Raw genomic sequence first — 57,671 nt, 5'->3', positions numbered from 1 at the left:
TTTCACTAATTTGGTGCATTAGATATTATTTATCCCAAATTTTGTGCGTTTAACGGTGATTGAAAGCTGTAATGCCCATTTTCAAGACATTAATGCTCTAAAAGGGTAATTGGAACATCGATTGCATTACTCTTGATAACAACATTGAATATAACCAGCTTAAGGAAGAAATGACGACGAGATGTCGACTTGAGCGTGTAATTAGGATTTTAAGAAGGATATTAACTAATGAGTCAGGTTAAAAAAGCGGTGATCCCTGTAGCAGGTCTAGGGACCAGAATGCTTCCAGCAACAAAAGCCATCCCTAAAGAGATGTTACCAGTGGTTGATAAGCCGCTCATTCAATATGTAGTAAGTGAGTGTGTTGCTGCAGGGCTAAAAGAAATTATCCTAGTAACACACGCGAGTAAAAACAGCATTGAAAACCACTTTGACACCTCTTTTGAGCTAGAAGCCACGCTAGAAAAACGTGTTAAACGCCAACTGCTAGAAGAAGTTCAGTCAATCTGCCCTAAAGATGTAACTATCATGCATATTCGTCAGGGTGTTGCTAATGGGTTGGGACACGCTGTGTTGTGCGCGCGCCCATTAATTGGCGATGCGCCATTTGCGGTAGTGCTACCTGACGTAATCATTGATGATGCAGCAAGTAATCCTAAGAAGGATAACCTTGCAGACATGGTGGCCAAATTTAACACCAGCCGAGTAAGCCAGGTTATGGTAGAGCAGGTGCCAGACGAAGATATTTCTAAATTCGGTATCGCAGATCTAGACGGCGCGGCTATTGCCCCAGGAGAGTCAGCGAAGATACACAAGATGGTAGAGAAGCCGCCTCGCGACGAAGCACCTTCTGACCTTGCTGTGGTAGGCCGATACGTTCTGTCAGAAAAAGTCTGGGATCTTTTAGAGTTCACGCCTCCAGGAGCGGGCGGTGAAGTTCAGCTGACTGATGCTATTGATGCATTGATGAAACTTGAACAGGTTGATGCTTACTACATGAAAGGTAAGAGTCACGACTGTGGCAGTAAGTTAGGTTACATGAAAGCTAACGTTGAATACGCGTTACGTCACCCGTCGTTAGGCGACGAATTTAAAGAGTACTTAGCTTCTGTTTTAAAATAGTTTTATTAGAGTTTGTTGTCCGGCACTATATATCAAGATAAAACAGTCTAGTGCAATCAAATAGCTTAAAACGATAAAAAATGCGCCTTTACGGCGCATTTTTTATGCTGGGAGCCAGCGTACCGCTCATTCGTTTTATCTCGTCTATCTTACCTGTACATAGCCTTCAATTTTGTTAAGCATTTTTTCGCCAATACCTTTGACTTGGGTTAGCTGAGCAACTTCAAGAAACGGTCCCACTTCTTCTCGATATTTAACAATTGCTTTCGCTTTAGATTTTCCAACGCCGGGTAGGGTGATCAATTGCTCTACGGTCGCTGAGTTTAAATCGATACGTTGTTGCTGGTCTGTACCTTGATTAAACGGAGCATTGTCGCTATTCGCCTCTTGAGCACAAACCGCTGGCGCTTGAATGGCTAGTGCAGATAGTACGAGTAAACCTGAGATTAATTTTTTCATCATCTTTCCTTGTATGTGGCTAAACGCGCCATAAACGTTATCGGCGCTGCAATTTAGCTAATTGAGATTAAAAGGTGTACCTGAAGCACACAGATTTTCTAATTCTTGACAATAAATAGGCTAAGTCGAGACGGCATACGTCTCACTTAATCACCTAGTTACAAAATTCGTCGTACTTCAGCGTGTACACATAAGATGATAAAGGCGGGTTGAAAAAGTGGTAGTCCAGTTTTAGTACAGTTTTTATTAAAAAAAAGCGGGGAAATAAATAAAAAAACGGGCTAAAAAGCCCGTTTTGAATTAATGGTTGGGTTAACGCATATGAAGCCTATAGGCGGTCAAGAAGCGCTTGTGTGAATTCTGTTGTACCAGCCTCACCACCAAGGTCACGAGTTGTGCGGTCGCCAGATTCGATCACATCTTTCAGTGCTGCGCGAATTTTCTCTGCTTTATCGCCCATATTTAGGTACTCAAGCATTTGTGCCGCGGCCAAGATTACTGACGTCGGGTTAGCTAGGTTCTTACCTGCGATGTCTGGTGCAGAGCCGTGAACCGCTTCAAAGATTGCACAATCTTCACCGATGTTCGCGCCAGGTGCCATACCAAGACCACCGACAAGACCGGCACACAGGTCAGATAGGATGTCACCGAAAAGATTCGTTGTAACAATAACGTCAAACTGGTGCGGATTCATAACAAGCTGCATACAACAGTTATCAACAATCATTTCCGCTGATTCGATGTCTGGGTAACGCTCACCAACTTCACGGGCAACTTTTAGGAATAAGCCTGAAGTTGATTTAAGAATGTTAGCTTTATGAACTGCAGTGACTTTCTTGCGGCCTTCGCGACGGGCAAGTTCGTAAGCAAAAGTTACGATTTTTTCAGCGCCGTCACGAGTAATCTTACTCATTGCTTCAGCTTCATTACCGTCTTCTGAAACAACTTGGCCAAGACCAGAATACATACCCTGCGTGTTTTCACGAACGGTAATGATGTCGATATCTTCGTAACGTGCCTTAGTGCCTTTGAAAGACATTACTGGACGAAGGTTTGCGTACAGCTTGAACTGCTTACGAAGACTTACGTTGATAGATGTGAAGCCTTCACCAACGGGGGTGGTTAAAGGGCCTTTTAGGGCAACTTTGTTTTTAGCGATCAGGTCTAATGTTTCTTGAGGTAGTAGCTCGCCATGTTCTTCCAGTGCAACTAAGCCCGCATCGGCATAGTCATAGGCAAAGTCACAGCCAACCTTATCTAGAATTTTTGTGGTTGCATCGATAATGTCCGGGCCAATGCCGTCACCGCGAATGACTGTAATACGTTGCTGAGTCATGTGGAGGGATCCTCTGGTAATTCTGTTGTCAAAATCGTTAGGTTTATTCAATTTTTAGCGTGACGCTTAAAGCGCCAAATTCTGCCTGCTTACTTATTATAATGGAAAATGTAGGGAAAAAGGGTAAAGCACTGCAAAAGTTGCCGTATTTTATATGATAGCCGGCGCAAGTTATAGCCATTCGTAAAGATTAATTGAAGCGGGTAGGGATAAATATTGATATCTGGGAGTAATGCGGCTGATAAAGGTCCAAAAGCGCTAAACGGCCAGGGGGCAAAAAAGCAAGTGTCCATTGCATTCGAGTGCTGCAGATATATCTTCGCGCTTGATACCAAGAATATTTAAAAGCGTTCTTACCTTTATATCTTGAAGGAGAGAGTAAATATTTTGATCAAACAAACAGGCTTTTGCCAGTGCAAAGCTTAACACCATAATCGCTTGTTCTTTTTGGATTGATTTTGGAACGTCAGAGCTCAACTTCCCGCATTGGTGTATAACAGCACGCCATGTCGAGCTCTGATGCCAACTTCCGGCAAGTTCAGAAGCTATTGCGAGCCATGTCGTGTCGGTTTTTACCTTAAATGTGTTATTGATTGAAACGGTTTTGGTTAGGTCGACAGGCAAGGACTGAGACACCTTAAAGCCGGGTAGTGTGAACAGCGGTGTGCAAATAAACGTCATTGTTAATGCCGCTGACTGTGGCGTAAATTTTGAATCTGCAACTTGAGCAAAATGACTTGCAAATGAACACGCAAGAAGCGTGATTTGTTTGCACATTCCCATCAAAGGGAATTGATTTTGCGTAAGCCGTTCTAACAGAGCAGACTGGATGAGCATATCGCCCACGCGCTCTATACCATACGTTAGCACCGCCTGTTTTATGCTCTTAACTGGCAACTGTAATCTGTTGTCCTGGCTCGCAGTGTGGATTAAAAAGTGATTAAAAGTGGGCACTTTTTGAATCTTTTCACACAACTCATCAATAACAACATCTCGCTTCTGCAACTCATCAATAATAGTAATGAGGGCTTTTGGTGGGTGTTGTATTGCAAATGTGGACGGTAGAAATGGTGATCCGCCTTGGTTTGCCCTGGCGTGGGCCGTGTCTGTGTACAGCGCAACAAAGTGTTCAAAAGGTAGCGAGAGAGAAACGGGAGCGCGAATAGACGATAAAGGTAGCCACTTACCATCTTCATCATCCTTACTCAGCATGAAAACAAATCCATGATTTTGCTGAATATCTACCAAAGCGCCCGGTACGCCTTCAGCATAAACTTTTGCGCCGGGAAGTAAGCCGTTGAAAAGAGGGATGAGATGGGATAAATGATGTCTATGGTGCGCGGGTAGGCGAACTGCTACGCGTGAGAACACTATTTTGTAGTCAGCTTTCTTCTTTCCATTGGCGAAAACACCTGCCAGAAGACAAAGTCTTTGCGCTAAATTGAGCCGGTTGTCGGCGATATATTGACTTTGCTTTTCACTCCGGAACGCTTTTTGTAACTTTATCGTATCTAACCAAACAGCCAGATTGTGCTTACGCAAAAAGCGAAGTACATCTGGTATCGTATCGCGGGGCGTGTTGCCATCTGCCAGCCAAAGGGTGGCGAGCATAGATGCGAGAACGTGCTGTAAATAATGCTCGTTAAATCGACACAACTTACCGAATAGTGCGAGTAATAAAAGTTGCTGTGTGCCTTTAGGCAAGTCATTATCGATGTGAAGGGTGGCTGCAGCTAGCGCTGGATTGGCGTTAACCAACGTTAATATTCGCTTTGCGTTTTTTAGCCAATGATTAATACGCTGCTCGACCGATAAATCAGCCTCGCCTACATGTATAAGGCGCTTAAGTGTGGAAATGATGCCGGTCAATCTCCATCCTTCTTAACTTTTTTGGTAGCTAGAGTAAGCCCCTTCACCCCAAGCGATAAGTTTATCGTTTTCGAAAAGTAATGGCGTGCACTCATCTTGTGTTGTTAATCCGTCCGCCCGCACATGTTGGGTTCTAAAAAACATAACCTGAATTGCAGTAGCACCTTGTCGCTTGGCTTCTGTAATATCAGGCGAGCCTAGCAAAGCAAGTACCTCTTCTCGGGTACTACCTAACTTCAATTTTGTGATTTGAACGCGGTTGTATTCTTCACGGTCCTTCCAATCCATATTTTCAGGTTTATCGGGATAAAAAGCGATAACCATAAAAACAAACACCGCATATAAAGCGACGCCAGCTAAAATTAGACGAATAACCTTGGTATTCATGACCGTTACTTCTCGTTTTCTATACTCAAATGTTAGTGAGGGATATCAATGTCAAAAGCATGAGCATTAGAAAAAGGAAGCTCGTTGCATGTAACATTTTTTCGTTTAAATACACTCTTGGTAAGTGTACCTTAAAATGCCTATTAAACATAAGTAGTAAACGTAAGCAAATGCGTCGCCAATAATTCGGCTTTTTTTAGCTGTTTTTCACAACATAGCAAGGTTCGTAAGCACTACCTGGAAGCTTCATTCGATGTTGCTTTACAAACGACTCGAGTAGCGTATCAACCTTCTCCATCAGTGTACTATCACCGGTGAGCTCAAACGGACCATGTTTTTTGATTTGAGCAATGCCTTCTGCTTTTACGTTACCCGCAACAATGCCTGAAAACGCTTTGCGCAAATTGGCCGCTAGATCACTTTTACTTTGATCTAAGTGCAGTTGAAGGTCGGCCATACTCTCATGCGTTGGAATAAAGGGCTGTTGAAAGTCTTGTTCAATTTTTAATGACCAATTAAAGCTGAATGCGTCACCCATCGCACCTCTGAATTTCTTCACTTTTTCAAGGTGTTTATTCATGGTGCGTGCTACTTCTTCTGGGTCATCTACAATGATTTGATATTTTGATTGTGCTTCTGGACCCAGTGTTGCACCAACAAAAGTGTCTATGGCTTCAAAGTATTCTTCGCTACCAGCAGGCCCTGTTAGAATGAAAGGAAAAGGTTGCTGCGCATTGCGTTCATTCATCAAAATGCCAAGTAGATAAAGTAATTCTTCGGCAGTGCCTACACCGCCAGGAAACACGATAATGCCATGTCCTAGTCTTACAAACGCCTCTAAACGCTTTTCAATATCAGGCATGATAATGAGCTCGTTGACAATGGCATTGGGCGGCTCGGCGGCAATAATACTCGGCTCAGAAATGCCAATGTAACGGCCTGTCTTGTGGCGTTGCTTTGCATGGCCAATGGTAGCGCCTTTCATCGGGCCCTTCATCGCGCCAGGTCCACATCCTGTGCAAATATTCATGTCGCGCAAGCCGAGCTGATAGCCCACTTCTTTCGTGTATTTGTACTCAACTTGATTAATGGAATGGCCGCCCCAGCAGACAATGGTGTTTACGCCATTGTTCCCTTCAAGCGCTTTAGCGTGGCGTAGCATGTCAAACACCATGTCTGTGATGTCGTTACCTTCAGCCGGTGCGGTTTGATGAAGAAATGCGTACTTGTTACCCATATAAAGTAGGTCGCGAAGGACCGCAAATAGATGTTCGTGCACACCACGAACGAGTTTTTCGTCAACGAAAGCCACTTCAGGAGGGTTCACGAGTTCTATTTTTACGCCTCGTTCACGACGAATGAGTTTTATTTCAAAATTTTCATAAGGAGCAAAAAGTGCTTCGAAATTGTCTTCGTCAACGCCGCTGTTCAATACTGCAAGGCAACAGTTTCTGAACATAGCAAAGAGCTCGCTGTTAGTGGCGTCTTGAAGGCGAGAAACTTCTACTTGTGATAGCTGGCTCATCCAGCCAACAGGGTTAAGCTGCACTTTCTTCATATTTTTACTTCCTATAAGTCAGTGCTTAAATCAGTGACTACGAGGTTGCGGCCGTTCCGTTTTGCTTTATAGAGATACTCATCGGCGCGTTCAAACACAGTTTCGGTAGTGTCATTGTCATTGAAACAGGTTGCGCCAAAAGATGCGGTGATTTTTACTTTTTCTTGCTTGAATTTAAACGGCATTGCAGCAAGTTTAGTTCTAACTTCATTAAGCTTTTCATCTATATCTGCCATCTGCGCCTGAGGCAGTAGCATTACAAACTCTTCTCCTCCCCACCTGGCAATAAAATCATTTTCGGACAAACTTTGTTTTAAGAATTTACTTACTACCTGAAGGGTTTTATCGCCTGCTGCGTGCCCGAATCTATCGTTGATTGACTTAAAATGATCAATATCCACAACGGCAACCGCAAGCAAGTCACCATTTTCTTTAAACTTGGTGAAAGCGGCTTCTAGTCTCTCATTATACGCCTGCCTGTTTGGAAGCCGAGTGAGCGGGTCGGTGCGGCTTTGCATTGCTTGTTCGGCTAGCTTCTTTTTATAGACGCTGGTTTGCTGCTGAAGTGTATATATTCGCGATTGCATAGAGGAGAGCAGTGCCATTAGCGCTTCTTGACCTTGCTGGTCGTTGCTTTGCTGCTCGCTTAACGTAGTCACAAGCTTTTCTACGCGAAACTGTGTCTGCTCTTTAAGTGCTTCTAGAGAACTGCTTTCCGATACGGCTTCTTCGATGTGAATAATGTCACGTTTAAGTTGCTCATTACCAGCTTGGCGCTGCTCGAACTGGGCTTGGCTACCTTGGATAGTATTGCTGACGTCGCTACTCACTTCACCTAATGAACGGTGCAGACTCTGAATCACTTTTCCTGTTAAGCTCGCCTCTGACATAGCGTCTTGAACGATCATGCGCAAAATTACAACGCAGCTTTTAAGCAGCTGGTCTTCATCCATGCCTTCATCAAGACGTTGCTTTATATCATTGAGTTGCTGATCGTTAGGTTTTTTTTGCGCATAAGAAGCAATAAGGTGATTGAGCTCAACCAAAATAGAACGGTAGTGAGGGTTATCATCTTTAATCGAACGAGCCGATGTGCTTTCATTGTTAGTGGACTTAGTTTCTGTAATTTCAGATGGCTCAAGTCCAACCATTTCCTTGTTGAGCGCAATGCGGTGAAGCGCAATGGCTTTTGAATAGAGTTTGTAAATACTGAAGATATCACCTACAGGTTGATTTAGCTTAATCAATTCCTGTGTGGTTAACCCTTTTAATTCAGTATCTTCAAATACTATTTTCTGTAGTTGTTTCATTGCATCTTCTAGCGATGAAACAGTATCAACACTGTATTTTCTGAGCGTTATTTCTTGATGCTGAAGTGATTTGTTGAGTTTCTCTATGCTCACAGCGGCAAGACTAAAATTAGGTGTGCCAGAAAGGTGGCCTCGTAACACCTTAAGTTCAGTATCGATCTTATCCGAGAAGCCCTCATAAAATGCTGAGAGTTTCACAATAAACTGACAAAGAAGCGCGTTATTTTGTTTTAGGGTTTGTAGTTGTTTTGCTTCCATAATCTCGTCTTTGTTTTAATTCGCTATTACTGCCGCGGCTTAGGTAGCGTTGGTCGGTACTTCACCGTTATATTACTGACGTGCTTGACGATGATTAGCATAAGGCGCTTCGTAATTTGAACGGAAAGGATTGATATCTAAACCTCCTCGTCGTGTGTAACGCGCACAAACGGTTAACTTATCTGGCTGACAATGCTGCATGATGTCGTTGTAAATGCGCTCAACGCATTGCTCATGAAACTCGTTATGTTGCCTAAAGCTAATTAGATATTTCAAAAGCCCTTCGTGTTCAATGGCTTTTCCTTCATACCTAATTTGAATACTAGCCCAATCTGGCTGACTTGTGATTAAACAATTAGATTTAAGTAAATGAGAAACGAGCGTCTCTTGAACTCCTGCTTCACTTTTCGCAACAGTCAAATATTGAGTATTAGGTGAATATTGATCGATTTCTACATCCAGACTATCTAACAAGGTTCCGTTAAATTCTTGGAATTGTAGCGAAGAAAACTGCTCTGGAAGGATTAGCTTTACCTTAACAGGCTCTCCAGCGCACGCTGATAAGTCGGCTTGTAGTACTTGTTGTACGTCTTCTGCCGAAGCAAACTTTGTTTGATTGAAGCTATTCAAATACAGTTTGAACGATTTTGATTCAATTAGATTCTTCGAGGTAATAGGGACATGGCACTCTAAAATTGCCACATTAGGTTTACCCTTGAGATTAAGCCAAGACAGCTCGTATCCCGTCCAGGTATCTATGCCATCAAAAGGTAAACCTGAGCCGGCCAAGTTTAACGTATCACGACTTAAACTGCGCGGCACGCCTTGCAACAAGCCAGGGTTATATTCAAATTCATAGTCAACCTGTTTACCCAAGGAGAGGTCATCAGGTGCAGAGATAGTAATTTTTTGAGGTGAGTTGTCCGTCGACATAAGAACCTTTTATGCATCTACGCGGGATTTAAATTGTTGAACTGCACAGCGACCCACAGTCTTACAGCACAGTAGAATTAACCCCAGTATTGACTTAACTGTTTAGTTGTATAGTGTACCCCAAAAATACGCAGGTAACGTCATAATGGCTCTAACAATTTCAGCACAATTAGATAAATTTGTATCATCTTATGTCGAACAGGCCGAGGGCGAGGGACTCAAGATAGCATTTGATAGCGAGTGGTCCTCGCCGTGCTATGAGAGGACGGCGCAAGACGGTGAACTTGTAAGATGGTCTCCTACGCTTCAATCGCCTGTGCAGTCTTTCAGTAATGTTGAAGAGGCATTATCGCTAAAGCTAAATCCTGACTACTGCGAGTATTTTACTCGTTACTACAGCGATAATTTAAAGGCTAACGCCCCGCAAGGTCGCTGTGAATTGCTTCAAGTTTTCAATTCCGAAGATTTCGAGCGACTTCAGCAAAACTTGATTGGGCATTTGTTGATGAAGCAAAGACTTAGGCAAGCGCCAACATTGTTTTTTGGTTTAACTGACGAAGAAGATTTTATTTTAACCGTTGTCAACGAAAGTGGCGAAGTGGCACTCGAGCAGGTTGGCAGAGAGCCTGCCAAAATTCTTGCGCCATCTCTTGCGGTGTTTATTGAGCAACTTACACCTGCTATATGACGTTAACGCTTTGACTGACGTCAATCAGACCTAAAATTACCGGCCTGCAAGACTAAAAGCTATTGGGCGTTAATAATTTGATGTAGCGCCCGCTTCAACTCCGCCACTTCTTTTTCTAAGGTCTCTATCCGTGTATGCAAATTGCTCGACTCATCAGTTGTGGCGACAGGGTTTTGTTGCGATACGTTTTCTTCGTTAGATACCTCTAGCTTAGGTTTGTGTGCGTTAAATCGCTTAATCGCTTCAATAGCTTCGGTTACCGATACCTTAAAGGGTGCTTTTGCACGTAAAATGCCTACGGACGGTGTTTTTCCTTCTTTATGCATTTGAAGGCACAAAACGTGAAGTTGCTGCAGGTTAGCGTTACTCATAATACGAAAATGGTTCAAAGTCGTGAATAGTAGCAGTGTAGCCTGTCTACGTAGTCAATTTCACTAATAAGTTACTGATTTCACTATTTTTTAAAGTCTTCTTAGAATGGTTTCATTAAAATTATCATAAAAATCAATGGTTTAATTTTTGGCCTTAATCTTGTTTATCAATCATAAATTACATTATCACGCATAAACGCAGTGGTTCTAACGTTAGCGTATTTATGTCTATTCAGTGTCGGTTCACAAAGTAGGCGTAGTATCGAATAAAAACAACACACATAATTAAGGAATTCACATGAAAACGGTTCTTCTTTCAGTCGCTTTGGCATCTTCAGTTTTGCTTTCAGGTTGTGTCGTATCAGTAGGTGGCGGTTCAGATAGTCACTATGGTGCTGATTGGGAAGACAGAGAGTTTAACAATCGTAAACACATTGCGAATCTTGAAACAGGGACAACTTACGAAAGTGTATTGAGAAAAATGGGCGTTGCGGATTTCAACGAACTATTCGAAAAGCAAGACGGCACATATCGCGTACTTTACTACCGAACTCAAAAAACGATGGGCGATGGTATCACCACAAAAGATGAGTGTACGCCGTTGGTTTTCAGAAATGGAAACTTAGTAGGCTGGGGTGACAGTGCTTACAGCTTAATGCACTAATAAATCGTCAGTTGGTAATTGATACGAAAGTAGGTATTACTTACTATTTTTAAATGTTAATAAAAAGTTAACATGTAGGGGGTTTTCGCGTAGGCTAAAGTTTGAACAGTTTAAGTGGGTGGTTGGCGCAATGATAAAAGTTGTGCGGTAGTGTCCACTTCTCCCATTTTGTTTAAGTGGGTAAAAGCAGTTGTATAACTTTGCGTACAAGGATCCCCTGATGAATACTGATGCTATTAATAATGCAATAGCCCCCTTGCAAGACACGGTTAAAGCCATCTATCTATCTGTAGATGATCTCAAAGTTGCCGCCTCTATTCTTTACAATGCGTACGTAGATGACCCATTGTTCATTGACATTTTCCAAGCAGAAAAAGAAGGTTATGAAAGCCGTCTACGGTCAGCTATCCGTGAAGAGCTCAATGCATTTTGGGTTGCAGAGCAGCCTATGATTGGCTTGTTCGATGATGAGCGGCTTATTGCCGTTGCATGCTTGACCGCGCCCGATGCAGCATTTGGTTCAGGGCGTTACTGGCACTGGAGACTGCGGATGCTTTTGACGGCAGGTTTGTTCGGTACAAAGCAAATGCTAGAGAAAGAAGAAAAAGTGCGAGCATTAGTTCCCGCCGATAATTTCCACATGTTGAGTTTCATCGCAGTACATCCAGATTATCAACATCATGGGCTTGGGCATATATTACTTGGCGCAATTGATAGCGTGATAGAGGAAGATGACAAAAGTGAGGGTGTTTCGGTATTCGTGACCATAGAAAAACATCGGGCTTTCTTTAACGATGACAATTATCAGGTTGTAGGACAACTAAGCCTTTCTCATGTGAACGGTGAGGTAATGTTCAGACTAAAGTGATGCTTTTTTATTCGATGTGATACTCCTACCAAAACCTCAACAGTTGCAGTTCCGATCTTTACACCAAATTTACTACAGCGTTTGTAAGACATTTCTTACAAACGCTGTGAGTGATCTTACCTAAATGATGAACGATTAATTTATACTAAAGTATAAAGTCATTGATTATATTGAAGTTTTTAAAAATTAGTCAAAAGTCGTACAAGAATCTTTCTTAAATCTCTGTAATTCAATATGGCGGTAATAATTGGAAGGGATACTATGAACATGTCACAAGGAAACACGACGAGTCACGGATTGAGTCAAGGATCATCAACGGAATAAGTTAGGACAACTTAAGGATGAGACTCTCACAAGGCAGTGGGGAAAGGGAAAGGAAAGCAGATAGGACACTGCATTAACAGGATGTTAGAAACGGATTTTAAAGGATATAAAGGGATTCAGGGACGTAAAATGTGAAAGGACTTCGCATACAGGATGTAGCAGGGAAAAATGGACGAGAGCTAGCAAGGAGCTAGAGGCAAGGAGCCAACGGCAGGATAGCCATCAAGGAATTTCTAGTTTGCATGGACGAGCAAACCAAGGACGAAAGAAGGACATGCTAAGGGATTGGCAAAGCTGTAGCAGGATGTGCAGCAAATAATGGAACGAGGGAAGGGAACGTCAGCGGAGTCTGATAAGGACAGCCTCAGGAAGAGGAACACTGTATGAAGGATGTACAGTAAGTTAGGATAAAAGGAAAGGGACCTACGCATGGATGTGTAGCTCGCACAGGAAGGCGCGAGAGTAGATGGAAAGGGGCGTATACGGATTTTAATCGGGAAGATTTTAGTCGCAAAGGATCGCGGAGAAGGATACTCAAAATTCCAGGAAAAAGGGGAGCCGCTAGGTTCCCCTTTTTTTTTGCGTTATCTATTACCAATCCGTATGCACTTGTTATGTAAAACCTGACCTGAATGGTGAATTAAGAACCGACCATACTCTTTGGCATAGAAGCTTAAACCCTATGCGGCGGCACCTCTGTTCGCATAACCCTTACACCTATCAATTCAACTTCCCCAGTATATCGATCCTCGCCATTACTCGAGAACTCAAAGTTGAATACACTGTGCCAGTCAGGCTTTCCGTATTTGAATGAAAATCGTGTTTTAGCTCTCGCCACACTCAGCAATTGTAAACCGTGTTTATCGCAGTATTGCTTAAGGTAAGTGTTTGTTTGCTCAGAAATAGCCCGTATGCGCCAAAACTGATAGCCAGTAAACCCAATAACTAGCCATACCACTAACTCGAGTAACGTCATTTACTTTCTCGCTTGTACAAACAATTGTTGAAATGCATTACTGAGGATCTGTGAGTTAGCATTGGAGTGCAGAAGTGTTAGCACTTGTCTACGCAATTTAGGGACCTGTACTAAGTCTGAAAAGAACCCTGCGAATAAGGCCCCTTTATGACCCTCTTTTTCATCAACGGTTGCCGCCTGCTCTAAAAAGGCAGTAAGCAATAGCGGTTCCATTTGCTCGAAATGGCGTGCTGCAATAACGCTTAAAATATCAAGTCTCTGTGACTTTTCGCTTTTTAATAATTCGAGGAGTTTATTATTGATGTCCGGGTTAAAAGTTCCTTCTGACGAGCCGCGCAGTGCCGCTAAATTGACCTCATCATCTTTGTCTATTTCAATTAAATACGCCGCCAATAAATTTTCAGGCAGAGAAACACTTTCGCTCATTTCCATCAAGGTGTTGAGAAAAACCGCAGAGTAGAGTGATGCATTGGTTTCAATTGCACGTGCTAACACGTCTCGTTTGTGATGAGCACCAAAACCATGTACAAAGTCAGCCACGCTTTGCATTGATATTTGCTGCCAGTCAACCAGTTGTGGGGCTTGAATGTAGGCCTCAACTTTCTGCGCCTCTTCGCTTAAAGGCTGGTTTAGGGTGCATTTAACCAATGCGTTAAACTGCGCAAGCTGCGATTGATTGGGAACAAACGAATAAGGATTGTCAGGCAAAGTTTGCGCGTTTTCAGTATCTTCAGCAACAGACTGACCTAGTGCATCAATAATAATCTCTAGAAAATGATTCCTTGCAGCGGCAACCACTAAGCCTTGCTCATCAAGCGGCAGTTTCACAAACCAAATATAGTGTTGCGTAGAGGCATTTTTATTCCAAAAGACGATACCGAACCACGCATGCTGCTGACGAGGGTAGGGCGCGTACGCACTGCCGCTTTCTATTTCTAGAAAAGTCTGACTATCTGTGGGTTCAAGGCGACGACCCAAATCAAAAACCTGGTATTCAGTGCCTGCATGTAACAAAAACTCGCTGATAGAATTAATACTGTTAGCGCTCATAACTCGTTCCAAAATACTGCTTTAATCAAAATTTGTCAGTGGGCAAATCTATGTATGGGGACTTCTATGAGTGACCGCCAACAAATACAAGTAATGGTATCACAGCAGATGAATTTCAACGATAAGACACGCAGACTTATGTTGACCTTAAGCCCCTGATATACTGCGCGCTTTAAAATTGAAGCGTTTGTGAATTGCGGAGAGGATGTGATTAAAACGAATAGCACTCATCACATAGCATTAAGTAAAGCATTGATACAATTAGAAGCAGATATGTATCAGGATGGCATTTGGCCAAATGAAAAGCCTGCGGAACAAGACCTAAAAAATGCTATGGAAAGTGCCGTTCCTTTTGCGGTCGACTGTTTAGCGTTTGAGAGTTGGTTGGCTTTTATTTTCATTCCCAAAATGCGCGTTTTGTTGACGCAGGAAATGCCTCTGCCGCCTATGCAAATTGCGCCTGCAGCAGAAATATACCTGTCATCGGCGCATCAGCGCACTCTGTCCCAGCTTCAGGTTATTGATAACATTGCCAATGGAGACATTGATTGAGCAAACACAACGCATTATGAAGAACGATTTAAAAGGCCAATTAACTGTGCATTCAGATGAGCAAATAATAGGGAAGATAGACGTTGTTGAGGAAGAGAGTGTTAATGCTCTTCATTTACCTGTGTTGTACCAAGATGAACACATCATCGCGATTGAGAAACCGCCAGGCCTACTAGTACACAGAAGCCCGATTGATAGACATGAAACGGTGTTCGCAGTACAGACACTTAGAGACCAAATAGGCCAGCACGTCTATCCTGCTCATCGTTTAGACAGACCCACTTCAGGTGTGCTGGTGTTTAGCTTTAGCTCAGAAATTGCAGCAAAGCTTGGACAGCAGATGATGGACAAGCAGGTAGTAAAAATGTATCACGCTATAGTTCGCGGTTTTGTGCATCACACCGGGTATATCGATTACGCCCTAAAATACCGCTACGACAAAATAGCCGACAAGCATAAGCGCCCGCAGCAGCCGCCACAACCAGCATCAACTATGTATCAGTCAGTGGCAAAATTCGAAGTGCCTGAGCCTGTGGGCAAATACCAAAGTGCACGATATTCGCTAGTTAAGCTTTCTCCTAGTACCGGGCGCAAACATCAGCTTCGTCGGCACATGGTTCATATTCGTCACCCCATTATCGGCGACACGACCCACGGGGACGGCAAACAAAACAAATTCGCCAAGCAGCACTTTAATTTTAACAATTTGGCCTTAAGTTGTACTCAAATGGGCTTTTCTCATCCTATCACTGGAAAGTGGGTAACGATTAATTCACAGATGCACAGTGAAATGCGACTATGGCTCGAAAAATTAGCGCCGTTTTGCGTTTAGGTTGATAAAATAGTAAGAATTTCCGCCTGTCGACAAGGGCGACGATCATTGGTTTAAGAGGTAAAAATGGCAACATTGAAAATTATTGCGGGTACAGTTTACGGCAATGCGCAACACGTAGCTGAGCAGGTGGAAGAGAACTTGGCTGAACAGGGCGTGGATTGCTCACTAGAAAGCGACCCGTCGGTTGCAGATTTCACTGAAGCTGACGCACTTTTGATCATAACCTCTACAACAGGGCAGGGCGATGTACCACCAAACCTTGAGTTTGTGTTTTCAGATTTGAAAGACGAATCGCCTATGCTAACCGGCAAGCCATTCGCGGTGGCAGCCCTAGGCGATAGCAGCTATGGCGAAAGTTTCTGTGGCGCAGGTAAACAATTTCAAGCGTTGCTTACCGAGCTACAAGGTAACGCAGTTGCCGATATGTTAGAGGTTGACGCAATTGAAACCCTAGAGCCCGAAAAAGACGTAGTTGAGTGGGTCAACACCATTAAAGACAAGCTGTTGGCTTAATTCTTAGAAATGTTCTAATCACAAAAAGAAAGAGGCGCATAAGCGCCTCTTTTAATTTGTCAGTCTTTTAGTATGTGGCTCGGCTAATTGAAATTAACCCGAGCCGTTAGCGATAAGGCAGAAATACTGCTTATTCTACGCCGCGAAGTAGCGCATTGATACCTACTTTCGCGCGGGTCTTCGCATCTACTTTCTTCACGATAATAGCGGCGTAAAGGCTGTATTTACCATCTGCGCTCGGCAGGTTACCCGCCACTACTACTGAACCTGCTGGTACACGGCCATAGTGAACTTCACCGGTTTCGCGGTCATAAATACGAGTGCTCTGACCGATGTAAACGCCCATTGAAATAACAGAACCTTCTTCAACAATCACGCCTTCTACGATTTCAGAACGCGCGCCGATAAAGCAGTTATCTTCAATAATGGTAGGGTTAGCCTGAAGCGGTTCTAATACACCGCCAATGCCCACACCACCTGAAAGGTGAACATTCTTACCAATTTGCGCACACGAGCCTACCGTCGCCCATGTATCAACCATAGTACCTTCATCAACAAACGCACCAATGTTTACGTAAGAAGGCATAACAACCGCGTTCTTGCCTACGAATGTACCGGTACGTACCGCTGCTGGTGGAACAATACGCGCGCCGTCGGCCGCAAACTGTTCAGCAGTATAGTTTGTATACTTAAGCGGTACTTTGTCATAAAACTTACTTTCTGCGCCTTCAATCACATCGTTGTTGTGAAGACGGAAGAAAAGTAGAACAGCTTTTTTAAGCCATTGATGTACTACCCATTCGCCAGCAATTTTTTCTGCAACGCGTGCTTTACCTGTGTTTAAAAGATCAATAGCTTGTGCTACTGCATCTCTTACTTCATCAGGTGCAGATGAAGGGCTAATGCTATCGCGATTTTCGAAGGCGTCTTCAATGATGGCTTTCAATTCATTCATGGTATTGTGATATCTTCAAGTTGATCGAGTTTAAACAGGATACGCTTTTTAAGGTTCACCTGTTGTTCTTGGGTTAATGCTTTGCCAGCTTCATTGCTGACGATAAAAATATCTTCGGCTCGCTCGCCAATGGTGGCAATTTTCGCAAGCTTAAGCGTCATATTAGTATCAACGAATGCGTGACCAATTTTAGCTAAAATGCCCGGAGCGTCTAGGGCTTCTAGCTCAATAAGTGTGGCTTCATCGTTGATATTGAAAAAGCGTACCTTAGTAGGCACGTCCAGCTGTTTCATTTGCCGAGGCAATTTACGCTTATTTTCGTGTGAACGCCCAGGCTTTTCAAGTTGGGCAGAAATAGCATTTTCAATAGACGCAATGCGAGACTCTGAGCTTATACGACTGCCGTCATTTTCAAGAATCAGCATGCTATCGAACACATATCCATCTCTGGTCACGGTAACGTGGGCGTCGTGAATTGAACAGTTGCGACTGTCCAGCACTGAAGCGACTTGCGCAAATAATGCTTTTCTATCTTTGCCGTAAACAAACACCTCAGTGCCACCTTTCGCACTGTTATCATTTGCCTTTACTAACAGACCATCGTGCTCTGGTGTAAGCCATTCATTCTGAGCTTTAATAATTTCATCAGTATGCCACGCGATTTGTGTAGGCTTAAAGCGAACAAAGTAATCGTCGTCCAGGCGGGCCCATAATGCATCAATAGCAACAGCCTCAATAGCACGTTCTTGCAGTATTTGTCTTGCTTGATGTTTGTGGGTGGTTACTCGCTCATTCAATGTGACCTGGCACTGTAGTCCATTATCTAATGCCTTTTGGGTCATTAAATACAGTTCGCGAAGTAAAGACGCTTTCCAGTCGTTCCAAAGATTGTCATTAGTGGCACGTATATCGGCAAGGGTTAGCGTATAAAGCAAATTAAGGTGATTGTGACTTCTTACTGCGCCTGCAAACTCACTAATTACATCAGGATCGTAAATATCACGGCGTTGTGCAACAACTGACATTAGCAGGTGGTTTTCTACCAGCCATGCAATCAGTTCTGCATCTTTACTTGATACATCATGTTGTTCACAAAACTTAGCAACATCTTGAGCACCTAGCGTTGAGTGGTCGCCATTACGACCTTTCGCGATATCATGGAAAATCGCAGCAATGTACAGTATTTCAGGTTTGTCGAGGTTTTTGCAGATTCTGCCGCAGCGCGGAAAATCTTTGTTTTCTTTCGAGAAAAAATAATTTACATGCTTCACTAGTCGATGCGTGTGCTCGTCAACCGTGTAGGCATGAAATAAGTCAAACTGCATCATTCCCACAATGGTATCCCACTCGGGAAGGTAGGCTTGTAAAATACCGTACTGATGCATAATGTCCCAACCAAAATCGAAAAACTCAGGTTGTTTCATTAAACGCATAAATTTTTCGCGGCACAGAGGACGTTCCACGTAGTATTCGGCTTCAAAAGCCCGGTGTGCATTGCGCAATTGACGAATACAAATGGTACTTAAGCCTTTTACTTCTGGCGTATTGGCTACCAAATGTAAGAAATCTAAAATAGCCTCAGGTGATGAAAATACAGTTTCGTGTCGTGGCGAAATCATATTGTCGAGCAGTTCGAAGTCTTCGTTTATGATCGCGCTCTTCTGAACACTTTGGTTCAACATGTCGTATTTGAAACGCTGAAGCAGCATTTGATTTAGTTCAGACACGCGCGCCACGGTGCGGAAAAAATCACGCATCATTTTCTCTACTGAAGCCTTACCTTCTTCACCGTAGCCCATCATTTTTGCAACATCAGGTTGGTAGTCGAAAAGCAGACGGTTTTCGCTTCTGCCGGCAACTAGATGCAGCGCACAACGCATTTTCCAAAGATGCATGCGACAGGCAATTAATTCACTGTGCTCTTGCTCGGTAAAGTAGCCATGACCTACTAGATTCCAGCCGTCGTATTCTTTGAAATGCTTTTTCGCTACCCAACCAATAGACTGAATATCACGCAAACAGCCCGGATTTTCCTTGATGTTCGGTTCAAGGTTATAAGCGGTGCCGTTGAATTTGGCATGACGCTTTTTCTGCTCGTCATATTTAGCTGAGAAAAACGCTTTGCTCGTCCATGAGTTTCGACCATTAACTTCATCCCAAAGCTTATCGAAGGTGCTTTCACTTCCACAAAGCAGACGGCTTTCTACTAAATTGGTCGCTATCGTTATGTCGTCTTTCGCTAATTTAACCGTTTCCTTGATGGTGCGAACCGATTGGCCAACATCTAATTTGATATCCCATAAAAGGGTGATGAACATGCCGATTTTTTCTTGTACATCGGGCTTGAGCTTTTTTCTGCTAACAATGAGTAGATCAATGTCTGAGTGAGGTTGTAAATGACCACGGCCATAGCCTCCTACCGCGCAAAGCGATAGTTCGTCAACGGTATCTAAGCCATATAGCTGCCAAAGGTGGCAAAGCAATGCATCGACAAATTGTGCCCGTCCAGTAACAAGCTGATTAACTGGCGTAGCGTCGAAAGACTCAGTGATCCACGCGTAACTGGCTTCCACGCACGATTTGATGATAGGGATCTCATCAACAGAATTTATGGTGTCGATATTCTTTATCAGTGATTGCAGCGTCAAAATACACCTTTGAGATAGACTTCTTTTTAGACGCTAAGAACAATAGCATGAAATACCAGTATTTCGCAGTACCAAATTTATGCATAAGTTATGTTGAATTGTGAATATTTATGGTTTTTTGTTATAGGTGTGTAGCGAGTTAAATAAGAAAGGAAAGGACGATACACTGTTGGCATCAGAGCGTGGGAGTTCGATTTAACGAGCCAATAAAAAACGGCCGTGAGTCAAACGGCCGCTTTATTCAAATCGTTATAGCGCTATCGTTTAAAAACAGCGCTGTAACAAGGTTGTTCGAAATGCTAATCGTGCTATACCAACGGAACTAACCGTGTGAAATAACGCGCTCTAAGGACTCTTCCTCACGAAGCGTAAGAATTTCAACACCAGTTTCGGTAACCAAAAGAGTATGCTCCCATTGAGCACTTAAGCTTCTGTCTTTCGTTACGACAGTCCACTGATCTGGCAGTACTTTTGAATAACGCTTGCCTGCGTTCACCATAGGCTCGATGGTAAAGCACATACCTGGTTCGAGTACATCGCCAGTCCCCGGCTTGCCGTAGTGAACAATCTGCGGTTCTTCGTGGAAGCTTGCACCAATACCGTGACCACAATATTCACGAACTATTGAATAGTTATGCGCTTCTGCATGAGTTTGGCAAATGTGACCAATATCACCAAGTCGCATGCCCGGCTTCACCTGCTCAATCGCTTTGTACAAGCATTCTTGTGTAACGCGAATTAAGCGTTCGGCAAGGATCGAAGGCTTACCTACCACGAACATTTTTGATGTATCGCCATGGTAGCCATCTTTTATAACCGTAACATCGATATTAATGATGTCACCGTCTTTCAGTTTCTTATCAGAAGGGATACCGTGACAAATGCAGTGGTTCACTGATGTGCAAATAGACTTAGGAAAAGGCGGGTGGCCATAATTCAATGGCGCAGGTACCGCTTTTTGCTCGTTGACGATGTAGTCGTGGCAAATAGTGTTCAACTCATCTGTGGTAACGCCTTTCTTTACATAAGGTCCTATCATAGTGAGTACTTCGGCTGCCAACTTGCCGGCTACGCGCATTTTTTCGATTTCTTCTGGGGTTTTGATAATAGCTGTCACAGCGCCTCTCAAATCATTTGAAACTAGTTTGATGAAGAATTTTGTTTACTTACGCAGTATAACACTATTCAGGTCATTCTTAGTAAGTTTATGATATTCCTGCTTTTATTTTTTTCTTGGAAGTGGGTAAGGTGGTGAATTAACCGTGCTTTGCGCTTCTTTACTGAGAACGCGCTGAATTTTGGCTTTTTACCCACAAAACTTGAGGGTAGGGCTGGATTGTGATATAAAGCGCGCGCCCTGACGGAAAGCTCATTTTGCCGTGTGCAATTGCTACCGTTTTAGAGGGTAAATTTATTTCATTAAAACACACATATACCGTCACTTCGTATCGGGGTGTTCAGTTCAATTAAGATTGGTCTGAATCGATACAAGGGGTATATGGAGGCCTAACCCCAAGAGGAAAATAAAATGGCTAATGTTTCTATGCGTGACATGCTGAAAGCCGGTGTGCATTTCGGCCACCAAACTCGTTACTGGAACCCAAAGATGAAGCCTTTCATCTTCGGCGCTCGTAACAAAGTTCATATCATCAACCTTGAAAAAACGGTTCCACTTTTCAACAACGCACTTAACTACCTTTCAAGTGTTGCGTCTAAGAAAGGTAAAATCCTTTTCGTTGGTACTAAGCGCGCCGCTGGCGAAGCAGTTAAAGACGCTGCTCTTAAGTGCGACCAGTACTACGTAAACAAGCGTTGGTTAGGTGGTATGCTGACTAACTGGAAAACAGTACGTCAGTCAATCAAACGTCTTAAAGATCTTGAGCAGCAAAGCCAAGACGGTACGTTTGAGAAACTAACTAAGAAAGAAGCACTTATGCTTCAGCGCGAAATGGACAAGCTTGAAAACAGCCTTGGCGGTATCAAAGACATGGGCGGTCTTCCAGACGCAATCTTTGTTATCGACGCAGATCACGAGCACATTGCTATCACTGAAGCGCGTAACCTAGGTATCCCTGTTGTTGGTGTTGTTGATACTAACTCTAACCCAGACGGTGTTGATTACATCATCCCTGGTAACGACGATGCTATCCGCGCTATCCAACTTTACTTGGATGCTGCTGCAAACGCTATCAACTCAGGTCGCGAAAGCAACCTTGAAGTACAAGCTGAGCAAGACGACTTCGTAGAAGCGGCAGAGTAATTCTGATTGCTTACTGTCATATCAAGATAATATGGCGGTTCTACAATACGAAACGTATTGAGAGGGGCGATATAGCCCCTTTTACCTAACGAATTTATATTTAATGCTGAGGAATTGAAAAATGGCAGTGACTGCAGCACTAGTTAAAGAACTGCGCGAACGTACTGGCGCAGGTATGCTGGATTGTAAAAAAGCCCTGGTTGAAACGGATGGTGACATTGAGTTAGCCATTGAAAACATGCGTAAATCAGGTCAAGCGAAAGCGGCTAAAAAAGCAGGCCGTATCGCAGCTGAAGGTGTTATCCTTACTAAAGTTGAAGGTGGTCGCGCGACCATGCTTGAACTAAACTGTGAAACTGACTTCGTAGCACGTGACGAAGGTTTCCTTAAGTTCGGTAACGAGCTTCTAGAAGTAGCAGCGGCTAACAACATCAACGACATCGAAGCGCTTAACGATGCAGAACTTAACGGTTCTAAAGTAAGCGAAGTTCGTGACGCACTTGTTGCTAAAATCGGTGAAAACATCTCTCCTCGTCGCGTTATCAACGTTGAAGGCGACACGCTAGGTGCATACGTACACGGCGGCCGTATTGGTGTAATCTCTATCCTTACTGGCGGTAACGAAGAGCTAGCGAAAGACGTTGCAATGCACGTTGCAGCTGCTAGCCCGCAGTTCGTTAAGCCTGAAAACGTTCCGGCTGAAGTTGTTGAGAAAGAGAAAGAAATCCAAATCGAAATCGCTATCCAGTCTGGTAAGCCAGCTGATATCGCTGAGAAAATGGTTGCAGGCCGCATGAAGAAGTTCACTGGTGAAGTGAGCTTGACTGGTCAGCCTTTCGTTAAAGACCCTTCAATCTCTGTTGCTGAGCTTCTTAAGAACAACAGCGCAGACGTAATTAACTTCGTACGATTCGAAGTTGGTGAAGGTATCGAGAAGAAGACTGAAGACTTCGCTGCTGAAGTAGCTGCTCAAATGGCTGCCGCTAAGAAATAATTGAGTGTTTATCTTTTGCATTAAGCAATAGTTAGATAAACTACAAAGCACCTCTTAGGAGGTGCTTTTTTATAGCTGCATATCTTTGGTATTGCTAATGCAGTGCGCAAGTGTGAAGCTAGGCGAGTTATAAGCGTGCGCCTGCCAAACAAACGAAAGCGCTTTGTCCTATGTTTTTTACGTTAATGCTTTATTGAAAGACATAGGACAAAACGGGTTTACGAGGACGATTCAAACTATGAGTATCACACCAAAATCAGCATATCGACGCATTCTGTTAAAGCTTAGTGGTGAAGCCCTAATGGGCGAAGAAGGCTTTGGCATAGACCCTAAAGTGCTAGATAGAATGGCACAGGAAATAAAAGAGCTGGTTGAACTTGGTGTTCAAGTTGGTCTTGTTATCGGTGGTGGTAACTTGTTCCGTGGCGAAGGCTTAGCAAAAGCGGGAATGAACCGTGTTGTTGGCGACCACATGGGCATGTTGGCTACGGTAATGAACGGTCTAGCTATGCGCGACGCGCTTCATCGTGCATTTGTAAACGCGCGTATGATGTCTGCTATCCCGCTAAACGGCGTGTGCGATGCGTACAACTGGGCAGAAGCTATTAGCCTTCTCAAGTCGGGCCGCGTTGTTATCTTTTCTGCCGGTACTGGTAACCCCTTCTTCACTACTGACTCAGCGGCTTGCTTACGCGGTATCGAAATTGAAGCCGATGCGGTACTTAAAGCCACAAAAGTAGACGGTGTGTACAGTGATGATCCAGTAAAAAATCCTGAAGCGACATTGTATGATCAATTGTCTTACCAGGAAGTGCTGGAAAAAGAATTAAAAGTAATGGACTTGTCAGCTTTCACTCTAGCACGAGATCACAGCTTACCAATTCGCGTATTCAACATGAATAAGCCGGGTTGCCTCAAGCGTGTGGTGATGGGTGAAAAAGAAGGTACCGTCATTTGCCATGCTGACAACGATTAATTAAGAACAATAGGATACAAAACGTGATTGATGAAATTGAATTAGATGCGCAAGAGCGCATGGAAAAAAGCCTAGTTTCTCTAAAAGGCCAATTCAGCAAAATCCGCACTGGTCGTGCGCATCCAAGCCTTCTAGATGGCATCATGGTACCTTATTACGGCGTAGACACGCCGCTTAAGCAAGTCGCTAACGTCGTTGCGGAAGACAGCCGTACGCTAGCGTTAACTGTTTTCGATAAAAGCGCTATCCAAGCGGTTGAAAAAGCGATTATGCAATCTGACCTGGGGTTAAACCCAATGAGTGCAGGCGGTTCAATTCGCATTCCTCTTCCGCCGCTTACAGAAGAGCGTCGTAAAGACCTTATCCGCGTTGTACGCAACGAAGCAGAAGGTGGTCGTGTTGCTATCCGCAATATTCGTCGTGACGCTAACGGTGACATCAAAGATCTTCTAAAAGAAAAAGAAATCAGTGAAGATGAGAGCCGCGCAGCGGAAGAGAACATTCAATCTATTACTAACGATTTCATTAAGAAAGTTGACAGCATGCTTGCTGACAAAGAAAAAGAACTAATGGAAGTATAAGTAAGTATTATGATTGGAAAGCGTTTAAGCGCAGCCAAATCGACAAAAGCCGAGGTGCCAGCAGAGTCTGCTGGCCCGAAGCATGTTGCAATCATTATGGATGGTAATGGTCGATGGGCGCAAAAGAAAGGGAAAATTCGTACCTTTGGTCATAAGGCCGGGGTAGAGTCTGTTCGTTCTGTTGTGCGCTTTGCACGTCAAAACGGTATCGAATCACTAACGCTATTCGCGTTTTCAAGTGAAAACTGGAAACGTCCCGAGGAAGAAGTCAGCGTCCTTATGGAGTTGTTTAATCTCGTCCTCAATAGCGAAGCAAAACGCCTACATAAAAATGGTGTACGCTTGCAGGTTATTGGTGATGTTGAGGCTTTCGACGCCAAGCTAGTCGAAAAAATTCGCAAAGCTGAAGACATGACCAAAGACAACAAAGATTTGGTCTTAAATATCGCAGCAAACTATGGCGGTAGATGGGACATCGTAAATGCGGCCAAGCAACTCGCATCGCAGGTTAAAAGTGGCGGGCTTGATGTAGATAACATCAGTGAAGAAGCGCTAGGTACGTACATCTCTACAGCTAACCTTCCAGAGTTAGATCTTCTTATTCGCACTGGTGGCGAGCACCGAATTAGTAATTTTTTGCTATGGCAATGTGCTTATGCCGAATTGTATTTCACCGATGTACTATGGCCCGACTTCAATGAAGACGTGTTTCAATTGGCCGTAGATGATTTTAATGTTCGTCAACGAAGATTCGGTTTGACCGGTGAACAGGTAGTCACAGCCGATGGTTAATACCATGCAGGCAATTATCAGGCTAGCCCTGGTAACAAAAGCCAAGGGCAAATTATGCTAAAACAACGAATAATAACTGCATTAATCCTAGCGCCACTGGCGCTTTACGCTATTTTGTTCCTCCCAATATTTTGGTTCGAAATAGCCATTGCCGGTGTGGTAGGCATCGGTGCCTACGAGTGGGCAAATATGTCCGGTGTGTGCGAGCGTCCTAAAAAGCTTATCTACATGGGAGGTGCATTTGCTATATGTATTGCCTTATCCCTTATTGTAGATGCCAGCACCATTTGGTATCAGGGGCAGTTGCATGGCTTGTATCGCGCAATATTAAGTGTCGCCGTTCTATGGTGGATAGCATCTTTATTTATGGTGCTTGCTTATCCCAAATACTCAAAATTCTGGAAGGATAGCCGCAGTGTTAGAACCCTGTTTGGAGCGCTTACGCTTATTCCAACATGGGTAGCAGTTGTTGCACTTCGCACGAGCCTGCACGATGTAGACCCGTTTTACGGTGCTTCACTTATCTTCTATGTGCTGGGCATCGTTTGGGCGGCAGATATAGGTGCATTCTTTGTTGGCGTAAAATTTGGACGCCACAAGCTGCGCCCTAATGTATCGCCAGGTAAAAGTTTAGAAGGCTTATTAGGCGGTATTGCAGCCTCGTTCGCTATTATCGCTTTTGCGGCTCTTCACTATCAGGTAGAGCCTTCGCGTATTTGGCTTCACCTTGCTATTGGCGGTATTACTGTTGCAGTTTCAGCCCTTGGCGATTTGAACGAGAGCATGCTTAAGCGCTGTGCGGGTATTAAAGACAGCGGCAAAATTCTCCCAGGGCACGGTGGTGTGCTTGATAGAATAGACAGCTTAACCGCAGCATTCCCTGTTTTTGCGTTCTGCTATGTAACCTGGATGGCGTAATGCAAACAGTAACAGTGTTAGGGGCCACAGGCTCCATTGGTTGTAATACACTCGACGTAATAAACCGCCACCCAGATAAATATCGTGTATTTGCTATTACTGGCAACTCGCAGCTTGAGTTGCTTATGGAGCAGGCCCAGAAATGCGCGCCGCGCTATGTGGTAATTGCTGATGAAGCTAATTACAAACTAGCCTGCGAGTTAGCATCTCAGTACGGTGTTGATGCAGAGATCCTCGCTGGCGCTAAGGCGCTGGAAGAAGTATCAAGCGCGCCTGAAGTTGATGCTGTAATGGCAGCTATTGTGGGTGCAGCAGGGCTTTTACCCACACTAGCAGCAGTAAAAGCGGGCAAACGTGTTTTGCTTGCCAACAAAGAAGCGTTAGTCATGTCTGGTGCTTTATTTATTGAGGCTGCGAACCAAAGCGGCGCTGAAATCCTTCCTATCGACAGCGAACACAATGCCATATTCCAGTGTCTTCCACACGACTATGAATACGGTAACTTCACGGCATCAGGCATTCGTAAAATTTTATTAACGGGCTCAGGTGGGCCGTTTAGAGAAAGGCCTTTAGATAGCTTCTCGTCAATTACTATTGATGAAGCCAGCACACACCCTAACTGGTCGATGGGCAGAAAAATAACAATCGACTCTGCGACTATGATGAACAAGGGGCTGGAGTTTATTGAAGCCTGCTGGCTGTTCGGTGCCGGCGCTGATGATATCGATGTGGTAATTCACCCGCAAAGTATTATTCATTCTATGGTGCAATATGTTGATGGGTCGGTGATCGCACAAATGGGCAACCCTGACATGCGCACCCCTATTGCCTATGGCTTAGCTCACCCAGCGCGCATTGAAGCGGGTGTAACGCCCCTCGATTTTTCTGATATTGGCAATTTCAGTTTTCAGACCCCTTGTTTTGAGCGTTATCCTAATTTGAAATTGGCTATTGACGCATGTAAGGAAGGGCAATGTGCAACGACAAGAATCAATGCGTCAAATGAAGTGGCTGTAGAAGCTTTTTTAGAGGGCAAAATTCAGTTTTGTGATATTGCTAAAGTAAACGACGCTACGCTCAACGCTATGCCGCACGTATCGGTAAGTTCTATTCAACAAATAGTAGAACAAGACTCACTAGCAAGAACAAAAGCTAACGAGATTATTCGAGGTAAATTCCAGTGCTAGCATTTTTATGGAGCCTAGGGGCATTCATTGTTGCTTTAGGTATTTTAGTTGCCGTACACGAATGGGGGCACTTTTACGTTGCTCGCAAATGCGGTGTACAGGTAGAGCGTTTCTCAATTGGATTTGGTAAGCCAATTTGGCGCAAGTTAAGTAAGTCCGGTACAGAATATGTTATCGCTATGATTCCGCTTGGTGGTTACGTTCGCATGCTCGATGGACGCATTGATGACGTACCGCCTGAGTTAGAAGACAAAGCGTTTAACAACAAACCCGTTTTGCAGCGCATGGCGGTTATTGCTGCTGGCCCTGGCGTTAACTTTATCTTCGCATTTTTCGCGCTGTGGTTAATGTATCTGGTGGGGCTGGAAACGGTTAAGCCAGTCGTTAAACAGGTTGAGTCAGAAAGCATCGCAGCTATCGCTGGTGTGCAACCTGGTGATGAAATTATTAAAGTTGGCAGTAGAAATACACCTGATTGGGAAGCCGTTAACTTAGAAATTGTCTCAAATATTGGGGCTGAAAATGCTAGTGTTACGGTTAAAAATCCAGCAAACGTTGAAAAAGAACTGACTTTTACGCTGGGTTCTTGGAACTTTGACCCAGATAGTGAGTCTCCTTTAAGCAGCTTAGGACTAACCCCTTATCGTCCAGATGCAACGTTAACCGTTGGGTTTGTAGGTGAAGGGAGTGCAGCGCAGGAAGCAGGGTTAAAACCCGGTGATGAGCTTATTGCATTAAATGGAACTAAGTTGTCATCGTGGGAAAGTCTAGTCGACGTGATTGTTGAAAGTCCCGGTGAGCGTATTTCTCTCGATATAGAAAGGGATGGACAGCCGCTGACATTAGATGCCACGATTGCGCGCCGTGATACACCACAAGGGCAAAGTGGGTATTTAGGTGTTAGCCCAACATTCGAGCCTTGGCCTGAAGGGTATGTGTTTACGCATCAATATGGCATTATAGAGGCTATTGGGAAGGCGCTAGATAAAACATGGCGCCTGATGACACTCAGTGTCGAAATGATAGGTAAGCTCATCACGGGCGACGTGTCAGTGAAGAATTTGAGTGGGCCTATCTCAATTGCTCAAGGTGCGGGAACAAGTGCTGGGTATGGACTTGCGTACTTTTTGAGTTTTCTTGCCTTAATAAGCGTAAATTTAGGCATAATAAATTTATTACCCTTGCCCATGCTTGATGGTGGTCACCTCATGTTTTTCATCGTGGAGTGGATCACAGGCAAACCTGTGCCTGAAGCAGTACAGGAATGGGGTTACAGAATAGGTGGCGTGCTTCTGTTTATGATCATGGGTATCGCAATTTTTAACGATATCGCTCGCATAACCTGATACAAATCAGGAAGTACAAAACAGCTAATACAAAACGCGGCCAGGAAAAGAAAAATAGATGAAGTTAAAACAGTTAGTAGCAGCCGGAGCCATTCTTTCCAGTGCTAGCTTTGCCAATGCTGCGGCGCAAGACAGTGAATTTGTCGTTGAAGACATTCGCGTAGAAGGTTTGCAACGAGTTGCACTTGGTGCAGCCTTAACCTACTTGCCCGTTCAAGTTGGCGACGAGCTTAATACATTCAGGGTAACGCAGCTAATTCGCTCGTTGTACTCTTCAACGCACTTTGAAAATGTTGAAATTCTTCGTGATGGCAATACGCTTGTCGTGCGTGTCGCTGAGCGTCCTACCATTAGTAATATCATCTTTGAAGGCAACGATGATATTAAAGATGAGCAACTTCAGGAAAGCTTAGACGGAAACGGCGTTCGTATTGGTGAGCCGCTCGATAAGACCGTACTAACCTCTATCGAGAATGGCCTAAAAGACTTCTTTTACAGCATAGGTAAATATAATGCTGACGTGACGGCTATTATCACGCCGCTACCGCGTAACAGAGTTGATTTAAAATTGCTTTTCGAAGAAGGCGACGCGGCTGAAATCGAACAAATCAATATTGTAGGTAACGAGATATTCTCAGACGAAGAACTGATGGATGCTTTCGAGCTGCAATACGACACGCCTTGGTGGGATTTCCTGTCGGAAACTCGGTACCAGCAGCAAACGCTGCAAGGGGATATGGAAACGCTGCGTAACCATTACTTAAACCGTGGTTACCTTCGCTTTAACGTTGACTCTACTCAAGTGTCAATGACACCTGAAAAGTCAGGTATCTACATTGCGATGAACGTAACAGAAGGTGAGCAATACACTATTTCTGAAGTAGAGCTGGTGGGCGATGTACTTGGACACGAAGAATATATTGAACGCGTACTACCGCTGACGAAAGGCGAGCTCTATAACCAAGCCGAAGTGACTTATACAGAAGAGTTTATCAGTAAGTATCTTGGTCGCTTTGGGTACGCTTATCCAACAGTAACTACCGTTCCCGAAATTAACGACGAAGACAAAACGGTTAAACTGACGTTATCAGTTGACCCAGGTAAGCGTATTTACGTCAACCGCATTAAATTTAACGGCAACGTAGTAACAGCCGATAGTGTTCTGCGTCAAAACGTCAGCCAGATGGAAGGTACGTGGCTGTCGAATAACTTACTTGAGTCTTCTAAGAACCAGCTTTCTCGACTTACTTATATGGAAGAAGTTGAATTTGAAACGGTACGTATCCCTGGCTCTGAAGATAAAGTCGACGTTAATTATAACGTTAAAGAGCAGCCTTCAGGTTCATTTAACGCGGGTATCGGTTATGGTGACAGAACTAAGTTAAGCCTACAGGCGGGTATTCAGCAAGATAACTTCTTGGGTACAGGTAAACGTGTGGGTCTTAACCTAAGCACGGTTTCATATCAGCGCAGTGCGCAGATTACTTATAACGATCCTTACTTTACCATTGACGGTATTAGCCTTGGTGGTAGTTTAGGTTACAGCGAGTTTGATGGCTCAGACTTTAACGTTATTCAGTACAACTCTAAGCGTTGGTCAATCGGTGCTAATATTGGTTATCCAATTAACGAGTTTAACCGTATTAATTTTGGTTTGACCTACAGTAACGTTGAGCTATTTAACCGGGGTTACTACGAGCAAACTGAGCAGTTCTACAACCAGTTTACAAACGGTGAAGACCCTGATGCTGCAATTAAATATGATAGCTACCTAGCCAGTGTAAGCTGGAGCAGAAGCACGCTTAACCGTGGTCTATTCCCAACAGCGGGTTCTTCTCAACGTGCGTCAGTTAGTATTACCACGCCCAACTCGGACGTTAATTACTTTAAAACCGTATTTGATGGCAAGTGGTATTTTCCGCTCTCGCGTAATCAACGCTGGTCATTCTTAACCCGTATTCGACTTGGGTATGGTAATGGCTATGGCGACATTAACGGCAACGAACAAATACTGCCGTTCACTGAAAACTTTACGGCAGGTGGTTCAGATTCACTGCGTGGGTTTGAAAACAACACAGTAGGCCCTCGTGGTGTTTTCCTTGGTAACTCGGGAAGCATTACCGGCCCGGATGGTGAAGTGTTCCCAGCAGATCCAGCTGACGCGGCACTTTCTTGGTCGACACGAAGCCTAGGTGGTAACGCGATGGCGCTTGGTGGCGTTGAGCTAATTGTTCCTACGCCATTTGTAGATGAAGAAATGGATAACTCAGTTCGCACAAGTTTGTTTGTGGATGTGGGTAACGTATGGGATACTGAGTTTGATTATGACTACTACCGTCAGTTTGATGTAGCACCAACTCAACGTGGTGAGCTATTGGACTATTCTGACTGGAGTCTGTATCGTAGCTCGGCAGGCGTATCGGTTCAGTGGATTTCACCAATGGGACCGATGGTATTCAGCTTCTCGAAAGCGATACAGCAGCGTGATGGTGATGATGCAAGATTCTTCACTTTCAATATTGGTCAAACTTTCTAAGACATTAAAGCGAGCGCGTTTGGTCGCGCTCTATAATAAGATTCACAAAAGGAGTTCCCTTTGAAACAGTTGGTTAAACATATCGTTGCAGGAGCAATGTTGGGTAGCGCTTTAGTAAGTACATCTGTAATGGCTGAACAGAAAGTGGCTGTTGTTGATGTGCAAAATATTTTTCAAGCGATGCCGCAAGCGGCTGAGATTCAAAATGCGATTCAAGCTGAGTTTAAAGATCAGCTTGAAGAAGTGAATCAGCTACAGCGTGATGGTCAGTTCTATGCAGAGCGTCTTCAGCGCGACGCTGCGACAATGAGTGACGCAGAGAAGAAAGAACTAGAACAGAAAATCTTGTCAGTACGTGAAGAGCTGTCTAAAAAAGGTCAGCCTCTGCAACAAAACATTCAACGCCGCAGCAACGAAGAGCGTAACAAACTTCTTGGCCTCATCAAGCAAGCTATCGACTCTGTTGCAGCGAAGCAAGGTTATGACCTAGTGCTTAACGCAGGTGCAGTAGCGTTTGCTAAAGAAGAGCACGACTTATCTGAACAAGTACTTCAGCAAGTAAGCAAAACTAACTAATAACTGCACTAGTCAGTTGTAAAATTTATCAGACCAACTCCCCAAAGGTGTTGGTCTGATTTGTTTTTTGCGCTTTACAGCGTATGGTTGCCGCCGTTTTTATTTTTACGGCGAGTTTGACCCTAAAACCAGTTCATCATCGGTATTGGTTTAACATTGTTGTAGGTCATGCTTGTATATAGGAGAAAGTTTTTGGCCAATTCACTTAATACCATTGAAATTCAGGAAATTTTGGAGCTGCTACCACATCGGTACCCATTTCTACTCGTTGACCGTGTCACTGATTACGTTCTGGGGGATTCTGTAAAGGCTTATAAAAATATCACTATCAACGAGCCATGTTTCATGGGGCACTTCCCCGGTCAGCCAATCTTCCCGGGTGTATTAATTCTTGAAGCGATGGCACAGGCCGCCGGTGTTTTAGGTTTTAAGACCATGGGCAACAATGATAAGTTATACTTATATGCAGGGATTGATAACGCACGCTTCAAACGTCCAGTTGTTCCGGGCGATAAGCTTGAGTTTGACGTAGCTCTGGTTAAAGAGCGCAGAGGGATTTGGAAATTTAAAGGTACTGCAAGTGTCGACGGCGACATAGCTTGTAGTGCAGAGTTTATGTGTGCGATGAGAGAGATAGCGTAACGTGATCCATCCTACTGCGGTAATTTCAGAAAGTGCAAAAATTGGTGAAAATGTCACTATAGGTCCATTTTGTGTGGTAGACGACAACGTCACCATCGGCGATGGCTGTATTCTGAAATCACATGTGGTGGTACGCGGCCCGACGCGTATCGGTAAAAACAATAAGTTTTATCAGTTTTCTTCTATCGGTGAAGACTGCCAAGATAAGAAGTATGCGGGCGAGCCTACTGAACTTGTTATTGGCGATGACAACGAATTCAGAGAAGGGGTAACTGTCCACCGAGGTACTATCCAAGACAACAGCATCACCATTATTGGCTCTCGTGGTTTATTTATGGCTAATGCACACATTGCCCATGACTGTGTACTCGGTGACGATATAATTATTGCAAATAACGTTGCGGTTGCAGGTCACGTCCATATTGACGATTTCGTTATTGTTGGTGGCGCTACAGGTATTCATCAGTTTTGCAAAATTGGGGCGCATGCCTTTTTAGGCGCTGGTGGTATTATTCTAAGAGATGTGCCTCCATTTGTTATGGTAAGTGGCCAGAAGAATATTCCTCAGGGAATAAACTCTGAAGGCTTGAAACGCCGTGGTTTCTCAAAAGAAGAAGTGCTTGAAATTAAGCGCGCCTATAAAGCGATTTACCGTGAAGGCAATACTATTGACGAAGCAGTGGGCAAGCTTGCTGATCCAGCGGAAAAGTTTGATGGTGTGGCGCTAATGGTTCAGTTTTTACAAGACTCGAAGCGAGGCATTATCCGCTAATTATGTCTAAACCAATTCGTATCGGCATGGTTGCCGGAGAGCCCTCTGGTGACGTCCTTGCCGCCGGAATGGTTGCAGAGTTAAAACGCCAATACCCTGATGCTATTATCGAAGGTATTGGCGGTCCAAATATGATAAACGCAGGTTTCCACAGTCTCTTTGATATGGAAACCTTGTCGGTTATGGGGCTTGTTGAAGTCCTTTCCCATCTACCTGCCATCTTGAAAGTTAAAAAGCAGCTTCTTGCTCACTTTGAACAAAATCCGCCAGATATTTTCGTAGGTATTGACGCGCCTGATTTTAATCTTCGAGTAGAAAAAGCACTTAAAGCTCGCGGTATCAAAACCATGCACTATGTGAGTCCTACCGTGTGGGCGTGGCGTGAGAAACGCATTCACAAGATAGCAAAAGCAGCTAATCGCGTGTTGGGTTTGTTTCCTTTCGAGCAGCAGGTTTACGACAAATACCATGTTCCCTACACCTTTGTTGGACATACTATGGCTGACGCCATAGCCATTGAGCCCGACCAAAATGCGGCGCGTCAGGAATTGGGTGTAGATAGTAGTGCTTCCGTATTGGCTGTACTTCCTGGTTCACGCAGAGGTGAAGTAGATACGTTACTTCCCGTGTTTCTAAAAACAATCGAAGCCATTAATGCTAAACGCAGCGACATTCAATTTCTTATTCCTGCGGCAAATGAGCATCGTCTTGCGCAAATAAAAGCACTCTTACTTGAAGCTGATAATGCAGAAGAACGCTTACCTATTCAGGTAACCCAAGGTACATCGCGGGATGCGATGATAGCTAGCGATGTAATATTGCTTGCATCAGGCACGGCTACATTAGAAGCTATGTTGTGCAAGCGCCCCATGGTAGCGGCTTATTTACTCGCACCGCTTACATATAAAATTATGCAGCGTTTGTATAAAGCGCCGTTCTTCACTTTGCCAAACTTATTGGCTGATGAGGCAATTATTCCTGAATTATTACAAGAAGAAGTAAATGCAGAGAATATGAGCAATCAGTTACTTAACTTTTTCGAAAGTGATAATTCTGCCCTGATTTCCCGTTTCACCAGCCTCCACCATACGCTAAAATGCAATGCTGATAAAACAGCAGCAAAAGCTGTCGTGGAGGAATTGTTTGCATAAGTTAATTGCCGGCGTTGATGAAGTAGGTCGCGGCCCTTTAGTAGGTGATGTGGTCACCGCCGCGGTCATTCTCGACCCTGAAAACCCCATTGAAGGGCTTACAGACTCTAAAAAACTGAGTGAAAAAAAGCGCGTAGCCCTTGCCCAAGAAATTCGTGAAAAAGCACTCTACTGGAATATTGGTAGAGCGAGCCCAGAAGAAATAGACAAACTTAATATACTGCACGCTACCATGCTCGCCATGATCCGCGCAGTGGAAGGTTTGCCTGTAAGGCCTGACTTTGTGCATGTAGACGGCAACCGCGTACCGGCGTGGAACTTTGACTCTGAAGCGGTAGTGAAAGGCGATAGCCTGCACGCTGAAATTTCAGCAGCGTCAATTATTGCCAAGGTAGAGCGAGATAACGATATGATTTCGCTTCACCAGGCCTACCCACAATATAACTTTGCCGGGCACAAAGGTTACCCCACAAAAGCACACTTTGAAGCCATCGCTGAGTATGGCATCTTAGATTGCTATCGAAAAAGTTTTAAACCTGTAAAAGCGCTACTCGAAGAGAAATAACATCATGTCATCGCCATTTATTCATTTACGTGTTCACAGCGACTTTTCGATGATGGACGGCCTGAATAAGGTTAAGCCTATTTTAGGTAAAGTGGCCGCGCTTGGCATGCCTGCCGTGGCGATCACAGACCAAATGAATATGTGTGGCTTGGTAAAGTTTTATTCCGAGGCACATAACTTAGGTATTAAGCCCATTATCGGCACCGATTTTTGGGTGACCAATGAAGTCTTTGGTGATGAACCATTCAGACTAACCCTTATTGCAATGAATAATGAGGGATATAAGAACATTACTATTCTTATCTCCAAGGCCTACCTTCGTGGACACTTGGCACACCGTGCGGTTATCGATCAAGAATGGTTAGCAGAGCACAGTGAAGGTGTGATTGTTTTATCGGGTGCACAGCATGGTGATGTTGGTGTGGGTTTAATGAAAAACAACGCCAAAATTCTCGACAGTGCCCTTGAGTTTTATCAAACTCATTTTCCCGACCGCTTTTATTTAGAGCTTATTAGAACCGGTAGACAAGGTGAAGAAGATTACTTGCACCTTGCCGTGGAGCTTGCTGAGCAGCGCGGTTTACCCGTGGTAACCACCAATGAAGTGTGCTTTATTGATCGTGAAGGCTTTGATGCTCACGAAATTCGTGTATGTATTCACGATGGCTACACGCTTGATGATAACCGCCGGCCTAAACGATACAGTGACCAGCAATATCTGCGCACTGCTGAGGAAATGGTTGAGTTATTTAGCGATATTCCTGAAGCCATAGAAAATACGGTTGAAATTGCCAAGCGCTGTAACGTTACTGTCCGATTAAATGAATATTTCTTGCCACAGTTTCCAACCGGCGGTATGACCACCGAAGACTTCTTGGTTAAGGTGTCTGAAGAGGGGTTGGAAGAACGTCTAGAATTTCTATTTCCCGATGAAGAAGTGCGCAAAGCCAAACGCCCAGAGTACGATGACCGACTTCGCATTGAGCTTGAAGTTATCAACCAAATGGGGTTCCCGGGCTACTTCCTTATTGTAATGGAGTTCATTCAGTGGAGTAAGGATAACGGAATTCCGGTAGGGCCTGGACGGGGCTCTGGTGCGGGTTCACTGGTGGCTTATGCCCTAAAAATTACTGACCTAGATCCGCTTGAATTCGATTTGCTATTCGAACGTTTCTTGAACCCAGAGCGTGTATCCATGCCCGACTTCGACGTCGACTTTTGTATGGATAGACGAGACGAGGTAATCGACCACGTTGCTGAGCTTTATGGGCGTCAGGCGGTATCGCAGATTATTACATTCGGTACCATGGCGGCGAAAGCGGTAGTGCGCGACGTAGGCCGCGTGCTTGGTCACCCATACGGCTTTGTAGATAGGATCTCGAAGCTGATTCCACCCGATCCAGGCATGACGCTTGAAAAGGCGTTTAAAGCAGAGCCACAGCTACCAGAAGTTTATGAAAGCGATGAGGAAGTGAAAGACCTTATCGATATGGCGCGAATACTTGAAGGGGTTACCCGAAACGCTGGTAAACACGCCGGTGGTGTTGTTATTGCGCCAACCACAATCACAGATTTCTCGCCTTTGTATTGTGATGACGAAGGTAAAAACCCCGTAACCCAGTTCGACAAAAACGACGTTGAAACGGCAGGCTTGGTAAAATTCGACTTCTTAGGTCTTCGTACGCTGACTATTATTCAGTGGGCAATAGATATGATCAAAGAAGGGAAGAACGTTGATGTCGATATCAGCGCTATTCCTCTTGAAGATCCTAAGAGTTTTAGAACCCTTCAAAACGCTGAGACAACTGCGGTATTCCAGCTGGAATCTCGCGGTATGAAGGAGCTAATTAAGCGCCTCAAACCTGACTGCTTCGAAGATATTATCGCACTGGTGGCCCTGTTCCGTCCGGGCCCGCTGCAATCAGGCATGGTAGATAACTTTATTGACCGTAAGCACGGGCGTGAAGAAATTTCCTACCCCGATGCTGAATATCAGCACGAGTGCTTACAGGAAATTCTAGAGCCCACCTATGGCATTATCTTGTATCAGGAACAGGTAATGCAGATAGCCCAGGAAATGGCGGGCTACTCACTGGGTGGCGCTGACTTGCTTCGTCGTGCGATGGGTAAGAAAAAGCCTGAAGAAATGGCCAAGCAGCGCGGCACGTTCGCTGAAGGTGCGAAGGGCAATAATATTGACCCAGACCTAGCGATGAAAATCTTCGACTTGGTAGAAAAGTTTGCGGGTTACGGGTTTAACAAATCTCACTCTGCCGCTTATGCCTTGGTGTCTTACCAAACCCTGTGGCTGAAAGTGCATTATCCTGCGGAATTCATGGCTGCGGTAATGTCGGCGGATATGGATAACACCGATAAAATCGTGACGCTTGTCGATGAATGTGAGCGCATGGGCATCGAAATACTGCCGCCAGATTTAAATGCAGGTAAATACAAATTTACCGTCGATAGCGAAGGCCGCATTGTTTACGGTATTGGTGCGATTAAAGGGGTAGGTGAAGGCCCAATTGAAGCGATTATTGAAGCGCGGGAGACCCAAGGGGCATTTAAGGATCTTTTTGATTTCTGCGCCAAGATAGACATTAAACGGGTAAACAAGCGAGTGCTAGAAAAGCTAGTATTAGCGGGGGCAATGGACAACTTAGGCCCCCACCGCGCTAGTCTTATGGCGAGTTTACCCGAGGCCCTTGCCGCCGCTGGACAGCATGCAAAAGCCGAGTCATTTGGTCAGTCAGACATGTTTGGCCTTCTGACTACCGAGCCTGAAGATGTGAAACAAGCGTTCGCTGATGTTCCTGAGTGGCCTGAAAAAGTATGGCTAGAAGGTGAAAAAGATACTCTGGGCTTGTACTTAACCGGTCACCCCATCAATCAATACGCGGAAGAACTGCGTTACTACACCGACGGGCGTTTAGTTGATTTAAAACCAACCAACAAAGATCAAATGGCCAGTGCAGTAGGGTTGGTGCTTGGTGTGCGTGTTATGACGAACAAGCGCGGGCGTCGTTGGGCCATAGTGACACTGGATGATAAGAGTGCCAGAATAGACGTTCGTTTCTTCCCCGATATGTACGAACAGTTCGAAAGTGTGTTAGAAACTGACAGAATATTGCTTATAAAGGGACAGGTCAGCTTTGATGATTTCTCTGGGGGCAATACAATCACCGCCCGTGATGTAATGGACATTGTTCAGGCACGAGAGAAAAACGCGAGAGCGCTGGCACTAAATATTGATACCCAGCTGCTTGAACCGAAAAAAATGAGTCAGATGCAATCTATCCTGCAGGCATTTAACGGCGGAAGTTGTCCTGTTCAGTTAGCGGTAACCCATCCAGACGCTGAAGTAACCTTAGCGTGTGGTGCAAGATGGTACGTTACCCCTGAAGACCAACTTTTGCACGATCTCAAACAATGTTTGGGAGACAAAGCCGTTTCAATTCTCTACCATTAGGGGCAAGAGTTCGATAGATTGGACATCTCGCGTTTGCATAGACGAGCGTAGTACGAATAGGACATGAAATGAGTATACAGTTTTTGGACTTTGAACAGCCCATAGCCGAACTAGAAGCAAAAATTGAAGAGCTTAGGTTGGTGAATCAAGGTGGCGAGTTTGACGTTGGTATTGAAGAAGAAATCAATAAGCTTCGCGGTAAAAGCGCAGAGCTGACTAAAAAGATCTTTTCTGATCTTGGCGCATGGCAAGTTTCTCAACTTGCACGTCACCCAATGCGTCCTTACACGTTAGATTACATTCCTCGTATTTTTACCGAATTCGATGAGCTTGCAGGCGACCGCGCGTTCGCTGACGATAAAGCGATTGTTGGTGGCCCAGCAATGCTAGATGATCAGCCGGTGATGATTATTGGTCATCAGAAAGGGCGTGACACTAACGAAAAAATTAAGCGTAACTTCGGTATGCCTAAACCAGAAGGCTACCGTAAAGCTTTGCGTCTTATGAAGATGGCTGAGCGCTTTAACATGCCTATCATCACTTTTATCGATACACCAGGAGCGTATCCAGGTGTTGGCGCTGAAGAGCGTGGCCAAAGTGAAGCCATTGCTAAAAATTTATTCGAAATGGCTGAGCTTACTGTTCCAATCGTGTGTACAGTAATCGGTGAAGGTGGTTCAGGTGGTGCACTAGCGATTGGTGTTGGCGATCGCGTTAATATGCTTCAATATTCTACGTACTCGGTTATTTCACCAGAAGGTTGTGCGTCTATTTTGTGGAAAAGCGCAGAAAAAGCACCACTCGCTGCTGAAGCTATGGGTGTAAGTGCGCCACAAATTAAAGAGCTAGGCCTGATTAACAGTATTGTTGAAGAGCCTCTAGGTGGCGCCCATCGCGACCACAATGGCATGGCGGCTAATTTGAAGGCCGTGATTAAGCAGCAGCTTAACCAGCTTAAAGAACTAGATAAGACTAAATTGATGGAAGAGCGTTACCAGCGTTTAATGTCGTTCGGTTATTGCTAATTTCATTAAGAAAACTAGCATGAAATTGCATTTAGCCGCCATGTACACCTGGGCTCTATCAGAGTTTAGACGCTTGATATAAAGTCTTGCGAGCGGTGGCTTAATTCATGTTGGTTCATGTAATGTCGAATAAGAACATGGGGGTTGTTTACCATAGGTAACCAACCCCTTTGTGTTATTAGAAAGTGTGGTTTTAGAAAGTGTGTTATTAGAAAACCAGTGCTAAGCCAAGTACCCCTAATAGAAATTAAGTTGAAAGAATAAGGTATTACCGGTCTGTGACCCCTCTACAATCCCCAACAATCGAACATATCGTTAACCGCATAGCGACATCTCTTACCGATGTAAAGCTACCACTTCAAACGCCACTCGTCGTTGCTTACAGCGGTGGTGTGGATTCGACCGTTCTGCTCCAAGCTGTTATTGCGTATCGGGAACAGTTTGATAGCCCAATTCATGCTGTACACGTACATCACGGTTTAAGTGATAATGCCGGACAGTGGGCAAAGCACTGCGAATTACAGTGTCGTCTTGAAGACATAGCATTTCATTTGTATCGAGTTGATGTTGATACGGGCTCGAGAAAAAGCCTAGAAGCAGAAGCGCGCAAGGTTAGATACAATGCATTGTTAGAAGTGTGTGACCAAATAGGCGGTGTGCTGCTATTGGGGCAACATGCCGAAGATCAGCTTGAAACGGTTTTACTGCAGCTAAAACGCGGTGCTGGTCCACAAGGCTTAGCGGGTATGGGAGAAGTGCAGTACCGAGGTGACACCTTGATAATGCGACCTATGCTTTCCCTAGAGAAAGCCGAGATTGTGGCTTATGCCGAAGAAGAAATGTTGCAGTGGGTCGAGGATGAATCTAACCAGCAAAACAGCTTTGACAGGAATTTTTTAAGGAACGAGATCATACCTCATTTGCTTGAGAGGTGGCCTAAGTTAACCAAGACTGTGGGGCGAAGCGCAGAGCTTTGTGCTGAGCAAAGTGCACTAGTCAGCGATTCTGTCCAAAAATATTTTGAAGATTGTAAACTTACAGAACTTAGGTTAGATGGACAGAAACTTGCTGACTTATCTTTACCTTGGCAGGCTATGGTCATTCGCGCGTGGTTCAAATCGCAAGGCGAGCTGTCGCCTTCAAAAGCACAGACAGACCAAGTAATTGCTATGCTAAAAGCAAAGCACGACGCAACCCCAGAAGTAAACTTTAAATGGGGCAGGGTGATGCGGTTTGACCAAGATCTTTATTGGGTGGTGAACGATAACCACGAGATCCCGCAAAACCTTGAACTGGCGTTAGGTCAAGATATCCCTCTTTCTTGGTTACACGGTAATATTAGGGTCACATTATCAGACCAGAAAAAAGGCGATAAGGTTTCTTTGCAAACCAATGCTCGCAACCTAAAAATAAAACCAGAGAGTGTGAGCGTATCTAAGCTGTTGAAAGAGTGGTTTAAGGTATGGCGCGTGCCAAGATGGGAGAGAAATGGCGTGCCGGTCATTTTTCTAAACAAGCAGCCTGTCGCTCTTATTGTTGAAGGACGCTGTGTTTATCTGCAGCCCAAAGCACCTGGTATAGTAATAGACTTTAATCCTGATTAGACCCTTATCTCTTTCCGTTTTCCACGGAAACGCTCAGCAGGTCTCGTTGTAGTGTGATGACGGCAATAAAACACAGATGCGGCATGCGTTTGCCGCTCCTATAAATAGCAACGTTATGCGGCGTGATAGCTGTTCTTACCAGAGTTTTTCACGCGATACAGGGCGTTGTCAGCACGGTCAAACAAGCTGCTCATCGTGTCGCCGTCGCGATAAATCGCGCCACCAAGGCTGGTTGATACACCTAAGCGAGACAAGTAGTTGGAGCTATTTATGCTCATTTGTATTCGTTGAGCGGCGCACGCTAATTGTTGCTGGGTCTGGCAGTCTAACAAGCAACAAAACTCATCGCCGCCATAGCGGAAGGCTTCGTCTTCATCCCGCAAAACATTAGCTAAATGTGATGCAACATGGACAAGTACTTTGTCACCTTCACTATGACCAAAATTATCATTCACGTATTTAAAGTTATCTAAGTCGATCACCAAAAGTGCGAAAGGGTCGTCGTGTCTATGCGCCCAACCGAGTTGTCTTGTCATTGACTGCTCAAAGCCCGCACGGTTACCCAAGCCAGTTAACACATCTTTAGTTGCCATCTGCTGCACACGCATCAATGAAAGAGCGTGCTTTACTTGTTTTCCAAATAAATCATGCAGTTGGAATAGACTCTCCCGTTGCGATAACGACAAGGGTGAACTAATGTAATAATAGACATGAGCTTGCTCGCCATTAACGGCATTAGCACCTTGTAGTGGTAAATCCATCAGTGTTGACGATATTTTTGCATTACCGTACACCCAACGGGAGTCAAAATCAGATAAGCTGAAACCAACAACCGGCAGTAACGTATTTAGCTGCTGAAAATACACGCCACCCAACTCTTGAAGTTCAAGCGTAGAAAGGAGCTGTGTTACGAAGCCTGATAATTCACTAAAAGAGAGTGATTTACCTGTGCTCTCAGCAGGGTAAAAATTGTTATGTTGTGTGCTATCGTAGACTGACGTTGAAAAATCCACAGTAGTGCCCCTATACAAAATGCGTTGGTATGCAAAGAAACAAGTGTCAAAGCCCTGACGTTTCTGTGGCCACAATCGCATTTTCGCGATATTTATGACGATCACAGCGGCAAAACTTGCCGGATCTGCATTTGTAAAGGGGACACTGCAAGCTAAATGCCAACAACATGATTATGGCGCTAGTCTTTAGCTTAAAACGCAAAGCCGTCCTGTTTGACGGTTTTTTTTACGAATGGAAGTGAACGTGTTCTAGGAGGTTACGTGGGAACGAGTTTTTTGAATATCGTAATACTGATGTTTATATCGGTATGTGCGGTTGCATTATTTAAACGCATTCATCTCCCTCCAATTCTTGCTTACCTCTTTGCCGGCGTGCTCGCTGGTCCACAATTACTTTCCGTGTTTGCACACCCAGAAGAAATGCATCTGCTCGCTGAAGTAGGCATAGTGTTCTTACTCTTTTCACTAGGTCTTGAATTCTCGTTACCTAAATTGTTGGCAATGCGCTCTTTAGTATTTGGCGTGGGGCTCGGGCAAATGTTATTCACTACTGCTGTGTTTACCTGTGTTCCTCTATTTTTCGGGATCCCAATGAGTGCGTCTATCATTATTGGCGGTACGCTGGCGTTAAGCTCAACCGCTATTGTAATTAAGCAAGCCACCGAAATGGGCATTCTTAATAACAGGCGTACACAATTAGCGGTGAGTATCTTACTCTTTCAAGATTTAGCGGTGGTTCCTTTCCTAATTGCTATTCCTCTTTTAGCACAAACTGGTGAGGTAAGTATTGCGCTAGCTCTAGGCGAGGCGTTGCTTAAAGGTGTGTTTGTCATTGCGTTTCTAATGTCAGTGGGTAAGTGGTTACTACCTTGGGTGTTTAGAGAGGTAGCAAGAACAAGGACTGACGAGCTATTTGTTCTGACCACTATATTGATTGCCCTATTGGCAGGAGGGCTAACTTATTACTTTGGGCTTTCCATGGCGCTAGGCGCTTTCTTGGCAGGTATGATGTTGGGCGAAAGCCAATACAAGTATCAACTTGAAGCCGACATCCGTCCGTTTCGAGATATTTTAATGGGGTTATTTTTTGTTACCGTGGGTATGCAGTTAGAACTCACCGTACTATGGAACAGCCTGTTTGAGATTGTTTTTGGCGTTTTTGCCTTGATGATAGTTAAAGTCATTTTAGTAAGAGGCGCATCTCTATTAGTTAAAACCGATGCAATAGATGGCTGGTCTGCTGGAGTTAAACTTTGTCAGATTGGCGAGTTTAGTTTTGTAATTGCTGCGCTTGCTACGACACACGGCGTGCTAACGTCTGAGCAATCATCACTGATTGTATGTATGGGTGTAATCAGTATGGCGTTAACCCCGTGGCTTATGAATAACAGCGTCACTATCGCTAAACGAATTGTTAATAAGGACATCTCGCTCGATGACAATGTGAGCATTGGCAATGCAGAGCCGTTAACCAACCACGTCATTATTTGTGGGTTTGGCCGCGTTGGCCAGTCAGTAGCACGTATGCTGAAAATGGAAGGCATTCATTTTGTTGCTATAGATATGGACCCTGTCAGAGTGCACGAGAGTCGAAATGCAGGAGAGCCCGTTATTTTCGGTGATGCGAGTCAAAAAGATATATTGCTTAATGCCAATGTAGAAAGTGCCAAGCTCGTACTTGTGACCTTTGATCAGGTAGACAAGGCCAAGCAAGTGATAACACAGACAAGAAGTATAACGAACACAACTGATGTCATGGTGCGCACTAAGCGAGATTATCAATTAGAAAGCTTGTACAACGCAGGTGCTAACCAAGTAGTACCCGAATTACAAGAAGGCAGCTTAATGTTGGTATCGCAGGTGCTCCACTACGCTGGTGTGCCGATGTCGCGAATTTTGAAACGGGTTCGCGCTGAGAGAAAAGGTCGTTATGATCATATGCATGGCTTTTACCCGGGAGAAACAACAGAAATCACTTACGGCACAGAAGACAAGTTAGAGTTTATCCATGCTGTAGTGCTGTCTGAACATGCTTCTTGTATAGGCAAAGCTATAAAAGAGATTGATTTTTCGAGAATGCGAGTAGCGATTAAGGGCCTAAGGCGGGATGGAAACGAAGTTAAAGACCCAGATCAAGATGCTATTTTGAAAGCCCATGACGTACTGGTGATCGCGGGTAAACCCCGTCGGGTAGAGCGGGCGGAACGCAAGTTACTAGAAGGAAGCTAGCGCGCAGTTAAATGTAGCGCGCTTGCCGGATAATAAGTGTTGCATCACGTGAATTGAAACTTAGGCAACGCGGTCGCTTTCTAAGTCTGCAAATTGCTTTTTTAGGTCGTAACGCTCGTCTGTCACTATCTTCTCGAGCACTGAAACACGTTCCTTAAGTTCTGCAATTTCGGCTTTGTAGGCTTCGGTCTCTTTGTTGCTAAGTTTCTTCTTACTTTTATCTTTTGCACTTTCGACAATGGTCACTAAGGCCCAGGCACAAATGGCTACTATTGCAATCGCGGTCATATTCACGGTGGTATCCCTCACAAATGGCTTTAAAACAGTGTAGGTTAAAATTTAGCCTGTTGCCTTATTTACCCACATTTTAGTCAAATACTTACTGGTAAAACTACTGCTTCGCTTCAGGTACTATAGCGTTTATCTAACGTGGTTTTTAGTAAAAAATGTAACCAGTTAAGTCCTTCACACCAGCAGTGTTATAATGAAAGTTTGCAAGTAGGTTGCCAAGTGACAAAAGTCATTACATTCTAACAAGTTAGAATGTTTACCTAAGCTAAAACAAAATAATTATTAATGAAATTCACCAAGTAAAGTAGCAAAATTGACGAATGAGTGACCAAAATAGTAACTGTCCATCTTCAGACTTAGACCTTGCAAATAAGCAAGCGCTGCAACCAGAAGCTGTGCAAGAACAGCAGGCTGTAATTTCTACAGAAGAAGTCGCGACGCAAGAAGACGAAATGTGGATGAGACATGCACTCGCGTTAGCTGATAAAGCGGAATCGCACGGCGAAGTGCCTGTTGGTGCCTGTGTAGTGTTAAACGGTAAGCTTATAGGTGAAGGGTTCAATACCCCGATAACGGATAACGACCCGTCTGCCCATGCAGAGCTACGCGCTGTTAAAGAAGCCGCATCTTTTGTACAAAATTACCGACTTATTGATGCTACCTTGTATGTTACGTTAGAACCTTGTTCTATGTGTGCAGGCATGCTGGTGCATGCACGAGTAAAGCGTGTGGTGTTTGGTGCTAAGGATGCGAAGACGGGCGCTGCAGGTTCAGTTATGAACCTCTTACAACATCCTGCGCTTAATCACCAGCTTGAGATCGTACCTGGCATACTAGCTGACGAGTGTGCTAACAAGTTGTCAGACTTTTTTCGCAAGCGCAGGAAAGAGATCAAGGCAGCCAAAAAGGCGAAACGATTGCTAGAGGGAGATGCTTCAAGCTAATTTATAGCTTTGTATGAAGACGTGCTCATTAGCGTATTCGCCTTTTGGGTTTGTATCGTTTACGGGTTAAATCATTAAGAACCAAACAGCATAAAGTTAGCTTAGCTAGGCATGCGAGTTAACTGGGTGAACATATCGCTGGTAACAAATAGCTTGCGGCGCTGAAGTACTTTTTGGTGACAACGCTTAAGCATAAGTCTGCGTCTGTTGTTGTTTTTCAATTTTATTCCTTTTTTCATAAATCGATTTTTTTTCATTTACTTTCCTTTCTCATATAGTGGGCACTCCTTGCTTGCCGAGGCCACTTTCTTCCGTCATACAAAGCGCTTTGTTTTTTGGCTCGAACCCCGCGTTTATCCAGGGGAAGCCTAAAAGAGCGTGTGCTCTTAAAGTGCCTAAGCTTTTTGGAAGCTAATTATCGTCAAGAAAAACCGTTGTTTAGAGAAAGTAAGTCAGTGTCTGACTAACTTCTTTTAAGGGTACGGCATAAAGATGACATCGAAATGACAATTTTCAATAGAAAGATAAAACGAACAGCATTAAATTTTTCCTTGTTCATCCAACCATACTAAGCTGTCGTAATAACGGCGAATGTTTTCGACGTATTGCAAAGCTTCATCCCCCCTAGCATAGCCATAGCGCGTTGTGCGGTAATATTTCTTTTGCCTTAACTGTGGCAAGCGGCGTTTCACATCTACCCACAAGTCAGGGTTACCGCCCTGTTGCTCGGTAAGCACTCTCGCATCTTCCAAGTGCCCCATTCCGATATTGTATGATGCCATGGCCATCCAAGTTCTGTCTGGCTCGCTAATTCGCGCGGGTATACGACTTAGCAAACTCGCAAAATAACGTGATCCACCGCGAATACTTTGCTCAGGATCTGTCCTGTCATCTACATCCCAATCACTTGCTGTATCCAGTGTTAACATCATTAGGCCGCGAACCCCAGTTCTTGAAATAGCGTCACTGTCCCAATGGCTTTCTTGATAGCTCATGGCCGCAAGTAATCGCCAGTCTAGTTCACCGGCATATTGTTGGAATAGTGGTTTGTATTGGGCTAGGGCAGTTTCGGCGGCATAATTAAACGCGCGACTGTCGACGTAATCAAACTGGCGAATATGACCAAAGTACTTGTCTTCTAACACCGTAAACCAGCCTGATTGATGCACTGTACCAAAATACTCAATGAGCGCTGCTTTCACTGAATCGTCTTGATCTAACGGAAGGGCCCATGCCATCGGCATATCTTCGTTAAGGGTCTTTGCCACTGCCAAATTCGGGTAACGTCTACGTTGCAAAGCTAGGCGGTTGCTGTCTGCCACTGTGTAGGAAATGTCTCCATTGGCAACCTGTTGTAACAACTCCTCAGAGTCAGAATCTTCTGTAGTAACAATTTCGGTTTTTAGCGAAACGCTCTCGGTATCGTTTTCTACATCGCCAAAATTGCTCAGTAAGTCTGAAAGTAAGTGTGCCTGGCTGCTACCAGCAACAGCAACTATAGGGGCATCGAGTGCTAGTAAGTCTCTTGGTCTTGACGTCCCAGCTTGAAAGACGAGCTCTTGTTGAACATGTTGATAGGCGGGCCCGTAAGCGAAGCGTTTTTTGAGTGAGGGCGTGACCGCATCGCCCGTTGCAACAATGTCTAGGTTACCTTCTTCTAATTGTTCCAACATGACTTCGTAGCTGTAAAACGGATACAGGTCGAGTGTTACGCCAAGGTAATCGGCAAAACCAGCCAGCAATTCATATTCAAACCCCTGAGGGCCTTCTGCACCGTTATAAAATGTTCCTGCACCATATACCGTTCCCACACGAATAGACTCTCGTTCCAGTAGTGAAGACAAGGCAGTGGGGACTGAAGGAATGCCACAGCTTATAACAGCAATAGATAATATGATTATTAATTGTAGTTTTAATCGTTTTTTATAGTCTTGTGACTGCATAGACCTTTACTTGTTGTCATTAAACCATCTAAGTTTAAAAAAAAGTTCATGTAAGCGCGTTATGAGGTTACTTACTGCGCATAATTACTCTATAATCCGCGCCGAAATACTCATCAATCCAAGAGGCAACGCGTCGCATTGGTGGTCGTTGTTTCTAACAAACCAGGTAAATCAATATGTTGGTCCTTCGAGGCGCTCCTGCACTATCAGAGTTTAACCAAACTAAACTGATTGCAAAGCTGGGTCAATCCGGCGTTAGGGTTAAAAACCTATATAGCGAATATGTTCACCTAGTCGATTCCCAAGGTGACTTGTCTAAGCAGCAAATAGAGATACTCGAGAAGCTGCTCACTTACGGCCCCGCGAGGCAAGCACAAACCCCTTCTGGAACCTTCTTCCTTATTACTCCTCGCCCCGGCACTATTTCTCCCTGGTCTTCTAAAGCCACCGACATCGCTCACAACTGCAGTCTAAAAAATATCAACCGCATAGAACGTGGTTGTGCGTTTTATATAGAAACAGAAAACGCTGTGAGTGAAGATGATTTTGCGCTTATCGCTAGCTTCTTACACGACAGAATGACCGAATCAGTGTTCACCAATACTGATGAAGCTGCGGTGCTGTTTTCACACACCGAAGCCAATACTTTTACCAGCGTAGATGTATTAGGCGAAGGCAAAGACGCGCTAGTTAATGCAAATGTGTCGTTAGGCCTTGCATTGGCTGATGATGAGATTGATTACCTGTTTGATAGCTTTACTAAGCTAGGCAGAAACCCGACTGACGTTGAGCTTTACATGTTTGCGCAAGCAAACTCTGAGCACTGTCGCCACAAAATTTTTAACGCTAGCTGGACCATTGATGGCGAGGACCAAGAGAAGTCGCTGTTTAAAATGATCAAAAACACCTACGAGTTGTTACCTGATCACGTGTATTCAGCCTACAAAGATAACGCAGCGGTAATGGAAGGATGGCAAGCAGGGCGTTTCTTCCCGAACCCTCAGTCGCATCAATACGAATACCATCATGAAAATATTGATATTTTGATGAAGGTAGAAACTCATAACCACCCAACAGCTATTTCACCTTTCCCGGGTGCGGCAACCGGCTCTGGTGGTGAAATTCGTGATGAAGGTGCTACTGGTCGTGGCTCAAAACCTAAAGCGGGTTTAGTTGGTTTTACCGTATCTAACTTACGTATTCCTGGTGCCGAACAGCCGTGGGAATTCGAGTACGGCAAGCCACAGCGTATTGTAAGCGCCCTGGATATCATGCTTGAAGGGCCACTAGGCGGCGCTGCGTTTAACAACGAATTTGGTCGCCCTGCGTTACTGGGTTATTTCCGTACCTTTGAGCAAGAAGTCAATAGCTTCAACGGTGTTGAAGTGCGCGGCTATCACAAACCGATTATGTTAGCTGGTGGCTTAGGCAACATCCGCCGTGAGCATATTGAAAAAGGCGAAATCACGGTAGGCGCTAAGCTTATTGTGCTTGGCGGCCCCGCAATGAACATTGGTCTTGGCGGCGGGGCAGCCTCATCAATGGCATCTGGCCAGTCAAACGAAGACTTAGACTTCGCTTCAGTACAGCGTGACAACCCTGAAATGGAACGTCGCTGTCAGGAAGTGATTGATGCATGTTGGCAACTAGGGGATAACAACCCTATCCAGTTTATCCACGATGTGGGCGCAGGTGGTCTTTCAAATGCACTGCCTGAGCTGGTTAATGACGGTGGCCGTGGCGGTAACTTTGAGCTTAGAAAAGTATTGTCTGATGAGCCAGGTATGACGCCGCTAGAGCTTTGGTGTAACGAATCGCAAGAGCGATATGTTTTATCTGTCTCGCCTGAAAATATGCCTGTATTCGAAGCAATTTGCGCCCGCGAACGCGCGCCGTTTGCTGTGGTTGGTGAAGCCACTGCCGAACAGCACCTGAACCTGAACGACAGTCAGTTTGACAACAAACCTATAGATATGCCGCTAGATGTACTTTTAGGCAAGCCGCCTAAAATGCACCGCGACGTAAGCTCGACCAAGGTAAGCTCGCCAGCACTAGATGAGGCTGGCATTACATTAAGTGATGCAGCAAATCGCATTTTATCTTTGCCTACTGTGGCAGAGAAAACCTTCCTTATCACCATTGGCGATCGCTCGGTTACCGGTCTTGTTAGTCGCGACCAAATGGTAGGTCCATGGCAGGTGCCAGTGGCAGATGTGGCGGTAACCGCAACAGCGTTTGATACCTATCACGGTGAAGCTATGTCGATGGGCGAACGTACGCCTGTTGCATTACTATCGCACGGCGCGTCAGCACGTCTTGCTGTGGGTGAAGCGTTAACCAATATTGCCGCAGCAAACATTGGCGATATTAAGCGTATTAAACTGTCTGCAAACTGGATGGCAGCAGCTGGACACCCAGGTGAAGATGCGGGTCTTTATGAAGCGGTAAAAGCCGTGGGTGAGGAGCTTTGCCCAGAGCTAGGCCTAACCATTCCTGTGGGTAAAGACTCTATGTCGATGAAAACCGCATGGAATGAAAACGGTCAAGATAAAGCGGTGACCTCTCCGCTCTCACTGGTTATTTCAGCCTTTGGTGCAGTAAAAGATATTCGCAAAACCCTAACACCTCAGCTACGCACTGACAAAGGTGCAAGCCGCTTGTTGTTGCTTGATTTGGGCGAAGGTAAAAATCGCTTGGGTGCTAGCTGTTTAGCCCAGGTCTATACACAGCTTGGCGATAGCCCAGCGGATGTGGTTTCTGCTGCTCGCCTTAAAGCCTTCTTTGATGCTATGCAGGCGCTTATCGAAAAAGGTTTGGTGTGTGCTTATCACGACCGTTCAGACGGCGGCCTATTTACTACAGTGGCTGAGATGGCCTTTGCCGGTAAAACAGGCGTAAGTGTTAACCTTGATAGCCTTAAAGGTAATGACATTGCAGTACTATTCAATGAAGAATTGGGCGGCGTTATTCAAGTGCGCGAAAGCGACCTAGAAGCAGTTAACGCTGTACTGGCTAAGTTTGACTTAACCGAATTGACTCACGATATCGGTACGCTTAATAGCACAGATATGATTGAGTTTAACCGCGACGGTGTAGCCGTGCTTGCGGATAGCCGCGTATCTATGCGCACAACGTGGGCACAAACCACGTTTGAAATGCAAAAGCTTCGTGATAACCCAGAGTGTGCTGAACAAGAACACGCTGCAAAGCAAGATGCTGCCGACCCTGGTTTGCATGCTGCGTTGTCTTATGATGTAAACGAAGACGTTGCCGCGCCTTATATTGCTAAAGGCGTTAAGCCAAAAGTGGCGATTTTAAGAGAGCAGGGCGTTAACTCGCATCTTGAAATGGCGGCCGCATTTACCCGTGCAGGCTTTGATGCTATCGATGTACACATGAGTGACGTATTAGCGGGTCGCATTACACTTGAGCAATTTGCTGGTCTTGCTGCTTGTGGCGGTTTCTCTTACGGCGATGTGTTAGGTGCAGGTGAAGGTTGGGCGAAATCTATATTGTTCAACAGCATGGCTCGCGATCAATTCGAAGGCTTCTTCAACCGTAACGATACGTTCAGCTTAGGTGTGTGTAACGGCTGTCAGATGCTATCGAACCTTAAATCACTGATTCCAGGTACTGAGCATTGGCCACATTTCGTGACCAATCAGTCGGCGCGATTTGAAGCTCGTGTTGCTATGGTTGAGGTTATGGAGTCTAACTCTGTGCTGCTTGATGGCATGGCAGGTTCGCGTATGCCTATTGCGGTGTCGCACGGTGAAGGTCAGGCTGAATTTGCTAATGACAACGCGCTATCACAAGTAGGCGCGCAGGTGGCGATGCGTTACGTAGACAACTACGGCAAGCCAACCATGCAATACCCAGCTAACCCTAATGGTTCACCGCAGGGGATCACAGGTCTAACTTCACTAGACGGACGCAGCACGATCATGATGCCGCACCCTGAACGTGTATTTAGAGCAGTAGCAAACTCGTGGCGTCCAGACGATTGGCAAGAAGACGGCGCGTGGATGCGTATCTTCAGAAATGCCCGTAAATTTGTTGGGTAACAAAACACGCTTATTTTGACTAAAGCAGGGGGAAACCCCTGTTTTAGTCATTAGAAAAATACTGTTTAATAAATGCGCATACCATAAATAGGCGTCAAAGCTTTGGCAAAGTGTCAAAAATCTGATTTTTGCCCTTGTCATCAGTTTGTCACTGATCTATTGTAGTGCAAGCAAGGAATGCATCTAGGTTACAGGAGTTGAGTTAGGGCTGTACCAGAGAATGGCATTTGCCACCTGGTTATTAATAATAAGAGACGACCGATGAATCGTTCTTCAAAAGGGTTTGGCTTAACCGGAGTAGCTGTAGCTGTAGTGTTGATGTTCGTAACTGCTGTTTTTAGCACATCTGCGAAGTCTGCCGAAGCTCCAACAACGCTAAGTGTGCTGTCTTCAGTTAAGTAGTCTGAAAGAAAAATTCTAACGCCCGTATCAAGTTACTTGATACGGGCGTTAATCATTAGGGGACAATAAACTTTAAAGATAGGGCGTTTCTTTATAAAAGGCTAAAAGTTACACCAAGAAATAAGCCTAAAAAGCAAAGCCGACTCAACGAGTTTTAGCCTATCATTTTATCCCTTCTTATTTTTTTCTCTGTTGATCAATTTCTGCTGCGGATGCTTTTTCAAAAGCACATATGTGGCACCAAACCCGCCGTGCATAGGTTGCGCAGTATGATAGGCAATCACTTCTTCAAGTTCGCGTAGCCAATGGTTAACATAGCTTTTTTTCAAGGCGGGAAAAGGTTTACTATTTTCACCTGTTCCATGTTTTATGAGCAGTGCACGAACCCCTCGTTCGTGACTTGATTTAATGGTGCTATAAATCAGGTCGCGACTTTGCTCTAGTGTCTTTCCTGATAGCGTTATATTGGTTTCCAAGGGGTATTTACCAAGACGAAGTTTTTTAAATACGCCGTCTTGTATGCCGGGCTGCTGGAAATGTATAAAATCATCAGGCGGTACCGGCTTTATACCTTCCATGCTCAGAGGGATAACGAGCTTTTCGCGGATGCTCATCTGCCTGGCGGCACGTTTCTGCTTTTCTGCGAGCGCCTTTTCAGGGTCGTGTAATAAAGCCTTATCATCTGATGCAATAGGTTTTACATCTTGCATTTCTGCAAAAAACGAATCGATATCATCGTTTTCAAATTGGCTCATACTATTCCCCGTATTAACTACTACATCATTATTTATACGTTATTTTTTGCCTGATGGTCTATGCGAAGTGTACTTATTGGAAAGCTAAACGCGCAGATAGACGACGCTTAAAATAGGCAACGGCTATAAAAATGGGGATTAATTTTGAAATTTCATCGGTTAGTAGATGGCACCGGGCTCAGATAGAGCCTCTATGGCAAACCATTCCTCTTCGGTAAATGTTGAATCACTCGGTGTTTCAACATCATCGCCTGTTTCTTTTTGGGGGGACGAATCGAAAGTCATTGTGCTCTCCTGTTTAGAAGAGTATTGCTCAATTCGATTAAATTACAACCAAAGTAGAAGAAATAAACATGATGATAGGGGAGCGAAATGTATAGCAAGGTTTACTGTATTTTGGGTTTTAGCCCGCCAAAATGGCGTCCCCAGCTGGAATCGAACCAACATCTAAGCCTTAGGAGGGCCTTGTTTTATCCATTAAACTATGGGGACCTAATGCGTAAGAATATCTATTATACGTAGTTACAAAAAATACGAAACCCTTCGATTAATCAATAAGGTGCAGTGTTTTATAACAACGTACTTATACGGCTAAAACGGCTTATCTATGCGGATTGGTATGAATACCATGTGATTCTAATCTACCCAATAAAAAGCCCCCGTCAAATGCGAGGGCTTTAGGTTAACTTCACAACGAGATTAGATGTCCGTTGGTGGAAGTTTATCTATCGCTGTTTTCAGCACTTCAGACTCTGTCGGAGAAGCCGTTGTCACGTCACCGCTACTTTCTTTAGACGTATCGCCTACAAGTCCGTCACTAGCATCAGGAGATGCGCCCTCACTATTTGAATCGACTGAAGTAGGCTCTGTTGACGGCAGAATCAACTCTTCTGGGGGAAGATCAATATCGACGACGTCAACAGTTACCTCTGTCACCGGACCCCCAGAGACTATATCGTCTTCTTCTGGAAGCGTGATGGTGTCATCAGGCAGAGTACTTTCAGGTGTTGAAGCCTCAGATGAAAGCGGGTTTGTGCCTTCATTCGGTGCAGTAGGCAACGGTCCACCTACATCAACGGTTTCAATCTTAGTGCCAGACAAGTCAATAGTGTCTCCTCCACCAAAGCTATCGCCGACATTTGTTCCAAGTGAGCTCACCTCTTCTTCAGGAAGCGTGATGATGTCTGGCGCAGTCTCAATAGGTTCAATGCTCTCGACAGGCTCTGTGCTCATAAGCGGTGCAGTGGGCTCGTTTTCTGGTGTTACCAGTCTAGTTTCAGCGTTCAGGTCGACTGTTTGAAGCGTTTGCCCTGTTAGATCAATAACATCAGGTGCAGTAGGCTCGTCAGTTACCACTGTGCCATTGCTATCTGACGCACTTACAGGCTCAGATAAACTGCCTGTCACCACATCAGGAACACCTTCACCGGATGCCGTCACAAAGACATTAAACTCTGCTTGCTCGACAGTACCGTCTGGATAAGCGATACGATAAGTAAAGGTATCCGTTAAAGTCCCACCAAAAACGGCTAGCGTGTTGTCTGGGGTATAAGTGTATGCGCCAGTTTCGTCAATTTGTAGCGTGCCGAAATCTCCCACTAACGTAATGCCGCCAGTCGCATCTTGGAAGGTTGTTCCATCGGTAGATACGGTGACGTCGTATGTTGAACCAAACAGCACATCGTTTTCAAACAACTTGCCGGTGGCCGTTTGTACGCTACTGACTTCAAACTGATCAAGATAGTTGATGGTTGAGGTTAGGTCTACACTAATGCTGCCGGCTACGCTAACGCCTGTCGTACCGCTCATCGACAGCCGATATATGCCTTCAGTTAACCCGTTGACGGTAAGCACGGTATTGCCATTAATGCCCAATAGGCTAACAATTTCATCACTGGGGAAAACCCTATACGCTTCAAACGCTCCGTTTACAAACTTTTCTACGGTAATAGTAACGTTTGAAAATAGTGACGCTAGGCTGCCGTTATCAACGTTTAACGTAATATCTTGGGTGGTGTTTGCCGTTACGTCAAATGTTCTGCTAACATCGCTAAAGCCACCTATGTTCCCCAATATATAACTATAAGAAAGTGCGTCTTGTTCATTCAGTCCGGTGTCCGTAACAAAATCATAGGTCAATTCAGCACGGGCCGAGTCTGCCGATACTCCTTGTCCTGACAAGTTAAAGTTAAGATTGGCGGTAGAGGTATTCGTGCCATCTGAAATGGTGTAGCTAAAGCTATCTGTATTGCCTAAGCCGTCACGTACGCCGTTGGCTACGTAGGTGTAGCTGCCGTCCTCAAAGATGGTGAGGTCGCCATAATCACCTTCAATGGTAATGCCAGATAAACCAGTACCCAATACCGTCACTGACTCTCCATTGGAATGGGTAACTTGCGTCACTACGCCGCCCTCGGCAATGCTATCGGCTACATCGCCTGTGTTAGCCGCATCGATAACATTCCCAGACGTCGTTGTGCTACCTTCAAACTGATATTCCGTTAGTGTTGTAGTCACATCCGTTTGTTCTAGTAAGGATATCGTATTGCTAAGCAAGATTGCGGCAATGTCGTCAATGAGAGCATCAGATAACTGTGCTACTCCTAGCGTTGTAAGACCTGAGTTAATAGTACCGACCAAGTCGCCAGCTCCAATCGTGTCTGTGGTAGCTAGGATTGGCTCAAGAATAAACTCTCTTACTAAAGTTCCTAAAGGTATAACCCCTAAACCTGATTCGTCATTTAGCGCAGTTTCAATAGCATTTAGCACTACCTCTTGGTTTTCCTCGCCAAGAACAACCCCGCCATCGCCTAGTTCAGTAAGTGTAATCGAGCCGTCTCCATCTTGGTCAAACAAGTTTTCGAGGGAGCTTTGACTGTTACGAACAACAACCGCATAGTCTCCAGCAGGGAGCCCAGAGAACTTTGCCACCAAGGTGTCATCACCTAACAAGCCCAAGACACTTAACCCTACAGCGTCACCAACAAGAGGGCTGTCTTGTGCTGTTGCTGAGGCAACTACATTGCCATCTGCATCAACAATATCAACTCTATACCCATTGGCCACTGCAACTAGCGCAGTTTGGCTAACCTCTACAACCACTTCTCCGAAGTAGTCGGCTCCGACAGTAAATGTTGTACTAGCGGTAGGAGAGCCTGCGGCAGGTGAACCTGCTGCTATGTCAATCACCTGCAAGTCGCTATCAGTAACTGGTGTATTAACGATGGCGGTTTGTGCGCCTAGCTCCATATCATTGTTATCGGTTTGCGCTACTACTGGCGGGAAGTCGCTGCCAGAAATATTGATGGTAAGCGCCGCAATATCAGAAGTTTCACCATCTGATAAGGTGTAGTTGAACACTTCGTCTTGGCCAATTGCACTGCGGTCACCATCGGCGGTATAGGTGTAAGTGCCGTCTGCAGCAATTTCCAGTACGCCATAGTCACCTTGAATAGAAACCGTACCTGTAGCAGGAACAGCAACACTGTCACCAGAGGCATTGGTAACCAGGATTACTTGGGCACCGTCTAAAATGGTGTCAGTGCCCACACCACTTAAGTCACCATCAATTAGGTTGCCTTGGGCCACTAAATCACCTGTGTAGGTGTATTCGGTTAATGTGGTGGTGATGTCAGTGTTTTCTAGTACTGATGTTGTATTGCTGAGTAATGCCTTAGCTACCTGACTAATAACTGCGTCAAGAAGACCAGTGACACCGAGAAGGTCTAAAGGATCAGTTAGTTCATCAACGAGTATAGCCGCTATTCCTCCGGCACCAATAATAGGGGTGTCTATCAGGGCTGCTTCTAAAGCATTTCTCGTTAATGTGCCAACTGAATCACCTAAAATCCCCAAGCCTAAAACATCATCATTTAACGTAGTTTCAATGAAATCTAATACGGCGTCTTGGTTATTTGGTCCTAGTACAACGCCTGCGTTACCAAGTTCAACAAGGCTGACATCTCCACTTCCATCACCGTCTAGTAGTTCTTCTAATTTGCTTTCATCGTTGCGAACAACAACGTAGTAGGTTCCTGCATCCAGACCTGCTAGAGAGAAAGAAACCGTTTCGTCATTCGAAATATTGAAGGTTTCTAACCCACCTATGTCAACTAACTCCGAATTCGCAGTTCCTCCCTGATAAACAAGCTGACCATTTTCATCATAAACTTGAACCGCATAGGCATCTGCAACTGCAGCAAGCGCAATTTGTTGAACTTCTACAAAGACTTCACCTACATTATTAGGGGAGACCGTAAAGGTAGCTGCGGCATCAACACCAGGCGTGAAAAGCCCTACCTCAAGAACGTCAACATTACTGGTGGTCTCCGAAGGATATACTGTCACTACAGGCTCGCCCATATCAACGGTGTTGCCGTCGTTTATAGCATCGAGAGCCTGTACGATAACATTTTGGCTTGCCGTGCTCGCCGAGTTACCTGCTTCGTCGGTGACTGTTGCCACCACCGCGTAGGTACCTGCTGGTAGCGTAGTGCCCGTTAAATCAAGGCTCCAGTTACCGCTGCCATCAATAGTAAGTTCGGGGTCAGTGCCAAAGGTATAGGACGTACCATCAACGGTAACGGTTAGGGTAGTATTGTCACCAAGATCCACCGTACCATTAAAGATAAGTGTGCTATCGCTAGTAATAAAGTCTCCAGCCACGCCAGAGTCGTTTGAGATACTGTCGAACGTTACTGTCTGACCGTTATTGTTTTCATCAATACTGGTATCGATAACAACTGTACCTGTGTCAGTTGCAACATTGCCTACCGCATCTGTGGCAGTAACCACAGCCGTGTAATTGCCCTCAGCAAGCAGTGCGACGATATTGTCAGCTAGCGTCCACGTGCCGTCACCATTGTTGGTAGCGGTATAGTCGTTGCCATCAATCGTTACCACCACAACCGCATTGGGGTCGTTCACCGTACCGGTAAGCTCTGGCGTGGTGTCATTGGTA

The 57,671-nt window shown here is 44.7% G+C and carries 48 protein-coding genes and 1 tRNA gene; 28 read left to right on the top strand and 21 right to left on the bottom strand.

Features of this window, described 5'->3' with window-relative positions; all coding sequences use genetic code 11:
• Positions 1 to 228 precede the first annotated feature (228 nt).
• Positions 229 to 1,122, top strand: coding sequence for a UTP--glucose-1-phosphate uridylyltransferase GalU (gene galU, locus AC27KT_RS13530; protein WP_487130767.1), 894 nt, complete (start codon positions 229 to 231; stop codon positions 1,120 to 1,122).
• Between the two features lie 144 nt (positions 1,123 to 1,266).
• On the opposite strand, the gene AC27KT_RS13525 is transcribed toward galU, so the two are convergent.
• The 7 genes from AC27KT_RS13525 to queF form a co-directional block, all read right to left on the bottom strand.
• Complete coding sequence (locus tag AC27KT_RS13525; RefSeq protein ID WP_487130765.1) at positions 1,267 to 1,581, bottom strand: ComEA family DNA-binding protein; 315 nt, start codon at positions 1,579 to 1,581, stop codon at positions 1,267 to 1,269.
• Between the two features lie 328 nt (positions 1,582 to 1,909).
• On the bottom strand, positions 1,910 to 2,917 hold the full coding sequence (locus AC27KT_RS13520; protein WP_039223286.1) for an isocitrate dehydrogenase: 1,008 nt from the start codon (positions 2,915 to 2,917) through the stop codon (positions 1,910 to 1,912).
• A 258-nt stretch (positions 2,918 to 3,175) separates the two neighbouring features.
• Positions 3,176 to 4,786, bottom strand: coding sequence for a histidine kinase (locus AC27KT_RS13515; protein WP_487130763.1), 1,611 nt, complete (start codon positions 4,784 to 4,786; stop codon positions 3,176 to 3,178).
• A gap of 12 nt (positions 4,787 to 4,798) precedes the next feature.
• Positions 4,799 to 5,173 (bottom strand): DUF3192 domain-containing protein, encoded by a 375-nt coding sequence (locus tag AC27KT_RS13510; RefSeq protein ID WP_269918820.1) that lies wholly within the window; start codon positions 5,171 to 5,173, stop codon positions 4,799 to 4,801.
• Between the two features lie 196 nt (positions 5,174 to 5,369).
• A complete protein-coding gene (gene ppnN / locus AC27KT_RS13505) occupies positions 5,370 to 6,731 on the bottom strand; it encodes a nucleotide 5'-monophosphate nucleosidase PpnN (RefSeq protein ID WP_487130760.1) in 1,362 nt (453 codons plus the stop codon).
• Between the two features lie 11 nt (positions 6,732 to 6,742).
• Complete coding sequence (locus tag AC27KT_RS13500) at positions 6,743 to 8,299, bottom strand: GGDEF domain-containing protein (RefSeq protein WP_487130758.1); 1,557 nt, start codon at positions 8,297 to 8,299, stop codon at positions 6,743 to 6,745.
• Between the two features lie 72 nt (positions 8,300 to 8,371).
• Positions 8,372 to 9,232, bottom strand: coding sequence for an NADPH-dependent 7-cyano-7-deazaguanine reductase QueF (gene queF / locus AC27KT_RS13495; RefSeq protein WP_487130757.1), 861 nt, complete (start codon positions 9,230 to 9,232; stop codon positions 8,372 to 8,374).
• Positions 9,233 to 9,377: 145 nt separating this feature from the next.
• On the opposite strand from queF, the gene syd reads away from it, so the two are divergent.
• Positions 9,378 to 9,920: a SecY-interacting protein gene (gene syd, locus AC27KT_RS13490; protein WP_487130756.1), complete on the top strand. Its 543-nt coding sequence runs from the start codon at positions 9,378 to 9,380 to the stop codon at positions 9,918 to 9,920.
• Positions 9,921 to 9,979: 59 nt separating this feature from the next.
• On the opposite strand, the gene AC27KT_RS13485 is transcribed toward syd, so the two are convergent.
• The gene (locus AC27KT_RS13485; RefSeq protein ID WP_487130755.1) at positions 9,980 to 10,291 is read right to left on the bottom strand and encodes a hypothetical protein; all 312 of its coding nucleotides are present in this window, start codon (positions 10,289 to 10,291) and stop codon (positions 9,980 to 9,982) included.
• A gap of 298 nt (positions 10,292 to 10,589) precedes the next feature.
• Between AC27KT_RS13485 and AC27KT_RS13480 the strand changes: the two genes are divergently transcribed.
• Positions 10,590 to 10,955, top strand: a complete 366-nt coding sequence (locus AC27KT_RS13480) for a DUF3192 domain-containing protein (protein ID WP_014948542.1) — start codon at positions 10,590 to 10,592, stop codon at positions 10,953 to 10,955.
• A gap of 220 nt (positions 10,956 to 11,175) precedes the next feature.
• Positions 11,176 to 11,823 carry a GNAT family N-acetyltransferase gene (locus AC27KT_RS13475; RefSeq protein WP_487130754.1) on the top strand — a complete coding sequence of 216 codons (648 nt, stop codon included), beginning with the start codon at positions 11,176 to 11,178 and terminating at the stop codon, positions 11,821 to 11,823.
• 997 nt (positions 11,824 to 12,820) lie between these two features.
• On the opposite strand, the gene AC27KT_RS13470 is transcribed toward AC27KT_RS13475, so the two are convergent.
• A complete protein-coding gene (locus tag AC27KT_RS13470; RefSeq protein WP_487130752.1) occupies positions 12,821 to 13,123 on the bottom strand; it encodes a DUF3301 domain-containing protein in 303 nt (100 codons plus the stop codon).
• Complete coding sequence (locus AC27KT_RS13465; protein WP_487130750.1) at positions 13,124 to 14,173, bottom strand: DUF3549 family protein; 1,050 nt, start codon at positions 14,171 to 14,173, stop codon at positions 13,124 to 13,126.
• A gap of 207 nt (positions 14,174 to 14,380) precedes the next feature.
• On the opposite strand from AC27KT_RS13465, the gene AC27KT_RS13460 reads away from it, so the two are divergent.
• The 3 genes from AC27KT_RS13460 (at position 14,381) to AC27KT_RS13450 (ending at position 16,073) form a co-directional block, all read left to right on the top strand.
• Complete coding sequence (locus tag AC27KT_RS13460) at positions 14,381 to 14,725, top strand: YqcC family protein (RefSeq protein ID WP_487130748.1); 345 nt, start codon at positions 14,381 to 14,383, stop codon at positions 14,723 to 14,725.
• Positions 14,718 to 15,557 carry a tRNA pseudouridine(65) synthase TruC gene (gene truC / locus AC27KT_RS13455; protein ID WP_487130746.1) on the top strand — a complete coding sequence of 280 codons (840 nt, stop codon included), beginning with the start codon at positions 14,718 to 14,720 and terminating at the stop codon, positions 15,555 to 15,557. Before AC27KT_RS13460 ends, truC begins: the two co-directional genes overlap by 8 nt.
• Positions 15,558 to 15,623: 66 nt before the next feature.
• Positions 15,624 to 16,073: a flavodoxin gene (locus tag AC27KT_RS13450; protein ID WP_487130744.1), complete on the top strand. Its 450-nt coding sequence runs from the start codon at positions 15,624 to 15,626 to the stop codon at positions 16,071 to 16,073.
• A 130-nt stretch (positions 16,074 to 16,203) separates the two neighbouring features.
• Here AC27KT_RS13450 and dapD read toward each other — a convergent pair whose 3' ends face one another.
• The 3 genes from dapD to map form a co-directional block, all read right to left on the bottom strand.
• The gene (dapD, locus tag AC27KT_RS13445) at positions 16,204 to 17,028 is read right to left on the bottom strand and encodes a 2,3,4,5-tetrahydropyridine-2,6-dicarboxylate N-succinyltransferase (protein WP_014948549.1); all 825 of its coding nucleotides are present in this window, start codon (positions 17,026 to 17,028) and stop codon (positions 16,204 to 16,206) included.
• Positions 17,025 to 19,676 (bottom strand): [protein-PII] uridylyltransferase, encoded by a 2,652-nt coding sequence (gene glnD, locus AC27KT_RS13440; protein WP_487130741.1) that lies wholly within the window; start codon positions 19,674 to 19,676, stop codon positions 17,025 to 17,027. Before glnD ends, dapD begins: the two co-directional genes overlap by 4 nt.
• 322 nt (positions 19,677 to 19,998) lie before the next feature.
• Positions 19,999 to 20,793, bottom strand: coding sequence for a type I methionyl aminopeptidase (map, locus tag AC27KT_RS13435; protein WP_179982597.1), 795 nt, complete (start codon positions 20,791 to 20,793; stop codon positions 19,999 to 20,001).
• A 411-nt stretch (positions 20,794 to 21,204) separates the two neighbouring features.
• Here map and rpsB point away from each other — a divergent pair, with 411 nt between their 5' ends.
• The 17 genes from rpsB to tilS all read left to right on the top strand — a co-directional run bounded on the left by rpsB (position 21,205) and on the right by tilS (position 41,070).
• Positions 21,205 to 21,936 carry a 30S ribosomal protein S2 gene (gene rpsB, locus AC27KT_RS13430; protein WP_487130738.1) on the top strand — a complete coding sequence of 244 codons (732 nt, stop codon included), beginning with the start codon at positions 21,205 to 21,207 and terminating at the stop codon, positions 21,934 to 21,936.
• A 121-nt stretch (positions 21,937 to 22,057) separates the two neighbouring features.
• A complete protein-coding gene (tsf, locus tag AC27KT_RS13425; protein ID WP_487130736.1) occupies positions 22,058 to 22,930 on the top strand; it encodes a translation elongation factor Ts in 873 nt (290 codons plus the stop codon).
• 238 nt (positions 22,931 to 23,168) lie between these two features.
• Positions 23,169 to 23,906 carry a UMP kinase gene (gene pyrH / locus AC27KT_RS13420; RefSeq protein ID WP_069943865.1) on the top strand — a complete coding sequence of 246 codons (738 nt, stop codon included), beginning with the start codon at positions 23,169 to 23,171 and terminating at the stop codon, positions 23,904 to 23,906.
• Between the two features lie 23 nt (positions 23,907 to 23,929).
• A complete protein-coding gene (frr, locus tag AC27KT_RS13415) occupies positions 23,930 to 24,487 on the top strand; it encodes a ribosome recycling factor (RefSeq protein WP_014948555.1) in 558 nt (185 codons plus the stop codon).
• 9 nt (positions 24,488 to 24,496) lie between these two features.
• Entirely contained in the window at positions 24,497 to 25,279 is a 783-nt protein-coding gene (uppS, locus tag AC27KT_RS13410; RefSeq protein WP_487130733.1) for a polyprenyl diphosphate synthase, read from the top strand.
• 54 nt (positions 25,280 to 25,333) lie between these two features.
• Entirely contained in the window at positions 25,334 to 26,197 is an 864-nt protein-coding gene (locus tag AC27KT_RS13405; RefSeq protein WP_136780675.1) for a phosphatidate cytidylyltransferase, read from the top strand.
• Complete coding sequence (gene ispC, locus AC27KT_RS13400; protein ID WP_487130730.1) at positions 26,197 to 27,384, top strand: 1-deoxy-D-xylulose-5-phosphate reductoisomerase; 1,188 nt, start codon at positions 26,197 to 26,199, stop codon at positions 27,382 to 27,384. The genes AC27KT_RS13405 and ispC overlap by 1 nt, the downstream gene beginning before the upstream one ends.
• Positions 27,378 to 28,730 carry a sigma E protease regulator RseP gene (gene rseP / locus AC27KT_RS13395; protein ID WP_487130728.1) on the top strand — a complete coding sequence of 451 codons (1,353 nt, stop codon included), beginning with the start codon at positions 27,378 to 27,380 and terminating at the stop codon, positions 28,728 to 28,730. The genes ispC and rseP overlap by 7 nt, the downstream gene beginning before the upstream one ends.
• Positions 28,731 to 28,788: 58 nt before the next feature.
• Positions 28,789 to 31,266 (top strand): outer membrane protein assembly factor BamA, encoded by a 2,478-nt coding sequence (gene bamA / locus AC27KT_RS13390; RefSeq protein ID WP_487130726.1) that lies wholly within the window; start codon positions 28,789 to 28,791, stop codon positions 31,264 to 31,266.
• Between the two features lie 60 nt (positions 31,267 to 31,326).
• A complete protein-coding gene (locus AC27KT_RS13385; RefSeq protein ID WP_487130724.1) occupies positions 31,327 to 31,842 on the top strand; it encodes an OmpH family outer membrane protein in 516 nt (171 codons plus the stop codon).
• A 192-nt stretch (positions 31,843 to 32,034) separates the two neighbouring features.
• Entirely contained in the window at positions 32,035 to 32,484 is a 450-nt protein-coding gene (fabZ, locus tag AC27KT_RS13380) for a 3-hydroxyacyl-ACP dehydratase FabZ (protein WP_487130722.1), read from the top strand.
• Position 32,485: 1 nt separating this feature from the next.
• Positions 32,486 to 33,256 (top strand): acyl-ACP--UDP-N-acetylglucosamine O-acyltransferase, encoded by a 771-nt coding sequence (gene lpxA / locus AC27KT_RS13375; RefSeq protein WP_487130720.1) that lies wholly within the window; start codon positions 32,486 to 32,488, stop codon positions 33,254 to 33,256.
• 2 nt (positions 33,257 to 33,258) lie between these two features.
• Entirely contained in the window at positions 33,259 to 34,407 is a 1,149-nt protein-coding gene (gene lpxB / locus AC27KT_RS13370) for a lipid-A-disaccharide synthase (protein ID WP_487130718.1), read from the top strand.
• Positions 34,400 to 34,972, top strand: coding sequence for a ribonuclease HII (gene rnhB / locus AC27KT_RS13365; protein WP_487130716.1), 573 nt, complete (start codon positions 34,400 to 34,402; stop codon positions 34,970 to 34,972). The genes lpxB and rnhB overlap by 8 nt, the downstream gene beginning before the upstream one ends.
• 4 nt (positions 34,973 to 34,976) lie before the next feature.
• Positions 34,977 to 38,441, top strand: coding sequence for a DNA polymerase III subunit alpha (dnaE, locus tag AC27KT_RS13360; RefSeq protein WP_487130714.1), 3,465 nt, complete (start codon positions 34,977 to 34,979; stop codon positions 38,439 to 38,441).
• 68 nt (positions 38,442 to 38,509) lie between these two features.
• Positions 38,510 to 39,466, top strand: a complete 957-nt coding sequence (gene accA / locus AC27KT_RS13355) for an acetyl-CoA carboxylase carboxyl transferase subunit alpha (RefSeq protein ID WP_014948567.1) — start codon at positions 38,510 to 38,512, stop codon at positions 39,464 to 39,466.
• A gap of 278 nt (positions 39,467 to 39,744) precedes the next feature.
• The gene (gene tilS / locus AC27KT_RS13350) at positions 39,745 to 41,070 is read left to right on the top strand and encodes a tRNA lysidine(34) synthetase TilS (protein ID WP_487130711.1); all 1,326 of its coding nucleotides are present in this window, start codon (positions 39,745 to 39,747) and stop codon (positions 41,068 to 41,070) included.
• Between the two features lie 113 nt (positions 41,071 to 41,183).
• On the opposite strand, the gene AC27KT_RS13345 is transcribed toward tilS, so the two are convergent.
• On the bottom strand, positions 41,184 to 42,083 hold the full coding sequence (locus tag AC27KT_RS13345; RefSeq protein WP_487130709.1) for a GGDEF domain-containing protein: 900 nt from the start codon (positions 42,081 to 42,083) through the stop codon (positions 41,184 to 41,186).
• A 261-nt stretch (positions 42,084 to 42,344) separates the two neighbouring features.
• Here AC27KT_RS13345 and AC27KT_RS13340 point away from each other — a divergent pair, with 261 nt between their 5' ends.
• Entirely contained in the window at positions 42,345 to 44,312 is a 1,968-nt protein-coding gene (locus AC27KT_RS13340; RefSeq protein WP_487130707.1) for a monovalent cation:proton antiporter family protein, read from the top strand.
• A gap of 60 nt (positions 44,313 to 44,372) precedes the next feature.
• Here AC27KT_RS13340 and AC27KT_RS13335 read toward each other — a convergent pair whose 3' ends face one another.
• Positions 44,373 to 44,600 (bottom strand): hypothetical protein, encoded by a 228-nt coding sequence (locus AC27KT_RS13335; RefSeq protein ID WP_136781038.1) that lies wholly within the window; start codon positions 44,598 to 44,600, stop codon positions 44,373 to 44,375.
• A gap of 323 nt (positions 44,601 to 44,923) precedes the next feature.
• On the opposite strand from AC27KT_RS13335, the gene tadA reads away from it, so the two are divergent.
• Positions 44,924 to 45,547 carry a tRNA adenosine(34) deaminase TadA gene (tadA, locus tag AC27KT_RS13330; protein WP_487130705.1) on the top strand — a complete coding sequence of 208 codons (624 nt, stop codon included), beginning with the start codon at positions 44,924 to 44,926 and terminating at the stop codon, positions 45,545 to 45,547.
• 101 nt (positions 45,548 to 45,648) lie between these two features.
• Here tadA and AC27KT_RS13325 read toward each other — a convergent pair whose 3' ends face one another.
• On the bottom strand, positions 45,649 to 45,804 hold the full coding sequence (locus tag AC27KT_RS13325) for a hypothetical protein (protein WP_487130703.1): 156 nt from the start codon (positions 45,802 to 45,804) through the stop codon (positions 45,649 to 45,651).
• 282 nt (positions 45,805 to 46,086) lie between these two features.
• Positions 46,087 to 47,490, bottom strand: coding sequence for a membrane-bound lytic murein transglycosylase MltF (gene mltF / locus AC27KT_RS13320; RefSeq protein WP_487130701.1), 1,404 nt, complete (start codon positions 47,488 to 47,490; stop codon positions 46,087 to 46,089).
• A 176-nt stretch (positions 47,491 to 47,666) separates the two neighbouring features.
• Here mltF and purL point away from each other — a divergent pair, with 176 nt between their 5' ends.
• On the top strand, positions 47,667 to 51,554 hold the full coding sequence (purL, locus tag AC27KT_RS13315) for a phosphoribosylformylglycinamidine synthase (protein ID WP_487130699.1): 3,888 nt from the start codon (positions 47,667 to 47,669) through the stop codon (positions 51,552 to 51,554).
• 261 nt (positions 51,555 to 51,815) lie between these two features.
• Positions 51,816 to 51,956, top strand: coding sequence for a hypothetical protein (locus AC27KT_RS13310; protein WP_012517588.1), 141 nt, complete (start codon positions 51,816 to 51,818; stop codon positions 51,954 to 51,956).
• Between the two features lie 167 nt (positions 51,957 to 52,123).
• Here AC27KT_RS13310 and smrA read toward each other — a convergent pair whose 3' ends face one another.
• From smrA to AC27KT_RS13290, 4 genes are all read right to left on the bottom strand, one after another.
• Entirely contained in the window at positions 52,124 to 52,711 is a 588-nt protein-coding gene (gene smrA / locus AC27KT_RS13305) for a DNA endonuclease SmrA (protein ID WP_487130697.1), read from the bottom strand.
• A gap of 159 nt (positions 52,712 to 52,870) precedes the next feature.
• Positions 52,871 to 52,996 carry a hypothetical protein gene (locus AC27KT_RS13300; protein WP_268891133.1) on the bottom strand — a complete coding sequence of 42 codons (126 nt, stop codon included), beginning with the start codon at positions 52,994 to 52,996 and terminating at the stop codon, positions 52,871 to 52,873.
• A gap of 132 nt (positions 52,997 to 53,128) precedes the next feature.
• Positions 53,129 to 53,203 (bottom strand) — tRNA-Arg (locus AC27KT_RS13295).
• A gap of 207 nt (positions 53,204 to 53,410) precedes the next feature.
• Positions 53,411 to 57,671 (bottom strand): beta strand repeat-containing protein (locus AC27KT_RS13290; protein ID WP_487130694.1); only part of this gene is annotated, 4,261 nt, incomplete at its 5' end.

Source organism: Alteromonas sp. 5NW40-0090 (assembly GCF_057552975.1).
This window is presented reverse-complemented; position numbering and strand designations above follow the sequence as displayed.

What these genes read in the sequence shown, in the direction of transcription:
- lpxB (WP_487130718.1), top strand. Translation starts at nt 33,259, where the DNA reads ATGTCTAAACCAATTCGTATCGGCATGGTTGCCGGAGAGCCCTCTGGT.
- galU (WP_487130767.1), top strand. Translation starts at nt 229, where the DNA reads ATGAGTCAGGTTAAAAAAGCGGTGATCCCTGTAGCAGGTCTAGGGACC.
- smrA (WP_487130697.1), bottom strand. Translation starts at nt 52,711, where the DNA reads ATGAGCCAATTTGAAAACGATGATATCGATTCGTTTTTTGCAGAAATG.
- rpsB (WP_487130738.1), top strand. Translation starts at nt 21,205, where the DNA reads ATGGCTAATGTTTCTATGCGTGACATGCTGAAAGCCGGTGTGCATTTC.
- mltF (WP_487130701.1), bottom strand. Translation starts at nt 47,490, where the DNA reads ATGCAGTCACAAGACTATAAAAAACGATTAAAACTACAATTAATAATC.
- AC27KT_RS13500 (WP_487130758.1), bottom strand. Translation starts at nt 8,299, where the DNA reads ATGGAAGCAAAACAACTACAAACCCTAAAACAAAATAACGCGCTTCTT.
- syd (WP_487130756.1), top strand. Translation starts at nt 9,378, where the DNA reads ATGGCTCTAACAATTTCAGCACAATTAGATAAATTTGTATCATCTTAT.
- AC27KT_RS13475 (WP_487130754.1), top strand. Translation starts at nt 11,176, where the DNA reads ATGAATACTGATGCTATTAATAATGCAATAGCCCCCTTGCAAGACACG.
- uppS (WP_487130733.1), top strand. Translation starts at nt 24,497, where the DNA reads ATGATTGGAAAGCGTTTAAGCGCAGCCAAATCGACAAAAGCCGAGGTG.
- purL (WP_487130699.1), top strand. Translation starts at nt 47,667, where the DNA reads ATGTTGGTCCTTCGAGGCGCTCCTGCACTATCAGAGTTTAACCAAACT.
- bamA (WP_487130726.1), top strand. Translation starts at nt 28,789, where the DNA reads ATGAAGTTAAAACAGTTAGTAGCAGCCGGAGCCATTCTTTCCAGTGCT.
- pyrH (WP_069943865.1), top strand. Translation starts at nt 23,169, where the DNA reads ATGAGTATCACACCAAAATCAGCATATCGACGCATTCTGTTAAAGCTT.
- AC27KT_RS13310 (WP_012517588.1), top strand. Translation starts at nt 51,816, where the DNA reads ATGAATCGTTCTTCAAAAGGGTTTGGCTTAACCGGAGTAGCTGTAGCT.
- AC27KT_RS13510 (WP_269918820.1), bottom strand. Translation starts at nt 5,173, where the DNA reads ATGAATACCAAGGTTATTCGTCTAATTTTAGCTGGCGTCGCTTTATAT.
- AC27KT_RS13450 (WP_487130744.1), top strand. Translation starts at nt 15,624, where the DNA reads ATGGCAACATTGAAAATTATTGCGGGTACAGTTTACGGCAATGCGCAA.
- AC27KT_RS13520 (WP_039223286.1), bottom strand. Translation starts at nt 2,917, where the DNA reads ATGACTCAGCAACGTATTACAGTCATTCGCGGTGACGGCATTGGCCCG.
- AC27KT_RS13335 (WP_136781038.1), bottom strand. Translation starts at nt 44,600, where the DNA reads ATGACCGCGATTGCAATAGTAGCCATTTGTGCCTGGGCCTTAGTGACC.
- accA (WP_014948567.1), top strand. Translation starts at nt 38,510, where the DNA reads ATGAGTATACAGTTTTTGGACTTTGAACAGCCCATAGCCGAACTAGAA.
- AC27KT_RS13325 (WP_487130703.1), bottom strand. Translation starts at nt 45,804, where the DNA reads ATGAAAAAAAATCGATTTATGAAAAAAGGAATAAAATTGAAAAACAAC.
- AC27KT_RS13470 (WP_487130752.1), bottom strand. Translation starts at nt 13,123, where the DNA reads ATGACGTTACTCGAGTTAGTGGTATGGCTAGTTATTGGGTTTACTGGC.
- dapD (WP_014948549.1), bottom strand. Translation starts at nt 17,028, where the DNA reads ATGAATGAATTGAAAGCCATCATTGAAGACGCCTTCGAAAATCGCGAT.
- AC27KT_RS13300 (WP_268891133.1), bottom strand. Translation starts at nt 52,996, where the DNA reads ATGACTTTCGATTCGTCCCCCCAAAAAGAAACAGGCGATGATGTTGAA.
- AC27KT_RS13480 (WP_014948542.1), top strand. Translation starts at nt 10,590, where the DNA reads ATGAAAACGGTTCTTCTTTCAGTCGCTTTGGCATCTTCAGTTTTGCTT.
- AC27KT_RS13465 (WP_487130750.1), bottom strand. Translation starts at nt 14,173, where the DNA reads ATGAGCGCTAACAGTATTAATTCTATCAGCGAGTTTTTGTTACATGCA.
- ppnN (WP_487130760.1), bottom strand. Translation starts at nt 6,731, where the DNA reads ATGAAGAAAGTGCAGCTTAACCCTGTTGGCTGGATGAGCCAGCTATCA.
- AC27KT_RS13525 (WP_487130765.1), bottom strand. Translation starts at nt 1,581, where the DNA reads ATGAAAAAATTAATCTCAGGTTTACTCGTACTATCTGCACTAGCCATT.
- AC27KT_RS13485 (WP_487130755.1), bottom strand. Translation starts at nt 10,291, where the DNA reads ATGAGTAACGCTAACCTGCAGCAACTTCACGTTTTGTGCCTTCAAATG.
- ispC (WP_487130730.1), top strand. Translation starts at nt 26,197, where the DNA reads ATGCAAACAGTAACAGTGTTAGGGGCCACAGGCTCCATTGGTTGTAAT.
- AC27KT_RS13405 (WP_136780675.1), top strand. Translation starts at nt 25,334, where the DNA reads ATGCTAAAACAACGAATAATAACTGCATTAATCCTAGCGCCACTGGCG.
- tsf (WP_487130736.1), top strand. Translation starts at nt 22,058, where the DNA reads ATGGCAGTGACTGCAGCACTAGTTAAAGAACTGCGCGAACGTACTGGC.
- tadA (WP_487130705.1), top strand. Translation starts at nt 44,924, where the DNA reads ATGAGTGACCAAAATAGTAACTGTCCATCTTCAGACTTAGACCTTGCA.
- dnaE (WP_487130714.1), top strand. Translation starts at nt 34,977, where the DNA reads ATGTCATCGCCATTTATTCATTTACGTGTTCACAGCGACTTTTCGATG.
- queF (WP_487130757.1), bottom strand. Translation starts at nt 9,232, where the DNA reads ATGTCGACGGACAACTCACCTCAAAAAATTACTATCTCTGCACCTGAT.